Origin of the sequence: Pseudomonas sp. RA_5y_Pfl1_P24, assembly GCF_963970945.1 — a bacterium.
GTDB classification, from domain to species: domain Bacteria; phylum Pseudomonadota; class Gammaproteobacteria; order Pseudomonadales; family Pseudomonadaceae; genus Aquipseudomonas; species Aquipseudomonas tritici.
In genome coordinates, this window is record NZ_CAXAOJ010000024.1 from 1 (window position 1) to 57,671 (window position 57,671).

Annotated in this window: 45 protein-coding genes, 2 rRNA genes and 1 pseudogene (1 of these 48 running past the window's edge); 38 read left to right on the forward strand and 10 right to left on the reverse strand. The window is 59.4% G+C overall.

Features of this window, described 5'->3' with window-relative positions; genetic code table 11:
* From rrf (AACY30_RS27650) to AACY30_RS26615, 3 genes are all read left to right on the forward strand, one after another.
* Positions 1-79: ribosomal RNA gene (rrf, locus tag AACY30_RS27650) — 5S ribosomal RNA — on the forward strand; the annotation flags it as partial.
* Positions 80-188: 109 nt separating this feature from the next.
* A 5S ribosomal RNA gene (gene rrf, locus AACY30_RS26610) occupies positions 189-304 on the forward strand.
* Between the two features lie 394 nt (positions 305-698).
* The gene (locus AACY30_RS26615; RefSeq protein ID WP_339472223.1) at positions 699-2,579 is read left to right on the forward strand and encodes a methyl-accepting chemotaxis protein; all 1,881 of its coding nucleotides are present in this window, start codon (positions 699-701) and stop codon (positions 2,577-2,579) included.
* A gap of 45 nt (positions 2,580-2,624) precedes the next feature.
* Here AACY30_RS26615 and AACY30_RS26620 read toward each other — a convergent pair whose 3' ends face one another.
* The 5 genes from AACY30_RS26620 to AACY30_RS26640 form a co-directional block, all read right to left on the reverse strand.
* A complete protein-coding gene (locus tag AACY30_RS26620; RefSeq protein ID WP_339472224.1) occupies positions 2,625-3,083 on the reverse strand; it encodes an SRPBCC family protein in 459 nt (152 codons plus the stop codon).
* An 18-nt stretch (positions 3,084-3,101) separates the two neighbouring features.
* The gene (locus tag AACY30_RS26625) at positions 3,102-6,479 is read right to left on the reverse strand and encodes an amino acid adenylation domain-containing protein (RefSeq protein ID WP_339472225.1); all 3,378 of its coding nucleotides are present in this window, start codon (positions 6,477-6,479) and stop codon (positions 3,102-3,104) included.
* On the reverse strand, positions 6,476-7,423 hold the full coding sequence (locus AACY30_RS26630; RefSeq protein WP_339472226.1) for a diiron oxygenase: 948 nt from the start codon (positions 7,421-7,423) through the stop codon (positions 6,476-6,478). The genes AACY30_RS26625 and AACY30_RS26630 overlap by 4 nt, the downstream gene beginning before the upstream one ends.
* Positions 7,420-8,178, reverse strand: a complete 759-nt coding sequence (locus tag AACY30_RS26635; protein WP_339472227.1) for a DUF3050 domain-containing protein — start codon at positions 8,176-8,178, stop codon at positions 7,420-7,422. The genes AACY30_RS26630 and AACY30_RS26635 overlap by 4 nt, the downstream gene beginning before the upstream one ends.
* A gap of 336 nt (positions 8,179-8,514) precedes the next feature.
* On the reverse strand, positions 8,515-9,225 hold the full coding sequence (locus tag AACY30_RS26640; protein ID WP_339472228.1) for a GntR family transcriptional regulator: 711 nt from the start codon (positions 9,223-9,225) through the stop codon (positions 8,515-8,517).
* 218 nt (positions 9,226-9,443) lie between these two features.
* Here AACY30_RS26640 and AACY30_RS26645 point away from each other — a divergent pair.
* Together AACY30_RS26645 and AACY30_RS26650 are read left to right on the forward strand one after the other, a co-directional pair.
* Positions 9,444-9,736: pseudogene (locus AACY30_RS26645) on the forward strand (TonB-dependent receptor domain-containing protein); the annotation flags it as partial.
* 98 nt (positions 9,737-9,834) lie between these two features.
* On the forward strand, positions 9,835-10,404 hold the full coding sequence (locus AACY30_RS26650) for a hypothetical protein (protein WP_339531071.1): 570 nt from the start codon (positions 9,835-9,837) through the stop codon (positions 10,402-10,404).
* Positions 10,405-10,415: 11 nt separating this feature from the next.
* On the opposite strand, the gene AACY30_RS26655 is transcribed toward AACY30_RS26650, so the two are convergent.
* A complete protein-coding gene (locus AACY30_RS26655) occupies positions 10,416-11,120 on the reverse strand; it encodes a DUF3142 domain-containing protein (RefSeq protein WP_339541398.1) in 705 nt (234 codons plus the stop codon).
* The gene (locus tag AACY30_RS26660; RefSeq protein WP_339541399.1) at positions 11,117-13,285 is read right to left on the reverse strand and encodes an outer membrane assembly lipoprotein YfiO; all 2,169 of its coding nucleotides are present in this window, start codon (positions 13,283-13,285) and stop codon (positions 11,117-11,119) included. Before AACY30_RS26660 ends, AACY30_RS26655 begins: the two co-directional genes overlap by 4 nt.
* 174 nt (positions 13,286-13,459) lie before the next feature.
* On the opposite strand from AACY30_RS26660, the gene AACY30_RS26665 reads away from it, so the two are divergent.
* The 33 genes from AACY30_RS26665 to AACY30_RS26825 all read left to right on the forward strand — a co-directional run bounded on the left by AACY30_RS26665 (position 13,460) and on the right by AACY30_RS26825 (position 54,661).
* Positions 13,460-15,061, forward strand: a complete 1,602-nt coding sequence (locus AACY30_RS26665; protein ID WP_339541400.1) for a glycosyltransferase family 39 protein — start codon at positions 13,460-13,462, stop codon at positions 15,059-15,061.
* Positions 15,062-15,094: 33 nt separating this feature from the next.
* Entirely contained in the window at positions 15,095-15,349 is a 255-nt protein-coding gene (locus AACY30_RS26670) for a DUF2789 domain-containing protein (RefSeq protein ID WP_339541401.1), read from the forward strand.
* Between the two features lie 88 nt (positions 15,350-15,437).
* Positions 15,438-16,931: a Fic family protein gene (locus tag AACY30_RS26675; RefSeq protein ID WP_339541402.1), complete on the forward strand. Its 1,494-nt coding sequence runs from the start codon at positions 15,438-15,440 to the stop codon at positions 16,929-16,931.
* Between the two features lie 74 nt (positions 16,932-17,005).
* Entirely contained in the window at positions 17,006-17,659 is a 654-nt protein-coding gene (locus tag AACY30_RS26680; protein ID WP_339541403.1) for a hypothetical protein, read from the forward strand.
* Positions 17,656-18,072, forward strand: coding sequence for a hypothetical protein (locus tag AACY30_RS26685; protein WP_339469038.1), 417 nt, complete (start codon positions 17,656-17,658; stop codon positions 18,070-18,072). The genes AACY30_RS26680 and AACY30_RS26685 overlap by 4 nt, the downstream gene beginning before the upstream one ends.
* Positions 18,073-18,398: 326 nt before the next feature.
* A complete protein-coding gene (locus tag AACY30_RS26690; protein ID WP_339541404.1) occupies positions 18,399-18,665 on the forward strand; it encodes a hypothetical protein in 267 nt (88 codons plus the stop codon).
* Positions 18,666-19,124: 459 nt separating this feature from the next.
* Positions 19,125-19,535, forward strand: a complete 411-nt coding sequence (locus tag AACY30_RS26695) for a MarR family winged helix-turn-helix transcriptional regulator (RefSeq protein ID WP_065872815.1) — start codon at positions 19,125-19,127, stop codon at positions 19,533-19,535.
* On the forward strand, positions 19,532-21,610 hold the full coding sequence (locus AACY30_RS26700) for an FUSC family protein (RefSeq protein ID WP_339469041.1): 2,079 nt from the start codon (positions 19,532-19,534) through the stop codon (positions 21,608-21,610). Before AACY30_RS26695 ends, AACY30_RS26700 begins: the two co-directional genes overlap by 4 nt.
* On the forward strand, positions 21,607-21,816 hold the full coding sequence (locus AACY30_RS26705) for a DUF1656 domain-containing protein (RefSeq protein ID WP_339469043.1): 210 nt from the start codon (positions 21,607-21,609) through the stop codon (positions 21,814-21,816). The genes AACY30_RS26700 and AACY30_RS26705 overlap by 4 nt, the downstream gene beginning before the upstream one ends.
* A complete protein-coding gene (locus AACY30_RS26710; protein WP_339469044.1) occupies positions 21,813-22,703 on the forward strand; it encodes an efflux RND transporter periplasmic adaptor subunit in 891 nt (296 codons plus the stop codon). Before AACY30_RS26705 ends, AACY30_RS26710 begins: the two co-directional genes overlap by 4 nt.
* Positions 22,700-24,142, forward strand: a complete 1,443-nt coding sequence (locus AACY30_RS26715) for an efflux transporter outer membrane subunit (RefSeq protein ID WP_339469045.1) — start codon at positions 22,700-22,702, stop codon at positions 24,140-24,142. The genes AACY30_RS26710 and AACY30_RS26715 overlap by 4 nt, the downstream gene beginning before the upstream one ends.
* 81 nt (positions 24,143-24,223) lie before the next feature.
* Positions 24,224-24,856, forward strand: a complete 633-nt coding sequence (locus AACY30_RS26720; protein ID WP_339469047.1) for an NADH:ubiquinone oxidoreductase subunit N — start codon at positions 24,224-24,226, stop codon at positions 24,854-24,856.
* Positions 24,857-25,126: 270 nt separating this feature from the next.
* On the forward strand, positions 25,127-26,623 hold the full coding sequence (locus AACY30_RS26725) for a YdgA family protein (protein WP_339421188.1): 1,497 nt from the start codon (positions 25,127-25,129) through the stop codon (positions 26,621-26,623).
* Between the two features lie 316 nt (positions 26,624-26,939).
* On the forward strand, positions 26,940-29,420 hold the full coding sequence (gene pgaA, locus AACY30_RS26730; protein ID WP_339541405.1) for a poly-beta-1,6 N-acetyl-D-glucosamine export porin PgaA: 2,481 nt from the start codon (positions 26,940-26,942) through the stop codon (positions 29,418-29,420).
* 12 nt (positions 29,421-29,432) lie between these two features.
* Positions 29,433-31,436 carry a poly-beta-1,6-N-acetyl-D-glucosamine N-deacetylase PgaB gene (gene pgaB / locus AACY30_RS26735; protein ID WP_339541406.1) on the forward strand — a complete coding sequence of 668 codons (2,004 nt, stop codon included), beginning with the start codon at positions 29,433-29,435 and terminating at the stop codon, positions 31,434-31,436.
* A gap of 2 nt (positions 31,437-31,438) precedes the next feature.
* Entirely contained in the window at positions 31,439-32,788 is a 1,350-nt protein-coding gene (gene pgaC / locus AACY30_RS26740; protein ID WP_339541407.1) for a poly-beta-1,6-N-acetyl-D-glucosamine synthase, read from the forward strand.
* Entirely contained in the window at positions 32,785-33,267 is a 483-nt protein-coding gene (pgaD, locus tag AACY30_RS26745; RefSeq protein ID WP_339421182.1) for a poly-beta-1,6-N-acetyl-D-glucosamine biosynthesis protein PgaD, read from the forward strand. Before pgaC ends, pgaD begins: the two co-directional genes overlap by 4 nt.
* Positions 33,268-33,634: 367 nt before the next feature.
* Positions 33,635-35,359 carry a ShlB/FhaC/HecB family hemolysin secretion/activation protein gene (locus tag AACY30_RS26750; RefSeq protein ID WP_339469052.1) on the forward strand — a complete coding sequence of 575 codons (1,725 nt, stop codon included), beginning with the start codon at positions 33,635-33,637 and terminating at the stop codon, positions 35,357-35,359.
* A 28-nt stretch (positions 35,360-35,387) separates the two neighbouring features.
* Positions 35,388-44,051, forward strand: coding sequence for a hemagglutinin repeat-containing protein (locus AACY30_RS26755; protein WP_339541408.1), 8,664 nt, complete (start codon positions 35,388-35,390; stop codon positions 44,049-44,051).
* Positions 44,048-44,908 (forward strand): PoNe immunity protein domain-containing protein, encoded by an 861-nt coding sequence (locus tag AACY30_RS26760; RefSeq protein WP_339469055.1) that lies wholly within the window; start codon positions 44,048-44,050, stop codon positions 44,906-44,908. The genes AACY30_RS26755 and AACY30_RS26760 overlap by 4 nt, the downstream gene beginning before the upstream one ends.
* A gap of 294 nt (positions 44,909-45,202) precedes the next feature.
* Positions 45,203-45,886, forward strand: coding sequence for a transposase (locus tag AACY30_RS26765; RefSeq protein ID WP_339541409.1), 684 nt, complete (start codon positions 45,203-45,205; stop codon positions 45,884-45,886).
* The gene (locus AACY30_RS26770) at positions 45,883-46,419 is read left to right on the forward strand and encodes a lytic transglycosylase (protein WP_339541410.1); all 537 of its coding nucleotides are present in this window, start codon (positions 45,883-45,885) and stop codon (positions 46,417-46,419) included. Before AACY30_RS26765 ends, AACY30_RS26770 begins: the two co-directional genes overlap by 4 nt.
* Positions 46,420-46,681: 262 nt before the next feature.
* Entirely contained in the window at positions 46,682-47,470 is a 789-nt protein-coding gene (gene lepB / locus AACY30_RS26775) for a signal peptidase I (RefSeq protein ID WP_339541411.1), read from the forward strand.
* Positions 47,467-47,883 carry a hypothetical protein gene (locus tag AACY30_RS26780; RefSeq protein WP_339541412.1) on the forward strand — a complete coding sequence of 139 codons (417 nt, stop codon included), beginning with the start codon at positions 47,467-47,469 and terminating at the stop codon, positions 47,881-47,883. The genes lepB and AACY30_RS26780 overlap by 4 nt, the downstream gene beginning before the upstream one ends.
* Before the next feature lie 32 nt (positions 47,884-47,915).
* Positions 47,916-48,389, forward strand: coding sequence for an RDD family protein (locus AACY30_RS26785; RefSeq protein WP_339541413.1), 474 nt, complete (start codon positions 47,916-47,918; stop codon positions 48,387-48,389).
* A gap of 7 nt (positions 48,390-48,396) precedes the next feature.
* The gene (locus AACY30_RS26790; protein WP_339438820.1) at positions 48,397-48,831 is read left to right on the forward strand and encodes an RDD family protein; all 435 of its coding nucleotides are present in this window, start codon (positions 48,397-48,399) and stop codon (positions 48,829-48,831) included.
* A 303-nt stretch (positions 48,832-49,134) separates the two neighbouring features.
* On the forward strand, positions 49,135-49,716 hold the full coding sequence (locus tag AACY30_RS26795; RefSeq protein WP_339419838.1) for a hypothetical protein: 582 nt from the start codon (positions 49,135-49,137) through the stop codon (positions 49,714-49,716).
* A gap of 40 nt (positions 49,717-49,756) precedes the next feature.
* Positions 49,757-50,437 (forward strand): CsgG/HfaB family protein, encoded by a 681-nt coding sequence (locus AACY30_RS26800; protein ID WP_339541414.1) that lies wholly within the window; start codon positions 49,757-49,759, stop codon positions 50,435-50,437.
* Between the two features lie 29 nt (positions 50,438-50,466).
* Positions 50,467-50,829 carry a DUF4810 domain-containing protein gene (locus AACY30_RS26805; RefSeq protein WP_339419840.1) on the forward strand — a complete coding sequence of 121 codons (363 nt, stop codon included), beginning with the start codon at positions 50,467-50,469 and terminating at the stop codon, positions 50,827-50,829.
* Positions 50,826-51,476 (forward strand): DUF799 domain-containing protein, encoded by a 651-nt coding sequence (locus AACY30_RS26810; RefSeq protein WP_339419841.1) that lies wholly within the window; start codon positions 50,826-50,828, stop codon positions 51,474-51,476. The genes AACY30_RS26805 and AACY30_RS26810 overlap by 4 nt, the downstream gene beginning before the upstream one ends.
* Positions 51,477-51,725: 249 nt before the next feature.
* Positions 51,726-53,348, forward strand: a complete 1,623-nt coding sequence (locus AACY30_RS26815) for a vWA domain-containing protein (protein ID WP_339541415.1) — start codon at positions 51,726-51,728, stop codon at positions 53,346-53,348.
* Between the two features lie 150 nt (positions 53,349-53,498).
* The gene (locus AACY30_RS26820) at positions 53,499-54,071 is read left to right on the forward strand and encodes an RNA polymerase sigma factor (protein ID WP_339541416.1); all 573 of its coding nucleotides are present in this window, start codon (positions 53,499-53,501) and stop codon (positions 54,069-54,071) included.
* Positions 54,068-54,661 carry a hypothetical protein gene (locus AACY30_RS26825; RefSeq protein ID WP_339541417.1) on the forward strand — a complete coding sequence of 198 codons (594 nt, stop codon included), beginning with the start codon at positions 54,068-54,070 and terminating at the stop codon, positions 54,659-54,661. Before AACY30_RS26820 ends, AACY30_RS26825 begins: the two co-directional genes overlap by 4 nt.
* Before the next feature lie 667 nt (positions 54,662-55,328).
* Here AACY30_RS26825 and AACY30_RS26830 read toward each other — a convergent pair.
* The 3 genes in view from AACY30_RS26830 to AACY30_RS26840 are tightly spaced (at most 11 nt apart) and all read right to left on the reverse strand, a layout consistent with a single transcriptional unit that may run on beyond the window.
* Entirely contained in the window at positions 55,329-56,699 is a 1,371-nt protein-coding gene (locus AACY30_RS26830) for an ATP-binding protein (protein ID WP_339541418.1), read from the reverse strand.
* Positions 56,699-57,358 carry a response regulator gene (locus tag AACY30_RS26835; RefSeq protein WP_339469072.1) on the reverse strand — a complete coding sequence of 220 codons (660 nt, stop codon included), beginning with the start codon at positions 57,356-57,358 and terminating at the stop codon, positions 56,699-56,701. The genes AACY30_RS26830 and AACY30_RS26835 overlap by 1 nt, the downstream gene beginning before the upstream one ends.
* Before the next feature lie 11 nt (positions 57,359-57,369).
* Positions 57,370-57,671: the 3' end of a tetratricopeptide repeat protein gene (locus AACY30_RS26840; RefSeq protein ID WP_339420576.1), read on the reverse strand. The gene runs 343 nt beyond the window's last position; 302 of the gene's 645 nt are visible here — the last part of the coding sequence; the start codon falls outside the window, past its right edge; the stop codon is at positions 57,370-57,372.

Sequence of the window (57,671 nt, forward strand, 5' to 3'; positions counted from 1 at the left end):
TCCCGAACTCAGTAGTGAAACGATGCATCGCCGATGGTAGTGTGGGGTTTCCCCATGTGAGAGTAGGTCATCGTCAAGATTAAATTCCGAAACCCCTGTTTGCTAACGCAAACAGGGGTTTTGTTTTTGTAGAAGTCCATGAATTTCATCGGCACGTTGCGAATGCAGCGAACCGGTACACAGAATTTCTTGACGACCATAGAGCATTGGAACCACCTGATCCCATCCCGAACTCAGCAGTGAAACGATGCATCGCCGATGGTAGTGTGGGGTTTCCCCATGTGAGAGTAGGTCATCGTCAAGATTAAATTCCGAAACCCCTGTCTGCTAACGCAGACAGGGGTTTTGTCGTTTAGATCGGCAATTCTGTATTGCTGTCAGACCTGATTGATCACCCGGGCATCCAGCCCGCAGTTCGCTGCATTATTGGTTGGTTTCATTTTCTATCGCAGGACCTAGACCAAGGTGCCTAAGCGCTCAAAGCGTTCGTTATCCAATCCTCGTACGACAACCATCGGTCGGTTTCCTGCGAAAAATGGCAATCCATCTTACATTTTCCTAAGTTTTGCCTCGGCTTGGCCGAAAGCCTGACAAGCCATGCGTGCACCGAGATAGAGCGGTCCAAGACTCCGCCTATAACGTTACATGGAATGTCCACTCGGCACGCTAACCCCCCTTTGGCAAAAGAAGTCGATGAAATGAATCTCAAGTTCAGTCATAAAATTCTGTTGGCCGCGTCAGGCGTTGTGGTTCTGGCCTTCGCGTTATTTACTCTCTACAACGACTACCTGCAGCGCAGTACCATCAAGCAGAACCTAGAGTCGTCCATCGCGCAGTCCGGTGAACTCACCGCCAGCAGTGTGCAGAACTGGCTTAGTGGGCGAATATTGGTGCTCGAAAGCCTCACGCAAAACGTCGCCCACCAAGGTGGTTCTGCCGACCTCCCTGGTCTGGTCGATCAACCGGCCTTCACCTCAAACTTCCAGTTCACCTATGTTGGCCAAACCAACGGCGTGTTTACGCAACGCCCGGACGCGAAAATGCCCGACGGCTACGACCCCCGTCAGCGCCCTTGGTACAAACAGGCAGTGGCTGCGGACAAGCCCATGCTTACACCACCGTATATGGCCGCAGTGGGTGGGCAGATCGTGACCATCGCGATGCCGGTGAAAAAGGACGGTGAATTGCTCGGCGTAGTCGGCGGTGACCTGAGCCTGCAGACCTTGGAAAAAATCATCAACGCGGTAGACTTCGGTGGCCTCGGCCACGCGTTCCTAGTGAGCGGCGACGGCCAGGTCATCGTCAGTCCTGATCAAGGGCAGGTGATGAAAAACCTCAAGGACATCTACCCCGGCACTCAGTTACGCATCGAGAAGGTCAGTCAGGAGGTCGTTCTCAACGGCCAGGACCGCATCCTGTCATTTACCCCTATCAGCGACTTGCCCGGCGCAGATTGGTATATCGGTCTGTCGATTGATAAAGACAAAGCCTACGCAGCATTGGGCAAGTTCCGTACTTCCGCGCTGATTGCCATGTTGATCGCCGTGGTTGCGATTGCCGTGCTCCTGAGTGTGCTCATCCAAGTACTGCTGCGGCCTCTTACCACCATGGGTGTGGCGATGCAGGACATTGCGCAGGGCGAAGGTGACCTGACCCGTCGCCTTGCTGTCACCAGCAAGGACGAGTTCGGCGAAGTCGGCAGCGCGTTCAATCAATTCGTAGAACGCATCCACGCATCGATTTCGGAAGTGTCTTCAGCAACGCGCCAGGTGCACGACTTGTCCCAGCGTGTGATGGCTTCGTCCAATGCCTCTATCATCGGTTCAGACGAGCAAAGCGCACGCACCAACAGCGTGGCCGCTGCGATCAACGAACTGGGCGCCGCCACTCAGGAAATCGCGCGTAACGCCGCCGATGCCTCGCAGCACGCCAGCGGAGCCAGTGAGCAGGCCGATGATGGGCGCAAAGTGGTGGAGCAAACTATCCTCGCGATGTCGGCTCTGTCGCAGAAGATCAGCCTGTCCTGCACGCAGATCGAAACCCTGAACGCCAGTACTGACAACATTGGTCACATCCTTGACGTGATCAAGGGTATTTCTCAGCAAACCAACCTGCTCGCACTCAACGCCGCCATTGAAGCGGCACGTGCCGGTGAGGCCGGTCGAGGTTTTGCGGTGGTCGCTGACGAGGTGCGCAACCTGGCTCACCGCACCCAGGAGTCGGCCGAAGAGATCCACAAAATGATCACCTCGCTGCAAGTGGGCTCGCGTGAAGCGGTTACCACTATGAATGCCAGCCAGGCCTCCAGTGAAGAAAGCGTCGAGGTCGCCAACCAGGCGGGTGAGCGCCTGGTCAGCGTGACGCAGCAGATCGTCGAGATCGACGGCATGAACCAGTCCGTCGCCGCCGCCACCGAAGAGCAGACAGCCGTGGTGGAAACGCTCAACGTGGACATCAACCAGATCAACCTGCTGAACCAACAGGGCGTGGCCAATCTCAATGAAACCCTGAAGGATTGCGATGCGCTGTCGCAGCAGGCCAATCGATTGAAACAACTGGTCGATAGTTTCAAGATCTGACCCGCTGATTGATCGGGCAGGGGCGAGTGGCCTCGCTCCTGCCGCTCAGCCAAGCAACCGACGGACATTGTCCAGGGCGCTGTTGGCGAAGTCCTGCACAAACTGTTCAAACCCTGCGTTTGCCTCATCCATGGGCTCTGCAATAATCGTCCATGTCACCCGGGAACACTCCGCTCCTAGTGCTTCAACGCGGATCGCCGCCCATAACCTGGCCACGCCCAGGGTGTTATAGATTGTGGTCCAGGTCATATGCATGGCCTGCTCGTCCCGGCTATTGAGCTGCTCCACCACACAGTTACCATCGCGGAAAAATTTTGTACGCAAGGCGCCCACACCTGTGGCTGTCATTTCGATATGCGTCAGGTCAGGAATGAACACATCGAAGCCTGAAAAATTCCCCACCATGTTCCACAGGCGGGAGGCATGGCAGTCGACCACGACCGACGCGACTATTGGCAGGCCGTCCGGGTTGCGAATTAACGTATCGGGTTGCAGTGGTTTCATGAGGTTGTCCTGAGGCGTTCAAAGAAAGCCAATGGCCTTGAGGTAGTTGCAGCCTTTGCTCAACAGCGCCAAATCTTTTTCGGGGTAGTGTGCCCCCATCTGCTGGACGCCCTGCCGCGCATTGTCGTGGCGGATCATTGAGGTGTCTCCGATGTCTTCGTCGAGGCGCTCTAGATAAAAACCAAGCACGCCAAACAGTGCGTTCTCGTGGCTGACCGTTCGTATCTCCTCTTGCCAATGTGCAATGCTCACCCGCCTGAACCGGTGACCCGCTCGGCTGAAAGCATCCAGGTAACGCGCCCAGCTCAAAGGTTGCGGGTTGTGCAGGTTGAACACACTGCGATTGGCTTGAAAGCGGGTGCAGTGGAATGCAATGAAACGAGCCAGGAAATCCACCGGCATCAGGTCGAAGTTCAACGCCAGCCGCGGTACCAGGCCAAGTTGAAGTGAGCCCTTGAGCATCAGCATCAGCCGATTTCTCTGCGGCTGGCAGACCCCCGTGCGGCTATGGAAGCTGATATTGCCGGGGCGATGGATATTCACCCAGGCTCCGTGCTCCACCGCACGTCTCAGTTGCCGCTCGGCGACCCATTTGGACAGGTTGTAGCCATTCTGGATGTACAGCGGCAGCGTGGTCGCGGCGGGTGCCTCGAGGACATAGCCCTGGGTGTCCATGCTGCTTGAGGCTGACAGCGTCGAGATAAAGTTGAAGACCTTCTTGCAGTGCGTCTCACACAGGCGCAGGCATTCGAAGATGGGGTCAACGTTGTCCCTGGCCAGTGATGCGTAGTCCATCACGTGGTTGACCCGTGCCGCGTTGTGCACCAGCACACCGAAGTCCCGGGTGAGCGTGTCGTAGGCGTCGTTGGCCAACCCCAATCGAGGCAGGCTGATATCGGCGGCGAATACCTGCACCCGGCTCAGGTCCAGATGCTCCAGGCGGTACTCGCGCAACGCTTGGGTAAACCGCATCATCGCCGAATGCCCCGGCTCTTCACGCACCAGGCATGCCACCTGGGTTGCATGATCGGCCAGCAACGCCTCGACGATATGGGCACCAACAAAGCTGTTGGCCCCTGTTACGATCACTTTGTGCGGGTCGCCTGCGCGGTCCTCGGACAATATGTCGAGTGACCACTCCTGTTGTGCGTCGTGAACCGCCTGGCTAGAGGGCGCATCGGGTCGTTCCCCGTCCTCCACCCACGTTGCGAGGGTACGAATAGTCGGCGCCTCAATGAAGCGGCTCAACGAGAAGCTGCGGCCGAATTGTTCGCGAAAACGCAGTAAGAGGGTCGACAGCAAAATCGAATGGCCGCCGAGTTCAAAGAAACTCTCATCAATAGACAATTCATCCATGGGCAACGCCAGCAGTTCGATCCATAAGCGGGTCAATCGAATCTGAAGTGGGGTGTGCGCCGCATTGCTGGCAGTCTGAGAAACGGATTGAGCCGGTAATGCGAGCAATGCTGCCCGGTCGACTTTGCCGTTGCTGGAACATGGCATGTGCGGCAACAGGCTCCAGAAACCGGGGTGCATGTAATCCGGCAGCCACTGTCGCGCGTGTTGCTGCAGGGCCGCCACGGTGGCCCCCGGTTCGGGTTGAGCGACAAAGCTACGGATCCTGCGGTCATGGTCAATCACCACTGCGACCTGGCGATACAGCCGGCTGTTACGCAAGCACTGCTCTATCTCTTGGGGCTCGACCCGAAAGCCGCGGATTTTCACCTGATCATCACGGCGCCCCCCCAGCACAATCCCGTCGGCGGTCCACTGTGCCAGATCGCCGCTGCGGTAAGCCCTCAGCGATTGGCCCCCAGGCACCGCCAGCTCCACGAAAGGGCTGGCAAGCTGTTGCCGCGCGTTCACATACCCCAGGCTCACTCCGGGGCCGATGATATACACCTCGCCCATGACCTGTTCATCTACCGGCTGCAGGTTCTCGTCAAGGATCAGCACCTGGCTGTTGGCGATGGGGCTTCCGACGTTGCGGTTGCTATCACCGGGGAGCAGCGTGCGATGGGTGACCAGCACCGTGGCCTCCGTGGGCCCATAGAGGTTGTGAAATTGGCACTGCCCCGCGAGGCATTCGATTACATGGGGCTCGCACACATCGCCGCCGGTGAGCAGGTGCGTCAGGCCCAGCGGTTGATCGAGTGGCAGAATGCTCAGCAGCGCAGGCGGCAGGAAGGCGTGGGTGACGCGCTGCCGGTGGAGCAGATCCAGCAGTTGCTGAGGGTCTTGTCGTTGCTCTGCGCTGGGGACAATCAACTCGGCCCCTGCTATCAAGGTGGGGAAAATATCGATCAGCGAAGCGTCAACGCTCAAAGGCGAAAATGGCAGGACGCGGCTCAGCTCATCCAGGCTCATACAGGACCTGAACCAGGCCGTGAAATGCGCCAGGTTAGTCTGGCTGAGCAGCACACCCTTGGGTTGACCCGTGGTGCCTGATGTAAAGAGCGTCATGCAAGGACCGTCGGCGGGCGGGCGAGTCTGCATCAACGGACGCATGACGTCGGCGCTCCGCGGGTCGACCTTGCTGACATCCAGTGCAGTGAAGCGTCCTCGCAAGGGGTGCTGACCGGCGTCAAGCAATACCCGAGCTTGCGTGCTCTCAAGCATGACCTGATGGCGCTGAACCGGGTGGTCCGGACCCAGCGGTAGATACACGGCTGCGCAGCCCATCACCGCAAGAATGCTGGCGTACAACTCGATGGATTTTTCCAGGCACACGCCGACCACCGTTGGCGCCTGCCCACTCTCCAGCAACGGCTGTAGTTGCTGCTGTATCGCCAAGGCGTGAAGCTGCAATTGACGATAGATCACTGTGTTGCCGGCGATGTTCAGCGCCGGCCGATCGGCGAAGGTGCGAAGGCTGGCCTGCAACTGTTCGATCACGGGTACCTGGGCTTCCCGCATGACAACAGGGTCTTCTGTGCGGTTGAGCCGATGGACAAATGCCAGCGCGTCAAGCGCGTCCAAGCCTTGCTCGGGCCATTCATTGGCGGCCGCGTGCACAGAGAAATATCCAGTGTCCCGCGAGAATCCACTCACGTGCAGCGCGACCCACTCCACCAATGCATGGGTCACCCGCTGGCGCAGTCGTTGGCCGTTGCCACTGGGTTCTTCGGTGATGCCAAGCACAGCCGACAATCGCCGGTTGGGCCCATAGGCGCGCAGTTGCAGCGCGGGTAGCCCGTATTCGGTTACCGGGCCAACACCCAGGCGCAGGCTGAACACTGGGAGTCGATCTGCTGAGGCCCGCAGCGACTGACTGCCGTCATCGATCAACAAGTCGATGCCTTCATCACTCATGGCATGCCCATACTGCTCCAGCGCTTGCCTGAGGGAGGCCAAGACGCTGCTGGTGCCAGCAAACCCGATGGTCAGGCGCCTCATGTCAGCCTCCCGGGCACTGGCAAGTAATTGTCCAGCGCTTGCGCCACACTCGGCGTTTGCAGCAAACCGCTGTGTTGCAGGAAACCCAGAATGTTGTCCATCAGCGGGTGCCGACGGGTGATCGGGAAGGCCAGTGCCGTCACTTCATCGCGCAATGCGCTGCGCAGGCTTTCGCTGGTGTCGACGTGTTCGATCAAGTGCAGGTCGAAGTTTTTTTGCAGGTCGTTCGTCAGGTACTGAGCCAAGAATATCGGCAGCACCTGAGCGATGCTGTCGCGGTCTTCGGCGCTCGCCGTGTGCCAATACAGGCGTACGAGCCGTGTCCAGAATTGCGCGTGGCGGCCCTCATCAAACAGGTGATCGGCCATCAAGCCACGGATCGACGCTTTAACACTGGTGTCCTTGGCGAACGCCGCCACATCGTGGGTCACGGTGTTTTCGGCAATGGCCACGCCAATCAGTGCTATTGCATCGCGCAGGTGGGCTGGCGCCTTGGCCTGGGCCGCAGGCAACGCACGGTTCAATTCAATTTCCTTCGGTGGCTCCAACGGTTGTATGCCGGTCATGGCAACGGTTTGCTGGAGGAAATCCAACGCAACCAGTGCGTGGTAGTCCTCGTCCACGACAACGGTCATCGCATCTACGCGGCAGGCAAGCGGAAAGGGCACCGAGAAGCGATTCTTGGCAATGCTGCGCGCAGTCTTGTCGACGATCTCAGTCTCGAAGATCACCACGTCGTTGATGAATTTGTAGAAGCTTTGCACCAACACGAAATCGCGCCATTGCGGGCAGTGTTCGATAAAGGTTGCACAGAGCACCAAGGGCTGGCGGCACACCGGGTAGATCAGCTTGTCATCGTCTTCCAGCAAACGGCGAGGGCGTGTGCGGATGGTTGCGCGGCGCTCCCAGTCGTCGGCAATGGCGTGGTAGTCGGCTACGCTCATGGGTGCACCTCCCTCAGAGAGGCCTGAACCTCATCCCAGAATGCGATACGGCTTTGCACGGCCGAGAGGGCGGCATTGGTGGCCTGTTGCGGGTACGCCGGGTCTGCACTGACAAGGCGTTGGAGCAACTGCTCTGCTGCTGGGCCATGATGCTGGGCGTCCAATTCGATGTGACGCTTGAGGTAAGCGCACAGTGTCGGCGCGTGGCGACGGATAAGCTCATCAGATTGCAGGATGCGTTCGAATATCATCGGGATGACATGCTCGCGACCGTGCAGGAATGTTGCCGCCACACAATGGGTAGGCGCGTTCAGCGCGAGATGCAATGTGTCACTGACGAAGCGGGCCACGCCGGGAAGAATTTCGACCTCACGCAAGGCGGCAGTCGCTTCCATGTCTTGGCGTTGCAGCGCAACAAAGCGTTTGATCGGCGAGGTGCTGGCGCCCACTTCGGCCATGGCCTCCAGATAGAGTTCGAAGTGGCTGCAATAGCCTTGCTCGGGATGCTCGTCTGACTCCTCACTCAGCACGACCTCATTGATCAGGCGAGCTGCTTGCGGGTCGGCAGGTGGCAGCCAAGGCAGGCGCGTGCAGGTCAGGTCCCGTTGCAGACGTTTGGCGAGGGTCATGAAATCCCAGACCGCAAATATGTGGCTTTCCATAAAAAGTTGTAACTTGCGCAGGGAAGTTATTTCTGAAAATAACGAATGGCTGCATAACTGCAATTTTGCTGTTTCAAGTAACGGTTGATGCATGGTTGGTGCCTATAAGTTGTTGCGTCTGCTGTGAAAAACAGCGATGAGTTCTTGTGGTTGGCAAGAAGTGAAAAGGTATGGACCAGCCTTGCGCGTGCAGGGCGCTTCTGATGAGGCGACTGCAGCGTCGAATGAAATGTCTGGTTTAGTAATAAAGGATGATAAGCGGGTTAAACAATTTGGCGAGCATACAAATGTGTTAGAAGTTTTTCTAAATAATATTGGCTGTAAGTTTGTATCTTTGTTGAAAGTGGGAAGTTTCGTCGGGGCGGGGTACTCATCGTTAGTTAGGGAGCCCCGCAACACTGCAAGATCGAGACAGGAAAGCTGAAAGCCTTATTGCGTGTCTTTTTTGTCGCCGGCATCCAGGCCATTGAGGTATGCCGTGATTACCTCCATGCCTCGCATCAAGTGATTGCGCAGCGTCAGGATGCTTTCTTCGGTTTTTTTCTGTGCCACCAGGCTCAGTAGTTCGCGGTGATCTTCCTGAGACGTCTGCCCCAGCCCCATGGCCTCAAGGTTGTAACGCAGGAAACGTTCCTCCTCGTTCAAACCGTGCTCGACCAACTTGAGCAGCCGCTGGTTCGGGGCCTTGCCATACAGGGCCATGTGAAACAGCCGGTTGAGGCGACCAATCTCGGTGTAGTCTTTTTCCTGCTCCAAAGCGACGATGATGGCGTCCGCCTCGGCGATATCGGTTTCAGTGAGCAAAGGGATGGACGAGCGCAGCGCTTCAGACTCCAGCAACATCCGCAGTTCATAGGTTTCGGCCGAGTTATCCTCGATCAACGGCGCGACGACAGCGCCCTTGTGGGTCACCACATGCAGCAGTGACTGGGCTTCCAGCTGGCGCAAAGCTTCGCGCACCGGCATGCGGCTGACCCCGAACAGGCTGGCCAATTCCTGTTGGCGCATGGCGGTACCGCAGGGCAACCGACCGTCCAAGATGGCATTGCGCAAGGTTTCTTCAATCACGGAGCGAGCGAGATGGGCGGGGATCGTTCCGCTGATCTTGATGCTGTTCAAAGGGGTCGGCTTCTGCGTCACGGTTACGTTATGCTCCTTATTAGAATGGGCATGGCTAATTGGATCCAATGCACACTAGAGCCTGACCATAGGCTTGTCAAACGCGCACAGTTTCGGCTTGTAAGCGCTTCAACATAACGCTCTGAGCACCCACAGCCAGCCTCTATCGGGTCTTACGCACCCAGGTTCAACTCGCCTGCTATCGAGCGGGAAATTGCAGTACAGGCAGCTAAGCGCTGGTCATTCGCGACACCCCGTTGGCCGGTCTCGGCGCAGGCCTGGGCGTACGCTACGCGCGCCAAAGCTGGGCGACTACTACGAAGGCGCCTTCAACGTGCCGTCCTACAGCGTCTACGACGCCAGCCTGAGCTACGACCTGAGCCGTTCGCCGCTTAAACTCAAAGGCGTGAAACTGGCGATGAACGTGCAGAACCTCACTAACAAAACCTACGTATCTAAGTGCACCACTAATCTGAAGTGCTACTACGGGGAAGGGCGCACAGTGGTGTCGAGCCTGACCTACGACTGGTAGGTAATCGGTTGTAGGAGGCCTCCTGATTGAGTGGGGTGTAAACCTTGAACGTCTCGCGAGCGTTAGCTTCGGCTGGCAACCCTCGCGAGATACTGCCCATGCCCATCGCCGAAAATCCCTATGCCGCACCGCGCTCCAGCCTGAGCTGGATGCCGGTTCGTGAACCGATGTTTCTGGTCGTGGCCCCGCGTAAATTCCTCGTCATGATGCTGCTGACGCTGGGCGGCTACTTCGTCTACTGGCTCTACCGACAATGGACGTTTTATCAGCGGGCCACCGGCAAGAGGCTATGGACCTGGGTTCGGGTGCTATTTCCGGCGTGCTATTTCTGTTCGTTGATCCTCAGCGTGATGCGTGAACTGGAGCAGGGCGAATCCGCCTACCACTGGTGGCCACGTTGCCTGGCGGTGACGATTTTTCTGTGCGGGTGTTTGCCCTTCACGGTGTTGTGGCTGCTCTCACCGTTCGCCGCACTCGCTGTAGTTGCCTGCATCGCAATGTTGCAGGTCGCGCTGGCGTTGCAGTTGCAAGATGCGATTAATCATTTGGAGCAGGACCCCGACGGGGCGGGAAATACGCATCTCACGAGCGCCAATTGGATTGGAATAGTGGTTGGGCTGCTGGGAGGGGGGTGGGTTGTGACAGGCGTGGTGTGGGGCGCCGGTTGAGGGGGAGCGTTTCAAGGGTTCTGTAAAAAAACCACATACCCCCGAAACCACTCACTCCCTTGCAAATACCCAGGTTCCTCCCACGTACCGCCTTGAATCAGCCCGATCTTGAACGGCAGTCCCAGTCGATTTATCCGTGGCAGATACGCCGCGTAGTCCGGAATGCTGTGGCGCCCTTGATAGGTCTGCACCACCACTTCATCCACCACGCCTTTGAGTTGCGCGATGGCGGCCGGGTCGGCGTTGCTGCTCCAATCCATCAGGCCAGTGATGCTCAAGCGCAGGTCGGCCGGCAGGCGTTGGCGCAGGTCGCGCAGGAAGTCGGCGTATTCGTGCAGGCATTGGGTGCGGGCGTCGAAGTCGATCTGGATGCCGACGACCGGGTTGCCGGCGTCGCGCCAGCGTTGCACTTGGCCGAGCAGTTGGCGGTAGACCGGTTCGGGCCAATGCAGGGTGTGGGCGCGGTAGACGATCCAGATTTCACCCTGGGTGATGCGCGGCACGCTGATGCCCTGGGCGATCATCTGCACGCCGCGCCCCGGCGTGCGGCGGGTGGAGTTGATCTGGCCCTGAAGGATGTACAGGGTTTCGGCCTGCTTGAGCACCGGTTGAGGGGTGACGCCGCTCCACAGCCAAAAGGCGTCATAGTCGCGGGCGTCGACGGCGCCGAAGGCCGGGCTTGCCAGTAACAGCAAGCCTAGCCACAGGTGTTTCACCAGTAGTACTGCAGCGACTTGCCCCACTGGGTGTCACCGAAGCTGCTTTTGAGCTGGCGGAACCAGGCTTTGCGCACGGCAGGTTCAACGTCGTGCCCGCCGCAATTGTTGTAGCCGGACGGCCCGTAGCAGTTGATGGCGCGAAACAGCGCGTAGGCCCTGTCATTCTTCGGCGCCTTGGCATTGCCGATCACCTGTTTGTAGCCGTCCAGGCGCGAGAAGGTTTCACCCTTGAAGTCCGATGCGGTGCTGCCCAGGCTGCCGGCGGCGCGCGCCTGCTCCAATGGCATACCGTCCAGGCCGTTACGCAGGATGAATTCACCCAGGCAGTTCAGGCCCTGTGGATGCTTCGCGTCGTTTTGCAGGATAGCGGCGGTTTGCGTGATGGTTGGGCAGGCGTAGCCGGATTCGGCTTTATCGCCATTCCACTGGAACAGCTTCAAGGTCTGGCTGGCGCTGTAGACGTAGCCCAAGCTGGTACCCAGCTTATCTTCAGGGGCCGCGACCGGCAGTTGCTTGAGGTCCTCGGCGAATGTCGCGTACTGGCCGCGCAGCAGATCTTTGTAGAGCAGCACGAATTGCGCGGTCTGGCGTTCCAGCGGGTCGCTGGCCTGGGCGATCTGCTGGCGCAACAGCTCAGGGCCTGCAACGTTGCGCAGCAGAATGTAGCGCACCTGCTTGGCGCTGATCGGCGAATCGGCGGCGAACACTTTGGCCAACTGGCCGCTGCGCTCGTAGTTCATCGCCAACGCCAGCTCAAGCTGGTCGCGTTGCAGCGGCATTTTCGCCAGGGGCAGCAGTTGCAACCATAGTGCTTCGGCGCCTTTCCAGTCTTGCTTGGCTTCCAGGGCCAGGGCGCGCAGGGTCTGTTGGCTGAAGGCGAAGTAATTCAGGCTCGACGGCACGCTCTGGGGCAACTGTTTCAAGGCGGCGTCCGGCTGATGCTCGATGTACAACGCACACACGGCCAGCAAGTAGTCGTACAGCTGCGGCGCGCTGGCGAATGCGGCTTTTTGCTTCTCCAAATCGGCGCGGGAAAGGGCGGGCTGGTGGCCGCCGCGCATCACCATCAGGTCGCTGACAAGCTGGATCATCGGCGTGGTGACGGTCTCGCTATTAACCATCAATAGCTTGAGGTCGACCTCCTCCACCAGTTCGTCCACCGACACATTGCGCTGCGTATCAGTCGCCTGAGTCATCGCCCAGGCGTAGGCCTCGGCGAGCTTTGTGTTGTCACCCGCCAGCCAATACACGCGGCGCAACAGGCCACGGGCGGAGGCCACGTAATCGCCCTGTGGATAAGTTTTCAGGTAGGTGAGGAATCCTTCTTCGGCATCGCTCAGGGCGGACTTATCCACAAGCTTAAGACGCGGCATGCCGTATTCGTCGAAGGCTTCAGCCTGGGCCTGGTTCAAAGCAGTGCGGGCGGTCATGTACAGCGCAGTTTCCTGCAGCCAAGGCACATCGCTGCTGCTGGCAGCGGCAAAACCGCGTTCAGCGTCACTGAAACGACCGCTGTAGAAGTCGGCGGCGGCCTGCAGGTAAGTGCGAAACAGTTGGCCGTCGGCGGACTGGATCTGCTGAGCGTCCACCACTTGGCCGTCCCAGGAGCAGGCGGTGAGCACCTGCAAACGCGCCTTCACCAGCACCTCGCGCTCGGCCGCCGGCATGTCAGCCTTGATCACCTGGCTGATAAATGCGGTGGCACTGTCATCGTCGTTGCTGCGACAGCGGCTGCCCTCGCCATTGAGGAACGCTTCACCGGCGTTTTTATACTCGTCGCGCTTGATGCCCAGAGGCTGAAGCAGCGTATCGAGTTCGGCGGTGCGCGAGTCGTCCGGCTTGTTGTCGGGTTCTTCGTTTGTGCTGCGCAAAGGCGCCAGTCGATAGACCGGGAAAGGCACCGGGCCAAAGCCCTGGGCCAGGTCGTCTTCGCTCAAGGCATTGGGCGCCAGCGGCGCAGCCTTTTTGTCCGCCAGCAGCAGGCGCAGGTTGACGCGGCTGTCGTTGCCCGGGTTGAGGAAGGGTTGGTTGCTGCACGCGTCGAGACTGTCACGCGAGACCCGCCAATCGGGATAGCACGAGTCGTCGGAGCTGGCCTGGGCCTGTAGGGTCATACCCGCGAGCAGTGCCAGTGCCAGGGGTGACAGAAAACCGATGCGCATGACGTGTCCTTGATCCTGAGTCCTTGGAGGAGGGCGATAATAGCGTGTTCCTACGGTCGCTTCGGAGAAGCCCTGCACAAATTGCCGATTTGTCGGGTCATAGAAGCGAATCAGGGGCTTTTGTCCTAGAGTGGCGATGTTTGCAGTTAGGCAATCAAGGGCAGGGAAATCTAGGTGCGTCGGTCTGTGGTAGAGCAAAACGAAAAGGTCGGGACGTTACCCGCACTCAACCGCCTCTCTTGGGAAGGTGCCGGTTGGTTCAGCCGACTCTGGTGGGTGCCGATTCTGGCGCTGGCCATGGCCCTGCGTTTTTACAACCTGACGGCGGCGGCGATCTGGGGCGACGAAGGCTCCAGCCTGTTGCTCAGCGAATACGCCGTGGCCGACCTGTGGTTCCACGCGGCGCATGATGTACACCCGCCCCTGTATTTTTTTCTGCTGCGCGGCTGGATTGAGCTGTTCGGCGACAGCATCTGGTCGATTCGCAGCATGAGCGCCGTCCCCGGTGTAGTCGCCGTGGGCCTGGGCGTCTGGCTGACGCAGCAATTGTCCACCCGTCGTGCGGCGGTGCTGGCGGGTATTCTGCTGGCGCTATTACCCACGGCGGTGCGCTACAGCCAGGAAGTACGCATGTATTCGCTACTGGGCGTGTGGTTGCTGGGCGCCACGCTGGCGCTGGTGTATTGGGTGCGTCAACCCGAGCGCACGCGTTATCTGGCGGCCTATGTCGTGTTGATGAGTGCTGGTTTCTACACCCATTACTTCACGGCGCTGTGCGTGCTGGTGCATTGGGCCTATCTGGGTGTGCTTTGGGGTACGGCGCCGCGAGACCAGCGCCTGATCACCCGCCCGGCATGGTGGGTGGCAAACGCCGCGATTGTGCTGTTGTACCTGCCTTGGCTGCCGAACCTGCTGGACCTGGTGCAACACGTCGAACAGCTCAAGGTGGGCGGCGACATAGGCTGGGAAGAACCGGTCAGCCTGTTCTCCCTGCCTTCGATGATCTGGCAATTCGTGCTCCAGGATGAAGGCGTTGGCTTCTGGTCGCCGTTGTTCTGGCTGTTTCCGCTGCTGCTGGTGACTGTTGTGATCACCGCTTGGCAAGATCGCGAACGCTACCGACCGGCCAGCCTGCTGGCGCTGTTTTTCCTGTTGCCACTGCTGCTGGTCTACGGCGTTTCATTTGTATCCCCGGTGTTTATCGAGCGCTACCTGACGGTATACGCCTTGGGCTTGCCGATTCTTGTGGCGATGGCTATCGACCGCCTGCCGTCGCGGTTTTCACTGCTGGGGGTGGCGCTGTTTGTGCTGTTTGTCGGCGTCGAACTGGTGGGGTTGAAGAACAACTTTGCCGTGGATGAGCACGACCAGTTCAACGTGCCGGTGGCATTCGTCAACCGCAACTACCAGCAAGACGACCGCATCGTCCTCAGCGACATGATGTGGTACCTCAGCTACGTGTATTACGACCAGACCGACGCCCAATTGCAGCTCTACACACCGCCCAAACCCGACGGCACGCCCACTCGGCCGAACGCGTATGGCTTCGGTACCTTGGTCGACCAGGACGGCGGGCGCATCTATCTCGACCATCTGTCGGCACTGCCCGCTGACACCCGCCGCGTGTGGCTGATCAGCAGCAACGAAGCACCGGATGATTTCGCCCCGCTGCCAGAGGGCTGGCGCGAACTCAGTCGCCAGGATGGCGGCGGCGCCAGGGCTAGGTTGTTTGTGTTGTGCAACGTACCGTCGGCGCAACCTGAGGGCTGTCGCTAGACTGGGTTAATTCTTTCATCGCAGGAGCCCGTCATGGAATCGCCCGTGCATAGTTTGCCGTCACTGTTCAAACAGCTGGGTCTGGAGAATGACCCGTTGAGTATTGAGAGGTTCGTGGCGGTTCATTCGCCGCTCAAACCGGAGTTGAAATTGGCGGATGCGTTTTTTTGGACCGATAGCCAGAGAGCGTTTTTACGTGAGGAGATTCTAGAGGATGCGGATTGGGCGGTGGTGGTGGATGAGTTGAATCTGATGTTGCGGGGTGGTCGAGAGGTGCAAAAAATTTAGAAAAAACGCTGAAAGTTGAAAAAAACTGATGAGGGTTGAAAAAAACTGGGCTTTAATCGCGTAAGTGAACTTTTTCTGAGGTTGCGCGATGTCTCTGGTTGGCTATGCCCATCTCCATCGATCTCTCGGGTTAAAAGCCATCGCGCCTGCCCGCGCAGCGATGATTAAGCCTGTCACTCGGATTTCGACGATCGGTGATTGCCTGGCGGTACCTCACGCTGTTGCACCGTCGGCTGACTCAGTGCTCGACCATATTCTTTTTGCCCTCAAGCATGAAGGTATCAACCTCGGCATCCTGGCTCAGGCGCTGGAAGCCGTCACTGCCGAGCAACTGCTGCAAGAACTGGGAAAAGCCCCTAACGGCGTGTTCATCCGCAAGGTCTGCTACCTCTGGGAGGGGCTGACCCTTCAACGGCTGGATTACAGCAAACCGATCAACAGCCGTGTGTCTCCACTGTTTGATCCGCAGCGCTACGTGACGGGCCCGTCGACGCGAAATTCCCGTTGGCGCATCGACTTCAATGGTTTGGGCTCTTTGGCTTATTGCGCGACGGTCGAGCGTACGCCAGAAATCGACACTCTGCTGAGCCTCGATATCTTGGGGCGCGCCAAATCCTTCATGACCACCCTACCTCCCGAAATGATGGACCGCGCGATCCAGTGGGCTTACCTGCATGAAACCCGCGACTCGTTCGCCATCGAAAAAGAACAACCCAGCGAGGAAAAGTCCCGGCGCTTCGTCCAGCTGTTACGTCAGGCCCACGAAGGCAGGCTGCTGACCGAGGATTATCTGGTCGAGCTGCAAAACAGCACTGTTTCCAACCCCTTCGACAAAGCCGTCGCGTTTCGCCACGAACAGAACCACCTGCACAATGGCCTGCGCGGCGCGGCGGGTGTCAGCTACGTACCGCCCTCTCCTGAACTGTGCCAGGAGCTGATGGAAGAGCTGATGGCGTTCGCCAATCAACCTGTGCGCGAGGTTGATCCTCTCGTAGCTGCGGCCGTCACCGCGTTTGGCTTCGTATTCCTGCACCCGTTCATGGATGGCAACGGTCGGCTGTCCCGCTTCTTGATCCACCAGACGCTATGCCACTACGGCGCACTGGAACACGGCTTACTGCTGCCGGTCTCCGTCGCGATGAAGCACGAAGAACAAGCCTATCTGGAGGCACTCAAGGCGTTCTCCCTGCCGACGCGAGAATTCTGGAACGTCATCTGGCTGGACGGCGAACAAATGGCCTTCGATTTTATCGGCCACCCGTCGATTTACCGCTATTGGGATGCAACGCGCTGCGTCGAATTCACCCTGCAAATGGCCCGCCGCGCGCTGGAGGTGGAGCTGCGCGAAGAGACAGAATTTCTCGACCGTTATGACCGGGTGATCAAGGCCGTGAATCAGCGCTTCGACGTGCGGGGTAGTGATCTGTCGAAGCTGGTGATGATGTGCCTGGACAACGAGGGCAAGGTTTCCACGCATCGGCGCAAGCAGTTTCAGTACAGCGTGTCGGAGGAGGTCTTTGAGTTTATTGAGGAGGAGGCCCAGCGCGCTATGTACGAAGCTGGGAAATTTCCTACCGACTAAACGGAGGTGGATGATAGTGAGCAGAGTGAGGAGTCCGCTATTAACACGCGCTGATTCCTCCCTCTGGACACAGCATGAAACGCCTGATCCCTCGCGCTGAAATTGAAAGTTATGACCTCACACATATCGAAAGCCCCTATTTTGCAGGAATAAAAGTAAGGGAGTTCTTTCGCGCGCCTTATGCGTTGCAAGGGCTGGGCGAGCTTCTTAGTGAGTGCAATATTTCACCTGTTGTTTGCTCGGGGGGGAAAGATCAACGGCGGGTGTTGGATAAATTGGCAGTCGGTGATTGGTTATTTGTGATGGAGCATCCCTTCCTTCCTTTAAGTAGAGAGAGTCGCGTTACATACGGACATCTGATGGGGCGCCGGCTTTACGTCGGGCCGGGTAAGTGGGAAAAAGTCAGTATCGATTACGACGGCGTTAAAAATACCGCAGTCCTGGCTGCCAATCGGTTGGCTTCCATGGGCGATGAGGGGCGAATGCTTCTGTCGGACGGAAAGGATCTCGCGAACACCACCAGGGTCATGACTCAAAAGTGGGTGCGGCTTGATAGTCGCGATGATCAGCCCACTCACCGATCGGTTGAGCGTCGGTATGGTGAGCTACGGCATATCAAACAACGCTATCTGGAGGGGGATGACAACTGGCAGGTAGGTGGTAAATCCTGGCACTGGCAGCCCGTAACACCGGATATGGCCTACGAATACAAGGATGTTGAAAAATGACGCGCAAACACATTTTTTGGTTTTGGGGATCTATGGATGCCATTTATCTTGCTCGGTACGTCATTACCAGTGTGATGGGTGGCAGAATCCCCTATTTCAGTGATGTTGAGAACGCGGTATGGATTCTGCGCGAACACAGCGTCGCGCAGATTTACATGTTTGTATTCGTTATGCTTTTGCAGGCCTCTATAATCGTGTCTTGTTTGCTTTTTTTTATTCAACAAGAAAGCGTCAAATGGTTAGTTTATCTTCAAGCGCCTTTGCGCCTGGCATTTTTGATTCCATCGGTTTCGGTCTTGCTTATCGGCGCTCGCTTAGTTCCAGACTACAACTTGGTATTAATGGTTGTGTTAGTCGTTGTTTCCGAGATGGTTAAAGTTTGGAGCGTCTGGCGGTGGAGCAAAAAATGCTGACGTTTCCAGCAGGCTCGTCAGGAGACAAAACGGTCATTAAGTCGGTTGCACTGCCTCAACCATCCAACCTATAGTTCGCCCCGTCGCCGCACATCGGCGACCGGATTTGGCGATCCGAGTTTCTGTGACGCGTTTCAGCGTTCATACCCCCGTGCTTTCTCATCTTTGGATGAAGGTGCAGGGTTCTATGGCGGCTGTACGCGGGAGATCTTCGGATCTGCCGGGTTTCACAGATAACCGGTTCGCCAACCTGCGTACAGCTGCCACCTTTTCTTGTTTGGCGACGAGAGCGAGTGGTTCAAACCCTTATCTGTGAGGTTTTATCGATGGACCAATACAAACCGTTTCAAACCAATCTCACCAGCGTTCCTGTCCTGGCCTACAACATCTTCGCCCCCTCGCACCTGCTCCACGAAACGGCGCGCAGTCGCATCCGTATTGGCACAGAGCTGTTGGAAACCCTCACCGCCAAAGCGGACAGCCAGAAGCTGCATCATTTGGTCACGGCCGCACTGGTCTCGCTGCGCGATGGCCTGGACATGATGAGTGAAATCCAGCGCCGACTGGACGGGCAAGCCGAACAGCAAGCCTGAAACCAACGCTGATCTAAATGTGGGAGCTGGCTTGCCTGCGATAGCCATAGGTATCTACACATCTTTAGCCATCCCCCGGCGTAGCAGCTGTCGAGCCCCAGCGAGGCTGCGTCAGCGGTGTGTCAGACAAGCCGCAAACGCAGCCTCGCTGGGGCTCGACAGCTGCTACGCACTATCACAGTGAAAATGTGTAGATACTTATGCTGCGATAGCGGAGTGTCAGTCGACATCTACCTCGACTTGACCACCGCCATCGCAGGCAAGCCAGCTCCCACATGGGTTTGCAGCGATTCAAATGGCTCGTCCGCGCTCAGGCACGCTTTCTCCACCCACACCGCCCACCACCCACCACTAAATTGTTTCAAAACTTGACGCATATGGTCTCATCCGCCATATTGATAGTTAGCAAACTAACTGTATGCGAACTATCCAGTGCCTCAATCCCTCGAACAACTCCAGATGAACCTGAGCAGCAGCATGGTGGTGGGCGCCCGTCACTGGCGCAAAATCTGCCAGACCACGCTGGTGAGCTACGGCATTTCCGAAGCCTGCGCCGTGCCGCTCTTGATGATCGGCCGCTTGGGCGATGGCGTGCACCAGGTCAAAGTGGCCCAGGCCTCGGGCATGGAAAGCCCGTCGCTGGTGCGCCTGCTCGACCGGCTGTGCACCGACGGCTACGTGTGCCGCACAGAAGACGTCCACGACCGTCGCGCCAAGTCCTTGAGCCTCACCGAGCGCGGCCGTGAGCTGGTGCAAGCGGTGGAGGCGCAACTGGTGCGTCTGCGTAAGGACGTACTGGCGGATATCGCCCCCAACGATCTGGAAGCCGCGCTGCGTGTGTTGCGCGCCTTCGAGGCGGCGACGCTTTGAACGGATTTTTTACCGGTTTCCCGCCCGCCCGTGACTGGTTCTATGGGGTACGTACCTTCGCGGCGTCGATGATCGCGTTATATATCGCCATGCTTATGCAGATGCCGCGTCCGTATTGGGCGATGGCCACGGTGTATATCGTCTCAAGCCCGTTTGTCGGCCCTACCAGTTCCAAAGCACTGTACCGCGCCATCGGCACCTTCATGGGCGCAGCGGCGGCGGTGATTTTCGTGCCGATGTTCGTGCAGTCGCCTTACATGCTGGTGGTGGTGATTGCCTTGTGGACGGGCACTTTGCTGTTTCTGTCCATGCACCTGCGCACCGCCAACAACTACGCCTTGATGCTGGCCGGCTACACCTTGCCGCTGATCGCCTTGCCGGTTGTGGATAACCCCCTGGCTGTGTGGGATGTGGCCGAAGCGCGTACCGAAGAAATCTTCCTCGGCATCGTAGTCGCGGCGGTGGTGGGCGCGATGTTCTGGCCGCGCCGTCTCATGCCGGTGTTCGATGGCTCGGTGACCAAGTGGTTTGCCGACGCCCAGGTTTATAGCCAGCGCTTTCTGACCCGCAACGTTGAGCCTGAAGAAATCAGCACGTTGCGCGGCGGTATGGTCGCCACTTTCAACACCCTCGAACTGATGATCGGCCAGTTGCCCCACGAAGGCGCAAGGCCGCAGACGGTGCGTAATACCAAAGAGCTGCGCGGGCGCATGATTCACCTGCTGCCAGTGGTGGATGCACTCGACGATGCGCTGTATGCCATCGAGCATCGCGCGCCGGAGTTCCTGGATAAAATCACGCCGTTGCTGGAAGCGACCCGCCAGTGGCTGGAAAACACCCAGGACAGCGCGCCGATGGACAGCTGGCGCGCCCTGCGTGATCAGGTCGATGCCCTGCAACCCCACGGCAAAGCGCTGGACGATCGCCACACGCTGCTGTTCTCCAATGCGCTGTACCGTTTGGGTGAATGGATCGACCTGTGGCAAGACTGCCGTAGCCTGCAAGCCGCCATCCAATGTGAAAGCCAGGACAGTTGGCGCGCGGTCTACCGCCACTGGCGCCTGGGCCGGCTCACGCCGTTCCTCGACCGTGGCCTGATGTTCTACTCGGCGTTCTCCACCGTCACCGCGATCATCGTTGCTTCGGTGCTGTGGATTTTGCTGGGTTGGACCGACGGCGGCAGCGCAGTGATCCTGGCGGCTGTCGCCTGCAGCTTCTTTGCAACGATGGATGACCCCGCACCGCAGATCTACCGGTTCTTTTTCTGGACCGCCATGTCGGTGTTGTTCGCCAGCCTCTATCTGTTTTTGGTGCTGCCCAACCTGCATGACTTCCCGATGCTGGTGCTGGCGTTTGCCGTGCCGTTTATCTGCATCGGTACGCTCACCGTACAGCCGCGATTTTACCTGGGCATGCTGCTGACGCTGGTGAATACCTCGTCGTTTATCAGCATCCAGGGCGCCTATGACGCGGACTTCCTCAACTTCGCCAACGTCAACCTGGCTGGGCCGGTGGGCTTGCTGTTTGCCTTCGTGTGGACACTGATTGCACGGCCGTTCGGTGCTGAACTGGCGGCCAAGCGCCTGACGCGTTTCAGCTGGCGCGACATCGTCACGCTCACCGAGCCCGCGACCCTGGCCGAGCACCGGCACATGGCTGTGCAAATGCTCGACCGCCTGATGCAACACTTGCCGCGCCTGGCCCTGATTAACCAGGACACCGGCACCGCCTTGCGCGATTTGCGCGTGGCGCTGAACCTGCTCGACCTGCTGGCTTACTCACCGCGCATCCTCGGTGTGCCACGGGTGCTGCTCAATCAAGTGGTGGAAGGTGTGGGCGGTTACTTCAAGGCGTGCCTCAAGGCCGGTGAACGCTTGCCGGCGCCCAGCGGTCTGCTGATGACGCTGGACCGCACGCGTCGCGCCCTCAACGGCCAGGGTTTGCAAGACGAAGATGACACCCGCCTGCACCTGCTGCACGCGCTGGCCGGTTTGCGCCTGGCGCTGTTGCCGGGCGTGGAATTCATTGGCGGCGCCGAGCTGCAAGCGCCGTTGCCTGATGGAGCGCCTTTATGATCGGTGATCTGGATATCAGCGGGGTGTTCCTGCCCACGTTGCTGGTGCTGATGGGCTTTACTTATGTGTTGTTTCTGGTGGTGCACGGGTTGTTGACCCGCATCCACTTCTATCGCCTGGTCTGGCACCGGGCATTGTTCAACGTGGGACTCTACGCGCTGTTGCTGGGCGCGGTGGACTCACTCAGTCGATACCTGATGACATGAAAAAACCTTTTTTGACCATCGGCCGTGTCGTCCTGACGCTGTTGATCGTGACGTTTGCGGTCGTCGTTGTGTGGCGCATGGTCATGTACTACATGTTTGCCCCCTGGACCCGTGACGGCCACATCCGTGCCGACATTGTGCAGATCGCCCCGGACGTGTCCGGGCTGATCCAGCGCGTCGACGTGCGCGACAACCAGTTGGTAACCAAGGGCCAGGTGCTGTTCGCCGTCGATCAGGACCGTTTTAAGCTGGCCCTGCGCCAAGCCCAGGCCGCCGTGGCCGACCGCCAGGAAACCTTGGCCCAGGCCCAGCGCGAGTACAAGCGTAACCGCGGCCTCGGCAACCTGGTGCCCCGCGAGCAACTGGAAGAAAGCCAGTCGCGCGTGGCCCGGGCCCAGTCTGCCCTGGCTGAAGCCCAGGTGACGGTGGACTCTGCCCAGCTCAACCTTGACCGCTCGGTGATCCGCAGCCCCGTGGACGGTTACGTCAACGACCGTGCGCCGCGTACCCAGGAGTTCGTCACCGCCGGGCGCCCGGTACTGTCGGTGGTGGACAGCAATTCCTTCCATATCGATGGCTATTTCGAAGAAACCAAGCTCGACGGCATCCATGTCGGCATGAGCGTGGATATCCGCGTGGTTGGCGACAACGCTCGCCTGCGTGGCCATGTGCAAAGCATCGTCGCCGGTATCGAAGACCGCGACCGCAGCAGCGGCTCCAACCTGTTGCCCAACGTCAACCCGGCGTTCAGCTGGGTGCGCCTGGCCCAGCGGATTCCAGTGCGCATTGCGTTTGACGATGTGCCAGCGGACTTCCGCATGATCGCCGGGCGTACGGCGACTGTCTCGATCATCGGCGATAAGGTTAAAGACGGAGACAAACCATGAAGCAGCTGTTGGCGAGCGCCGCGCTGGGTTTGCTGCTGTCGGCCTGCCAAGTGGTGGGCCCGGATTACGCACTGCCGGATAAAGCCGCCGTCAACCGTGGCGATCTGCAAGGGCAAATCGCTGGGGAGGGCAACAATGTGGTGTCGGCGCCGGTGCCGGCCGACTGGTGGAAACTGTACAAAGACCCACGCCTGGATGAGCTGGTGCGCCAGGCGATGGCGTCGAACACCGACTTGCGCGTGGCGGCTGCGAACTTGCAGCGTGCGCGCTTTCAGACCCAGCAAGCGGAATCCGCAGGCGGCTGGAGCCTCGGCGCGAAGGCTGAAGCCCAGCGTCTGCAAGAGTCTGGCGAAGCGTTTTTGCTGACGGAAAAAGTCCCGGTGGGCAATATTGGCAGCGTTGGTATCACCACGTCCTACCAGTTCGATCTGTTCGGTACGCTGCAACGCGGCATCGAAAGTGCCCAGGCCAGTGCCGATGCGGCCCAGGCGGCTGCTGATATTGCGCGCATCACCCTGGTAGCCGATGTCGTGCGCTCCTATACCCAGGTCTGCGCCGCGAACGAAGAGCTGGCGATTGCCAATGAGTCCCTCGACCTGCAGGCCCAAAGCACTAAGCTCACCCAGCGTCTGCGTGACGCCGGACGTGGCGATGAAACCCAGGTGACGCGCTCGCAAACCCAATACAAATCCTTGCGCGCCGACATGCCGCGCTACCAAGCATTGCGCCAGGCCGGGCTGTTCCGCCTGTCGATGCTGTTGGCCAAGCCGGTGGAGCAACTGCCGGCGGGCACCGGCACTTGCGCCGAGCTGCCGCACATCGCCCAATTGCTGCCGGTTGGCGATGGCGCGGCGTTGCTCAAGCGCCGTCCCGATGTGCGTCAGGCCGAACGTCAACTGGCCGCCGCCACCGCGAGGATCGGCGTGGCGACGGGCGCGCTTTACCCGGATATCAGTATTGGCGCCACGGTGGGGACCGTTGGCCTGCTCGAAAACCTTGGCCAGCCTGCGACCAACCGTTGGGGCTTTGGCCCCATGATCAGTTGGACAGTGCCGACCAACGGCGCCCGCGCGCGCGTTCACGAAGCCGAAGCCGCCACCCAGGGCGCCCTGGCGCACTTTGACGGCGTGGTGCTCAATGCCATCCGCGAAACCCAGACCGGCCTGGCGCAGTACACTGCGCAACTGCAACGCCGCGATGCATTGGCAGAAGCCGGCGAATCGGCCAAGGAAGCAGCAGGGCAGACCCACCGCTTCTTCCAGGCCGGCCGCGCGTCGTTCCTGGCCGACCTGCAAGCCACCCGCACCTACACCGATGTGCGCGCGCAACTGGCGGCGGCCAACACCCAGGTTGCCATGAGCCAGATCGATTTGTTCCTGGCCCTGGGCGGCGGTTGGGAAAGCGGACGAACGCAAGCGTCACAACCCAGCAAACCCTGAGCGAATAGCTATGCTTTGACAGGCGGACCGCCGCGACGATCCGCCTGTCACTGCTCGCGTTTGCTCATGGGGATTCCAATAATGAAAAACCCTTATGCTCCCGCTTTCTGGTGCGTGTGTTTCGCACTGGTGTTGTTATCGGCGACCTATTTCTACGGCGTGATGCTCGCCCATCAGCTCGACAAGGCGATGGTGTTTCTCGACAGTGCCTGCCTGGTGATCGGCACCCTGTCCATTGGCGTAGTGGCGTGGGCCTCTTACCAGAATCAACGGGTGAAGAAAAAACTCCTCGAACAAGGCAAGACCCGCGTGGCGATCTGGGACACCAAGGTCGCCCTGCGCCGGGTCGAGACCGTGTTCGACCGCTATTTCTGGGGCAGCTATTGGCAGCCGGGGCGGACCTTCCAGGAAGTCATGGGTGACCTCACTGGCACGCCTCTGGAGAAAAGCCTCGAAGTCCTGAAAAAACAGTGCGTGGCACTTGATCAGCAGGTCGCTGACGGTAGGCACTGGCTGAACAACGCGCGGGAACTGTCCGACGTTGCCACGCAAATGGCCCGCGAGCGCTATCGGCTGGACTTCTGCGACCCCAAGTCGGACACCCCCGGCAATGCGGTCATACACCGCGAGTTTGAGGTGCTGGTGTACACCTGGACGGCGCGCTTGAAGAGCTTCGACCACCAACTCGATGAAATTGAGCTGGAGTACTCCTGACGTAGCAGTGGTCGAGTAGAACGAGGCCGCGTTCGAGGACGAAGTCCTCGTAAAGCCAGCACTTATGGTTTCTGATAAACCAGGTTGCCCGGTTTTACGACTGCTTCGCAGCCGAACGCGGCCTCGCTGCGCTCGACCGCTGCCTCGCTGCGCTCGACCGCTGCTACGGTGCCTATGCTAATCTTCCCCCGTTTTCGGCGGGCTTGAGCCAACCCCCTCAGGGTTCAAGGAAGACCGCCCACTTCTCACAGGATTTGATCAGGTCACTTCATGAATAAGCCAGCCGTTGTTCTTTTGGGTTTCGTTGTCGCCGTTGGCGTCGTCAGTGCAGGCGGTGCCTGGTACACCGGTAAGCAGCTGGAGCCCGTGCTGCAGACGGCGGTGCAGGACGCCAACAAGGAACTGCAACGTTCCATGGCCGGCGTCGACGGCACTGTTGCCCTGGAGCTGGTGTCCTTGGACCGTGGCCTGTTCAGCAGCACCGCGCACTATCGCCTCAAGGGCCAGGGCTCGTTCTTCGGAGAGCAGAATCCGAACCCCGAGCTGCTGATTGTCGACCATATCGAACACGGCCCGCTGCCGTTCTCGCGCCTGGTATCGCTGAAATGGCTACCGGTCATGGCTACCAGTCACTACGAGCTGGAAAAGAACGCCACCACTGAGAAATGGTTCGCCGCCGCCAAAGACGTGTCACCGCTCAAAGGCGTGGCCAATATCGGCTACAGCCGTTCGGTGAGCGGTAATCTCGAACTGCTGCCGCTGACGTTCAAGGACGAGACGGCTTCGGTGAACTTCTCTGGCCTCAACCTGGATTTCGACAGCACCGCCGAGGGTAAGAAGGTCAAGGTCGACGGCTACATGAACAGCCTCAAACTGGCTGTGGTCGATGCCAATGGCGCACCCTTCGACGCTGAATTCGCCGGCCTGACCGTGGCCAGCAACCTGGAGAAATCCACCTTCGGCTTCTACACCGGGCAGAACACGATAGAGCTGACCGACACCAAGCTCACCTTCGGCCCACAGAAAGCCGTAATGACCCTCAAGGGTTTCGAGCAGAAAGATACCAGCGAAGTCAAAGACAACAACATGGCCGGCCGCGTCGACTACAAGATCGACGAGATCGGCTATCAGGGCAAACCCGTGGGTTCCGCCGCCATGGCCCTGAGCGTGAAAAACATCGATGTGCCCTCTGGCCTGCTGCTGACCAAGCTGTATCAGGACAAGATGCAACCGGTGCAAGCCGCTGCTGCCGCCGGCCAACCGGTGCCGGAGCTGCAACTGACTGAGGCTGAGCAGGCCCTGGCTGAAGCCAACGTCGACCAGTTGCTGGCCGCCAAGCCACACGTGGCGCTGGAAAACCTGTCGCTGAAAACCACCCACGGTGAAAGCAAGTTCAACCTGGTGCTGGACCTGGCCAAGCCGACCTCCATGGAATTGCCGCCGGTTGAGTTGGGCAAGCAAATGGTCGCGCTGCTGGACGCCAACCTGACCCTGTCCAAGCCAATGATCGCCGACGTTGCCGCCCTGCAAGCGCAGCTTGGTGGTGTGACCGATCCTAAAGCCATCGAGCAGCAATCCCAGATGGCCAGCGAAATGGTCAGCGGCATGGCCGTTGGCACACAACTGGCGACCCTGGTGGGCAGCGACGTGGTGTCCAAGCTGCATTACGCCAACAATGAAGTGACCTTCAACGGCCAGAAGATGACCGTCGAGCAGTTCATTGGCTTTGTGATGTCCAAGGTTGGCTCAGTGAGCGGCGCCCGATAAGCCTCGGGGCCGCGCAAAGCGGCCCGATTGAAATGCAATCAAACTGTGGGAGCGGGCTTGCTCGCGAAGGCGGTGTACCAGTCACTCTAGATGTTGACTGACACATCGCCTTCGCGAGCAAGCCCGCTCCCACATTTGGTTTGTGGCACTGGTCAGGCAATTCTGAACAATTGTTCTGAATCTCCCTCCCCCTTTCTCCGCTAAGGGATAGTTCATACAGGAAAGCTAGGTCGGGTCACGAGACGCCGACACCCTGATGCAAATCGCTCAGGACCACCTATCGCTACAGCTTTCCGTGTGTAAGGAAGCTCACGATATGCTGCGAAACCTCCCACTCAGTGCCTCAGGCCGGTTACGGCTGCTCATCGGGGTAACCTTGTGCAGCCAGTTGCTGATGCCCACCTTTGCCATGGCCGACCCGGCCTACGACGCCCTGATCATCCAGGCGCGCAACGGCAACTTCACACCCGCCCTGACTCAACTGCGCCAATTGCCGGCCGAGCGCCAGACGCCAGGCCAGATCAGCGACCACTTGGTGATCGCTGGCTGGGCCGGACAGGGTGCCGAAGTGCTGAAGGTGTACGAGGCACAGGGTCAGCATCGCAACTTGACCGCCCAGGCGCTGGCCACGGTTGCGCGAACCTATCGCAACCAGAAGCAGTGGGCGCAGGCCGAGGCGGTCTATCGCAAAGCGCTGTTGCGTGAACCGAACAATGTCGACCTGCAACTGGGCCTGGCCCTTACCCAGGCCGACGGCGGCAAAGTCAGCGAAGCGGTGCAACGCACACGCGCTCTGGTGGCGGCCAAGCCGGATGATCCCAATCGGCGCATGGCCCTGGGCTACGCACTGACTCGTGCGGGTTCGAACTACGACGCCCTGTTTGAATTCGACCAGGCTTTTATCCGCGCCGGCGACAAGCCCGAAGTCGCCCGCGAATACCTCGTTGCCCTGCAAAAGGCCCGTCTGCCGGAAGCCGCCTTGCGCTTGTCGGCCCAGCGCCCGGGGCTGGTCGACCCTGTGACCCAGCGTCGCCTCGAAGGCGACCTGGCCGCCGAGCGCGTACGCATGGCCGAGTTCGCCACGCGTACCGAGAAAGAACGCTTTGTGATCGCCGACCGCGCGCTCGCGGACTACGACAGACTGCTCGCCCGCTGGGCCCCCGACGCCAGCGCCCAGGGCGACGTGATGATTTGGCGCATCGACCGCCTTGGCGCGCTCAAGGCCCGGGCGCGCACCGCCGAGGTCATTCGCGAGTACGAAGCCCTCAAGGCTGAAGGCGTGCAATTGCCGACCTACGCCTTGCGCTGGGTCGCTGCCGCCTACCTCGACCAGCGCCTGCCGGAAAAGGCCGCCCCGCTGTATCGCCAGGCGGTGACCGCTGCGGATGCCGACCCAGGCGATCATGTCAAAGACAGTTCCGCCCTGTTCTACGCCTTGCTGGAAAACGACCAGGTGGCAGAGGCGCGCGCGGTCGCCGACAACCTGGCGCGCAGCGAGAAACCGCGGCTTGAACTCAAGGGGCTGCCCTTGGGCGACCCTAACGACGAGTGGGCGGACGCGCAACAATTGGCGGCCCAGGCCGGTACCTATGGCGATGACCTGCAGACCAGCGAAGAACGCCTGGACGCCTTGGGCAATAAAGCCCCGGGCAACATCGGCGTGCGTTTGGCGCAGGCCGAGATGTACCGTGCCCGCGAATGGCCAAGACGCGCCGAAGCGTCACTCAAGGAAACCGAAAACCAGAGCCCGCGCGACATCGGCGTGGAAATGTCCCAGGGCTTCACCGCGCTGGACCTGCAGGAGTGGCGCCAGCTCGACCTGCTTGCCGATGACGTGGTCGCCCGCGCCCCGGAAAACCGCCAGGTCCAGCGCCTCGATCGCCTGCGCAAAGTGCACGACATGGCCGAACTCCGCGTCGAGGCCTACACGGGTAAAAGCTACGGTGGTAGCAATAACGCAGACGCCGGCGCGATCAGGGGCAGCCGCGACTGGGGCATTGAGACCGTGATCTACACGCCGCCCATCGACGAAGACTGGCGCCTGTTCACCGGTGCCGGCTACGGCACCGCCGACTTTACCGAAGGCAGCGGCCATCACCGTTGGCAGCGCGTGGGCGTGGAGCGGCGTACCCGTGACATGACCCTCGAAGCCGAAGTCTCCAACCACGCCTACGGCTTTGGCTCCAAGCAAGGCGCGCGCGTAGCGGTTGCCCGCGACATCAATGACCATTGGCAATACGGCGGCAGCCTCGACTACCTCACGGCGACCACGCCGTTGCGGGCGCTCAATACCGATATTACGGCCAATGGCGGCAGCGGTTTCATCCGCTGGCGCGCGAATGAAAGCCGCGAATGGAAACTGACCGTCAGCCCGTCGCATTTCAGCGATGGCAACGATCGCCTCGAAGCCTTGCTCGCCGGCCGCGAAGGCATCTACAGCTCGCCCAAGGTGCAAGTGGAGTTAGGCCTGGAAGTCAGTGCCAGCCGCAACAGCAAGGAAGACACGCTGTACTTCAACCCGAAGTCGGACTTCGGCGTGATGCCCACCGTCAACGTCAACCATGTGCTTTATCACCGTTACGAGACCCAGTGGAGTCAGCAGTTCCAGGTCGGCGCGGGCACTTATCGCCAGCAGGATTACTCCAGCGGCGGTGTCGGCTTGATCGGTTACGGCCAGCGCATTCGCTGGAACGACGTCCTGGAAGCCGGCGCCAACCTGAGCCTGGTCAGCCGAACGTATGACGGTGATCGCGAACGCGATCTGCGCCTGCTCGTCGACCTCACTTACCGTTTTTAAAAGAGCCTGATCATGACCCTCCTCAGCCGTTATCTGCTGGTCCTGGGCGTATTGCTGGCCAGCGCCTGCGCCCAGCAACCCGCGCCATTCACGCCACCCGCCGAGCGCCCGACACAGGCCAACGAAGCGCCGTGGCCGAAAAACCATTTCCTGGGCATTGCCTACCACGACGTCAATGACACCGATCCCGATCAGGCGGTGGTGGCGGTGCGCACCGAGCGTTTGATCGATCAGTTGGCCTGGCTGCGCGAGAACGGCTACCAGGCGGTCAGCGTGGACCAGATCCTCGCCGCTCGCCGGGGTGGGCCGGCCTTGCCGCCCAAGGCCGTCATGCTCAGCTTCGACGACGGTTATTCCAGCTTCTACACCCGCGTGATGCCGATTCTGCGTGCCTATAACTGGCCAGCAGTGCTCGCGCCGGTCGGCTCCTGGATCGATACGCCGCTGAACCAGCCGGTGGACTTCGCCGGTCTGCCACGGCCACGCGGCGAGTTCCTGACCTGGCAGCAGATCCGTGAAGTGTCGCGCTCCGGCCTGGTGGAAATCGCCGCCCACACCGACGCCAATCACAAGGGCATTCTGGCTAACCCCCAGGGCAACCTGGAACCGGCCGCCACCACGCGGCGCTTCGATCCGGCGACCAATCGCTATGAAACCGAGGCACAGTTCCAGGCGCGGATGCGGGCTGACGTGGTCGCGATCTCGAACAAGATTCGCGCCGTTACCGGCAAGGCGCCTCGGGTGTGGGTATGGCCCTATGGCGCCGCCGACGGCACCACGCTCGCGGTTGTGGACGAGCAGGGTTACAAGATGGCGCTCACGCTGGACGACGGCCTCGACGACTCGAACAAATTGATGAGCAGCCCGCGCTTTCTGGTTGCCTCCGATCCGGACGGCGAGCACTTCGCCAGCAGCATCGTTTCGGTGCAGGCCAAGGCGCCGATGCGCGTCGTGCATGTGGACCTGGACCACGTCTACGACCCCGACCCGGCGCAACAGGCGCGTAACCTCGATGTACTGGTACAGCGTGTAGTGGACATGGGCTCGCCGACAGTATTCCTGCAAGCTTACGCCGACCCCACGGGTGACGGCCTGGTGCGTTCGCTGTACTTCCCCAACCGCCATCTGCCGATGCGCGCCGACCTGTTCAACCGGGTCGCCTGGCAGTTGCATACCCGGGCTCGTGCCAGCGTTTTTGCGTGGATGCCGGTACTGAGTTTCGACCTCGATTCCAAGTTGCCTCGCGTGACACGTTGGGACCCGCAAACCGGCAAGGTGGGCACCGATCCGGATGATTACAAGCGCCTGTCGCCGTTCGATCCAAAAGTGCGGCAGATGATCGGCGAGATCTACCAGGACCTGGCGAGCTCCGGTAACAGTGGTATCGACGGCGTGCTGTACCACGACGATGCCAAGCTGAGCGACTTTGAAGACGCCAGCCCCGCAGCACTCAAGGCCTACGCCGCCCAGGGCCTGCCGGACAACATCGCCGCCCTGCGTGCCGACCCTGTCGTGATGCAGCGCTGGACCCGCTTCAAGAGCCGCTACCTGATCGACTTCACCAACGAGTTGACCGCCAAGTTCCGCGCCATCCGTGGCCCGCAGATACTGACGGCGCGCAATATCTTCGCCGAGCCGATGCTCAACCCCGGCAGCGAAGCCTGGTTCGCGCAGAACCTTGACGATTTCCTCCAGACCTACGACTGGACCGCGCCAATGGCCATGCCGCTGATGGAAGGCCAGGCATTGAATAACGCCGACGCCTGGCTGGAAAAACTGGTGGCCACGGTCAAGCGGCGCCCCGGCGCGCTGGAGCGCACCGTGTTCGAGCTGCAAGCCAAAGACTGGCGCACCGAGGCCGCGCCGGATATCAGCGGTGAGCAGCTGGCGCACTGGATGAGCGTGCTCAAGCGCCAGGGTGTCACGAGTTTCGGTTACTACCCGGACAACTTCCTGGAAAACTCCCCGGACCTGAAGACTGTGCGTCCGGCCCTTTCCAACCAATGGAACCCTTGACCATGTTCGACAGAATCCTGGCTTTATTCGTGCTGGCATTGGTATTGGGTGTGCCCCTGGGCTTGATCTTCCTGGTCACCGGGCAGTTCCTGATGGACTTTGTGTTTTTCTACCCGCTGTTCATGTCGGCATTGTGGATTGCAGGCGGTTTGTATTTCTGGCTGCACTGGGAGCGCCACTGGCCCTGGAAAGAGGACACGCCGGCGCCGACACTGGCTGGCAACCCGCTGATCTCGATCATCATCCCTTGCTACAACGAAGGGGAGAACGTCGCCGACACCATGGAGGCCGCGCTGGCCCAGGTGTACCCGAACATTGAAGTGATCGCCGTCAACGACGGTTCCTCGGATAACACCGCAGCCGTACTGGATGCCCTGGCCTTGCATCATCCACGCTTGCGCGTGCTGCACCTGGCGCAGAACCAGGGCAAGGCGGTGGCCTTGCGCATGGGCGCCGTTGCCGCGCGCAGCGAATACCTGGTGTGCATTGACGGCGATGCGCTGTTGGATAAAAACGCGGCTGCCTATTTGGTCGCGCCGATGCTCGACAACCCGCGCCTGGGCGCCGTGACCGGCAACCCACGCATCCGCACACGTTCAACCCTGATCGGCCGGGTGCAGGTCGGCGAGTTCTCTTCGATCATCGGCTTGATCAAGCGCACGCAACGGGTAATCGGTCGAATCTTCACGGTGTCCGGTGTAGTGGTGGCGTTCCGTAAAAAGGCGCTGGACCGCATCGACTACTGGAGCAACGACATGATCACCGAAGACATCGATGTCAGTTGGAAGCTGCAACTCGATCACTGGAGCATCTTCTACGAGCCCCGTGCCCTGTGCTGGATCCTCATGCCCGAAACCGTCGGCGGCCTGTGGAAACAGCGCCTGCGCTGGGCCCAGGGCGGCGCCGAAGTGCTGTTCAAGAACATCCGCGGCATTTGGCAATGGCGTCATCGCTACCTGTGGCCACTGCTGTTCGAATACTGCTTGTCCACCGGCTGGGCCTTCACCTTTTTGCTGTCGGTCATCTTCTGGGGCGTGGGCAAATTCATCCCGCTGCCACAAGCGATTACTGTCGAGTCGTTGATGCCGCCGGCGTTTACCGGGTTGGTGTTGGCGATGGTGTGCCTGTTGCAGTTTGCGGTGAGCATCCTGATTGACCGCCGCTACGAGAAAGACCTGTGGAAAACCCTGTTCTGGACGGTGTGGTACCCGATGGTGTTCTGGCTGGTCAGCCTGTTTACCACCCTGGTCAGTTTTCCAAAAGTGCTGTTCAACCAGCACCAGAAGCGTGCGCGCTGGGTCAGCCCGGACCGTGGTATCAAACCGCTCGAAAATGAGGAGGCGTCATCATGAAACTGGTCAGAACCCGCCAACGTTCCGTGATGTGGGTCATCGATGCGCTGTTGACCCTGATGGCCTGGGCCGGCTTGATCTGGTTGTTGGCACGTGGGATTACCTCGATGCTCGATACCCATGGCGGTCCTCGATTCGAGGCGCCGATATTTGCCGCGCTCAATACCCTGCAAATCTACCTGTGGATCGCCCTGCTCAACGCCGTCATCCTGATCAGTTGGGCGCGCCACCAACAACGCCGAGGTCGCAAGTTTGCCCAGCGCCGGGCCGAGGCCAAGGCGCTTACTGACAAAAACCTGAGCGAGAGCTTCAGTCTCGGCGAAGGTGACCTTGAGCAGCTGCGTCGGCCTGGGGTGTTGGTGATCCATAACGACGAGGAAGGCGGTGTCGCGCAGGTGAAATCCCATGTCTCCCGTGAGGTAGAAAAACCGGGGTTGATCCTGGTGCCAGGCAAGGATCAGAACAAAGGCGCCAGCTAAGAAGAACGCTGGAAAATCGTTCCCATGCAACGTGGGAACGATGTTGGTAAATACCGATAAGTGGGATCCAATTCACAAAACCTCCGAGAACTTTTCTGCCTTTTTCGGTACTAACTTATCTCGGTAAGAACTTGATGGCCAACTAGTGGCAACTATTAAGTTCTCCGACGAAATCGTCATCAATACAGCTGCCGCTTGTCGGAATATAACTTCCAGCAATAAGCCGTATGCCTGTTTGATAATTTTTAATTGTTAATAATCAACAGGTTGCGCGAGCATCTTGCACGCTTATTCAACGTGCTCGGTTCTTTAAGTGAGCGGAAATTCGATGTTAGTTTGCCGCCCTTTGATTTTCGACGGATTGAACATGTCTTTGTTATTACCACGGACTCGGTATCTGCTATGCACTTTCATGCTCGCTTATCTGAGCCTGAACAGCGCCACAGCCGCCCCTACGCCAGGGGATCAGGACCTGATTCGCGACCGCCAGAACCGCCTCTTGGAAGAGCAGCGTCGGCGCCTGGATGAACTCCAGGACTTGCCCGGCAAAGGCGATCAGTCCCAGGCCCCGGCCACACCCGCCGACACCCGTTGCTTCCCGATCAAAGACATCGAACTCAAGGGCGCCGACAGCCTCTCCGTCGGCGACCGCACCCTCCTGCTCAAACCTTATATCGGCCAGTGCCTGGGCGTTCCACAGCTCAATGAGCTGCTCAAGGTCATCACCGACTATTACATCGCCAAAGGCCATGTCACCAGTCGTGCCTATTTGCCGCAGCAGGACCTTTCCAGCGGTCACCTGCAGGTGCTGGTGGTGGAAGGCAAGCTCGAAGGCTTGAAGGGCGCGCAAGGCAGCAACCTGACCGACCGCGAGCTGGCCATGGCGTTTCCCGGCAACATCGGCGGAGCCCTCAACCTGCGGGAAATCGAGCAACTGGTCGACCAGCTCAGCCGTTTGCCCTCCAAGCAGGCGCAAATGGAGCTGACCCCTGGCAGCCAGATCGGCGGCAGTGAAGTACGGGTCAAGAACGTCCCGCAAAAGCCCTGGCGCGCCAGCCTGTCGCGCAACAACGACGGCCAGAAGAGCACCGGCGAACAACAATGGGGCGCCGGCCTGGAATGGGACAGCCCACTGGGCCTGGCCGATCAGCTGATTTTGCGCGGTGGCCACGACGCCATCAGCGACCATCAGAAAACCTCCAACAGCAGCATGTTCTATTACAACGTGCCGTGGGGCTGGTGGAATTTCAGTTACACCTACAGCGAGAGCGAATACCGCACCTTCCTCATGCTGGACGATTTGAAGGTCAAGCAGAACGGCGACAGCCAGAACCATCAACTGCGTGCCGAGCGGGTGATCCATCGTGACGAGGTGAGCAAGACGTCGGTCAACGTCGGCCTGACTCACCTGCGCACCAACAACTACCTGCTCGATTCGCGGCTGGCGACCAGCAGCAACCGCCTCAGCGAATTTCAGGTCGGCATCACCCACGGTCGACGCATCGGCAATGCCTTCGTCAACCTGGACGTGGGCATGCAAAACGGCATTGGCGCCTTTGACGCGCAAAGCGACCAGCAGGGGCGCGATGCCAACGGCAACCTCACGGCGACCCCGCGCTATCGCAAATACACCGCCACGATGAGCTACCTGCAGCCCTTTACTTTGTGGGGCGAGTCGCTGAGTTTTTCCAGCCTCGCCACCGGGCAGCGCAGTGAAGACGTGCTGTACCCGGCGCAACGCATGAGCCTGGGTGGTTCTTACTCGGTGCGCGGCTTCAAGGACCAGCAACTGAACGGCGACAGCGGTGGTTACTGGCGCAACGAAGTGCGCTGGGCGCGCCCGGTCACCCTCGACTGGATGCGCCCGGCCTTCGCCGAATACGGCGCCAGCGTCGGTTATGACCAGGGCGTAATCAGCAACGATCGCTACAACGACGACGAGCATGGTCGCGTCTCGAGTAACTCTTTGGAGTTGTTCGCGCGCGGTAAAAACGTCAGCGCCAGCGTGACCGTTGCCCATTCCCTGGAGCGACCTGGCGTGGTGACCGAGCGCGAAGCGCCGATCTATTTCCGCCTGGATTTCTTCCTGTAATCAACACCGCTGCCTTGAGATTTTGAATATGGATGCTCGCCCTGCTACCGCCCTGAAAAGCCTGACCCAACGCGGCCTGGCACTGATCCTGGCCAACGCGCTGTTCTGGCAGCCGCTGCTGGCCCAGGCCGACGGCATCGCGGTCAGCGGCCCGGGCACTACGCTCGGCCAGGCAGGCAACGGCGTGCCGGTGGTGAACATCGCCACGCCCAATGGCAGCGGCCTGTCCCATAACCAGTTCAAGGACTACAACGTCGGCCCCAATGGCGTGATTCTCAACAACGCCACGGGCGCGGTGCAGAGCACCCAACTGGGCGGGATCATTGTCGGCAACCCGAACCTCAAGGGTGGCGCGGCGAACGTCATCCTCAACGAAGTCAACGGCGGCAGCCCCAGCCAGTTGCGCGGCTACACCGAAGTGGCGGGGCAGTCGGCCAAAGTCATCGTGGCCAACCCTTACGGCATCAGTTGCAACGGCTGTGGGTTCATCAACACGCCCAATGTCACCCTGACCACGGGTAAACCGGTCATCGACAAAGTCGGTCGCCTGGACCATTACCAGGTCGATGGGGGCGCGGTGACCATCGACGGCCAGGGCTTGAATGCCAGCAACGTCGACCGTTTCGAGATCATCACCCGCACCGCCAAGATCAATGCAAAGATCAACGCGCGTCAGCTCACCGTGATTGCCGGGCGCAACGACGTCGATGCCCAAAGCTTGAACACCACCACGCGCGCCGACGACGGCAGCGCCAAGCCGGAACTGGCCATCGACTCCTCGGCCCTGGGCGGCATGTACGCCGGCGCCATCAAGCTGGTGGGCACTGAAGCCGGCGTGGGCGTGAAGCTCGACGGCACCTTGGCCGCCAGTGGCGGCGATATTCAACTCGACGCCAACGGCCACTTGAGCATGGCCCAGGCGGCCGCCAGCGGCGCGATTGATATCAAGGCCGCGAGCCTGGAGACCAAGGGCGCGGTCTACGCCGGCACCCGCCTCAAGGCGCAGACGACCAAGGGCACGCTGAAAAACAGCAAGACCCTCGCCGCGCGCGACAGCATCACCCTGGCCAGCAACGGCCAACTGACCAACACCGGCATCATCGAAGCTGGGGTCAACGCCGACAACACCCGCAACGCCGTTGGCGACGTCACGCTCGACAGCCAGAACATCAGCAACACCGGCACGGTGATCGCCAATCGCACCCTCACCGCCACCGCCACCCACGTGGATAACCAGGGCGGCACACTGAGCGCCAGGCAGGCGCTGAACATCACCGCCGACAGCGTCGATAACCGCAACAAAGGCCAACTGCTCAGCGACGGTGCGCAAACCCTCACTGTCAGCGGCCTGCTGGACAACAGCCAGGGCGGCATCATCGACAGCACCGGCGCGTTTACCCTGCACGGCAACCGCCTCGACAACAGCGCCGGCAGCCTCACCGGTGGCGGCTCGATCACCCTGGACCTGCTCGGCGACCTGATCAACCGCAACGGCAAGCTGGCGAGTGTCGGGCCGCTGCTGGTGCAACGCGCCGCCCACATCGACAACCAGGGCGGCAAGCTCGCCAGCCAGGGCCTGCTGACGCTGTTCGCCAACAGCATCGATAACCAGAACAAAGGCACCCTGGCCGCCAACGGCGGGGTGGCAATCACCACGACAGGCCTGCTGCAGAATGGCGCCGACGGCTTGATCCACAGCGAGCAGGGCGGCCTGAACATCACCGCCGGTACGCTCGATAACAACGGTGGGCGCATCGCCGCCAAAGCCGGTAATGCAGTGGTTGACGCGATCAACTTCAATAACGGCAACGGCACACTGTTCGCCGGCAGCGCTGTGAGTCTTACCGGCTTGAATGTCGACAACGGCGGCGAGATCGCCGGCAACCGCATCGACGTCAACCTGGACGGCGCCCTGACCAACCGTGGCCTGATCGAAAGCGCCACGGCCCTTGATGTCGACACCGTCGGCCTGAACAACAGCGGCCAGATGCGTGCCCTGGGCACCGCAGGCAAAACCCGCTACGCCATCGGTGGCCTGCTGAACAACAGCGGCAGCCTGGAAACCGCCAGCGACCAATTGAGCCTCGCGGCAAACACCTTCCAGAACACCGGCGGCAAGGTGTTGCACGTGGGTACCGGTACGCTCGACCTGAGCGGCATCAGCCTGGATGACGTCGGCGGCAGCCTGGTCACCAACGGCGACCTGACCCTCGACAAAACCGACTGGACCAACAGCACCGCGATCCAGGCCGGGCGCCTGACCGTCAACGTCGACAACCTGAAACAGACCGCCACCGGCCAATTGCTCGGCACGCGTAGCCTGGTCGGCAAAGGCCTGGACTGGAGCGTCGGCGGCGCCGTCGCCAGCCAGGGCAGCGTCGACCTGACCGTGGACAACCTGCTCAATGACCACGGTTTGATCTTCAGCGGCGGCGACATGAATCTGCGCGTGGACCGCCTGAAAAACCTCGGTGCCACGATTTACGCCATGGGCAACCTGCGCGTCGACCGCGATGGGCAGGGCGCGGCCGCCACCAGCATCATCAACAGTTCGGGCACGATCGAAAGCGAGCGCAACCTTATCCTGGCCGCCAGCACGATCGACAACATCCGCACCGTGCTCAACACCCACTCCGGCATCTACACCGCCTCTATTACCCCCACGGCCTGTATCGAGGGCGTGACCGGTGGCGACTGCGACGGCGGCAAACAGAACCGTCCGTTCCAGATCAGCGTGCGTGACCACTTTATTGTCAGCGACGCCACGCCCGCTTCCAGCATCACCTCGAGCGGCGACATGCTGTTGAGCGGCGGCAACCTGCTCAACAGCAGCAGTAGCATTGCCGCCGGCGGCGCCATGACCGTGCGTGTCAACCAACTGAGCAACGTCGGCCTGGTGACCCACGACACCCAGTACGACCGTATCTTTACCTCGGCGCGTGAGCGCAAGCCGGGCGGCTGGTACCGCGAGGCGGCGGCGTTCACCCAGCGCTATGCGGCGGGGCAGAACATGGACGGTGTCGAAGCCGGCCTGGCCTCGTTCATCGGCAAGATGGAAAGCGAAAAGACCGCCCTGCGCAAAACCACCCAATTGATGGTGCCGGACCAAAGCTACGCCGCCGTGATCCAGGCCGGCGGCGCCGTTGACCTGAAGGCCCAGGACGGCATCGATAACAGTGTCGTAAACCGCGGCTACACCTACGTCGGCAGTGGTGCCAACACCACCAAGCCGGGCTTCTCGACCGAGGTGAAACTCAACGCGCAGCTGCCGCCGGACCTCGCCCAGCAACAGGTCAACCCACTGGGCCTGCCGGGCTTCGACCTGCCCACCGGGCCAAACGGCCTGTTCCACCTCAACGACGGCAAAGGTGCGACCGGCCTGCCCACCAGCCAGTTCGCGGCCAGCCCGCACAAATACCTGATCGAAACCAACCCGCTGTTTACCGACATGCGTCAGTTCCTGGGCTCGGACTACATGCTGACCCGGCTCGGCTACGACCCCGAGACGGCACAACGTCGTCTCGGTGATGGCTTCTACGAACAGCGCCTGATCCAGCAAGCCGTCCTCGCACGCACCGGCCAGCGTTTCATCGACGGCCAGACCAGCGACGCCGACCTGTTCAAGCACCTGATGGACAACGCCATCAGCAGCAAAACCGCGCTCAACCTGTCAGTGGGCGTCAGCCTCACCGCCGAACAGGTCGCGGCCCTGACCCACGACATCGTGTGGCTGGAAAACACCACCGTCGCCGGCCAACAAGTGCTGGTGCCGGTGCTGTACCTGGCCCAGGCAAACAACCGCCTGGCGCCCAATGGCGCGCTGATTTCCGGCAGTGACGTGAGCCTGATCACTGGCCGCAACCTCAATAACGCCGGCACCCTGCGCGCCACCGGCAGCCTGCTGGCCAACGTCGGCGGCAACCTCGCCAACAGCGGTTTGATGCAAGCCGGCGGTCGCCTCGACGTGCTGGCCGGCAACACCCTGAGCAACCGTGCGGGCGGTGTGATCAGCGCGGGCAACGTCAACCTCGCGGCGGGCGCCGACCTGCTCAATGAACGCAGCGTCACTACCCACGAAAGCGCCAGCAGCTACCGCACCGAACGCAGCGACTTCGTCGACAGCGCCGCGCGCATCGAATCGGCCAACGATCTGGCGCTGAAAGCCGGGGGCAACATCAACAACATCGGCGGCGTGCTCAAGAGCGGCGCCGACATGGCCGTCCAGGCCAAAGGCGACGTCAACATCACCGCCTCAAAGAGCCTCGACAGCGGCGCCATCGGCACCCGTTCGAACTTCACCACCATCGCCCAGCAAGGCTCAGTGGTGGAAGCCGGCCGCGACCTGCACGTGATCGCCGGGCGCGACATCAGCGCCGTGGCCAGCCAGGTCAATGCCAAACGCGACGTCAACCTGATTGCCACCCGCGACCTCAACGCCATCGCGGCAGCCAACGAACAGCATTCGACCTACAACTCGAAAAAGATCAAAAGCATCGAAGACCACGTGCAGCAAGTGTCCAGCGTGATCAAGGCCGGCGGCGACGCCACCCTGAGCGCCGGGCAGAACCTGCAACTAGTGGCCAGCCAGGTCAACGCCGGCAACGAGGCGTACCTGGTCTCCGGCAAAAACCTCGAGCTCAAAGCCGCTGCAAACCAGGACTACAGCTTCTACAGCAAGACCAAGAAAACCTCGCAGGGTAAGAAATTCCGCCTCGATGAAACCGACGCCGTGAACAACGTCGGCAGCCTCGTCAGCGCGGGCACAAACAGCACCGTCGTGGCCGGTGAAAACCTGTTGCTGGCTGGCAGCTCAGTCACAGCCGAAAAAGGTGCGACGCAATTGGTCGCGGGCCAGGATGTGAGCATTCTCGCCGTCAGCAACTCAGACAGTGCCCGCCACGAACGCAAGGAAAGCAAAAGCAGCTGGGGCGGCCTCAAGTCGAGCAAAGTCCAGGACAAAGTCGACGAAAAACGCACCACCGCCCTGGGCAGCATGGTCTCCGGCGAAACCGTCACCGTCGCCGCCAAGCGTGATGCCACTGTCACCGGTTCCAACCTGGTCAGTACCGGCGACCTCGCCGTACAAGCCGGCCGCGACCTGACCATAGACGCTGCGCAAAACACCTTCGCCCGCACCGACATGCACAAGGAGAAAAACCGCGACCTCACCGGCGTGCTGACCGGCAACAAGCTCGGTCTGGACGACATGACCGGCAACCAGAAGCTCTACATCAACAGCTCCAAGCACAACGGCACCGCCAATGAAATGACCTTGACCGGCAGCACGATTGGCTCGAGTGCGGGCAATGTGTCGTTGACGGCGGGGCGTGAGTTGAAGGTGGTGGCCAGTGATTTGGTGAGCACCAAGAACATGGAGTTGAGCGGGGCGAATGTCACCGTTACTTCGGGGATGGAGACGGCCAGTCAGACCAGTAAGGACAGTTCCAAGAGTTTGGCGGTAGGGCGGGTAATTGCGGGCTCGGTGGTGGACACCGCCACCAGCATGCGCGACGCCGTCAAAGCGGCCCGTAGTGCTGATGACCCACGCCTCAAGGCCGTCAAAATCGCCCAGGCAGCCCTCGCCGCCTACAACCTGAACGGCCAGGCTTCGGACGCCAATGCGCAAAGCTCCGGTTTCAAAAACAAAACCGGCGGCACGCCCGGCAACGGTTCGCTGATCAAAATCGGTACCGAACTGGCCAATAACCGCAGCAAGAACAGCAGCGAATTCAACAGCGCCACCGCCAAGCAGAGCACGCTCAACGCAGGGCAAGATTTGTCGATCGTCGCCACGGGCGCGGCGGCGGGGACTCAGGGTGATATCCAGATCATCGGCAGCCGCTTGAAAGCCGCCAACACCTTGTTGTTAGCCAAAAACGATGTGTTGATGCAAAGCGCACAGAACACCACCGACCGCAAAAACGAAGGATCGAAAACTAAAACCGCCATCGGCGCCAGCTTCAATATTGGCGAGCAAAATGGCTTCACCCTCGACCTCGGTGCGCAGGGTGCCAGGAACAATGGCAACGGTAACTCCGTTACTCAAGTCAACAGCACCCTCGATACCGGCAGCCTGTTGTTGCAAAGCGGTGGCGATACCACCCTCAAAGGTGCCCAGGTTCGCGCGGACAGGATCAAGGCGGATATTGGCGGCAACCTCACTATCATCTCCCTCCAGGACACCGAGTCGTCGCGCAGCAAACAGAACAGCGCAGGCTTTGGCGCGAGCATCTGCGTGCCACCGTTCTGCTACGGCTCCACCGTCGCGGCCTCGGCGAACCTTGCCGCCGCCAAGATGAACAGCGACTACAAGGGCGTGACTGATCAGAGCGGCTTGTATGCGGGCACGGGCGGCTACGACATCAATGTCGGCAAGACCACCACCCTGCAAGGCGCGGTGATTGCCAGCGAAGCCAGCGCTGAAAAGAACCGCCTCAGCACGGATCGGCTGATCGTCAGCGATATCAAGAATGTCAGCGAGATCAAGAGCCAGTCGGCGAGCATCTCGGTCTCCACCAGCAGCGGTGGTGGCACCTCGCCGGGCGGCGCCATCCCGATAGCACTCAAGGATAAAGATCACAGTTACACCCGTAGCGCGGTCAGCGACGGCACGATTGTGGTGCGCAATGCCGAAGGCGCCAATGATCTGGTGGGGCTGAACCGCGACACTGCCAATGCCAATCAGAAGCTCGACCGGCCTGATGAAAAGGCCATGCAGGAACGTATCGACCTGATCCAAAGCTCGGCGCAACTGGCCAGTGGGGTGATCAGTGCGGTAGGGAAGGCGAAGGCGGATGAGGCGAAAGCACTGGCCGATAAAGCCAAAACCCAGACCGAAACCGGTTCGCCGGACGCCGCTGGGACGGTACTCGCAGCGAATGCCGCTTATGCGGAAGCCAAGCGCTGGCAGGTTGGTGGCGACAAGAAGTTAATGGCTGACATTGCTACCGGGTTGATAGCAGCAGGGCTGGGTGGTGCGCCTGTCGGAACGACGGTTGGCATCGTTGCCAACACGGCCTCCAGCGATATCTTCAACAAAATTGGTGATTACGCCCACTCACGTGCGACTGATCCGAAAGCAGATGCGGCCACTCGGGCAGCTTGGGCTGAAGGCGGTGCGGCGCGTGTGATGTTGCATGCGCTGGCGGGCGCGGCTATGGGGTTGTCCAGTGGCAGTGTGCAGAGCAGCGCGTTGGGCGCGGGGGCTTCTGCGGCGCTGATGCCTTCCATTGAGCAAGTCCTCGCCGATGGGAGAATGAACGAAGCTGACCGAAAAAATGTGGTTTCGTTAATTGCAGCGGGGTTGGGTTCTACTCTCGGATCTGGAAGAGGTAGCCAGGGTGCGGTAGTTGCGGCTGGTACCGCGGTCGGCGTAGAAAAGTACAACCGGCAGTTGCACCCGGATGAGATCAAATTTGCGCTTGAGACCGATCGCGTCAAACGCTACGCGAGCGAAAAGGGCATTACGGATGATCAAGCCCGCACTGAACTGCTGCGTACAGCAGCGGCAATGGTCGACCGAGGCTGGAACAATGTCCTGGCCGTCAGCGATGGCAACACGGCAGAGGCAGCTAACTTTCTACGAACAGAGCTTTCCGAGTCGAAAAACACGAATCTGTTTCACGTCACCCTTGCTGATTACAACAATGAGACGCTGGGATTGAAGCGGTTGTTGGGGGACCGTGCTTTAGTCACGTCCGTGGTCGAGCATTTGCAATTGGTCGACCCATACAAGTTCAGGCGTGATCCCAACAATCAGGCTGCGATTCTGAACGCCAAGGGCGAGGGCAGTGCAGAGGGGTTCGTCAGCGCGGTAGAGTTCATCATGAGCCGCACATCGAAGTCTGCCCTGTGGGTCATGGATACGATCAATTGTCCCAGCTGTGGGGGGCGGCAGTTCATTGCAGGGCTCGAGGCTCTTCAGAACGCACCGGAAGCGATCGGGTTAAAAGGCGCGGTCGACACGTTACATATAATGCAAGGTTACGGGCTTGATGTGGTCCGGCAAAATGAGGCGCTCGCCACCTCGGCAGGCGTGGAGCTTGGTCTTGGAGGCGCTGGGCTTGTCGGGGCGGGCAGAGCCACGAACAGGCTGACCGGTGAGCTCGCGGAGGCGGTCGGCAAACGTTTTAACTTAGTCATCAATGAAGCCGCCGAACAGGCATTGATCAAGAGCGGAGGGCTGTTTGGTCGTGATGGCAAGCCTGTCATGGACCTTAGTGTGCTTACCCGGGAGCAAAAAGGCGTCATGGGTGATCTGTTCGGAGGCGATTCAGTTCAGAAAATTGTTCCCGACGGGCAAAAATTGGCGCGCGTCCCGGGTAATGGTGAAACGGGAGTGGACGATCTTTATAAGGTTAATCGTCCAGATGTTGACTTCGTCGTCATTGAGTACAAGTTTGTTGGCGACAACAAGAAGTCGGGGGCCTCGGGGCTAGGCAATACGTTGGATGGCAAGCAAGGTTCTACCGCATGGACTCTGGGTGGCGATCGCCTGGAGCGGGCAGTAGGGCAGGATCAGAGCCTGGATGTACAGGCAGCCGTGCGGATGAACCGCACCGAAACGTGGGTCGTAAGAACCCGGCCTGATGGTTCCACAGAAGTCGAGGTATTGGATGCGCTTGGCAAGGTCAAACCCACTGACACCTCTAAAATATTACCTTCCAAAAACCTGAATGGGGTTCTTCCATGATTCGCGCACCTTTGGGAGATAAACAGTATTGGGACATGCGTCAGGTAAAAGACCTGCAATGGATTGAGACGACCAGCCAAATGCTGGCAGAGCCATCTCCCAATCCCGAGTACGAACCGCAATTTGCATTCGATTTTGCGAAGCATAATTTGCGTGCAGCTATAAGGGTTTACTCAAGTGGCGGCCATGTGGCTGAGATGCAGACCTACTTTCCCCGGCTTTTGGACGCATGGGAACTCTCCAATGCTGCCTCCGACAAGATCTGTGCAGAAAACAATCTGCAGACCTGCCGAGACTGGACCTTTGAATTGGCGGATCTTAACCACTATATCTGGTGTTTCTGGTTAGTGAGCCTGGGGCTGGCGCTTGAGATTCCAGATGACCCGTGGCGCCGATTGGTTATTTTAATCGGCGAGGGTGGGCGGGACGTTCTGCTGGATCGAATCATTGCATCCCGCCAACCGGGGCGCGTGATTGGGGTTCAACTGCTGCATGTCAAACCCTACGCGAGACTGCTCAAGGCTATCGACGCGCCTCAGGCGAAACAAGCAGCGCTGTTGCGGGAGTTTGTAGAGCACTGGTACCTGGAGCTGAACCGGCGCGGTAAACATCAGCCCTGGTGGTACCTCTATGGTGACCCGGTTAAACACCCGCTTGAGATGGGCAGCTACTTCGGGCGTTGGTGCTTTGAGGCTGTTGCGGCGGTCAAAGCGTTCTCAATGGATGACAGAGCTTGTATCGGCCATGAACACTATCCCGGCGAACTGCTTCACCCCAGTGATGCCGTTTTTCCAGAGTTGGCTCAAGCAAAGAAAACGGGATGGCTCACCAAGTTGTTTGGAAGGGCAAATAAGTAGTTCTTGGCCGGCAATGGTAACTACTACGCATTGACCGAGGATAGAGCGAAGCGAATTGTTTCGCCTAATCAGTCCGCCTGAATTGAACGGGAATCGGGGTCAGACCACGTTTTCAGCGAAATCCATACAAGGGTTTAACTTTTTTGTGATGTTTCATTAACGTATATAACGGTTTTCGCTATTTATAACGACTTATGCTATTTAAAAATTTGATTTATTTTTTGAAATAATTATATTTCTTTGCTTTTGTTACGGGCGACTAAGCTGATCTCTTTCAGAAATCAGGGGGTTGTTATGGCTCGTCGTCCTCGGTTGTTGGTACCAGGTCTTCCGCTGCACATTATTCAGCGCGGAAATAATCGTTCGGTTTGTTTCTATTCAGAAGATGATTATATTTTTTATATCCGCCGCTTAACGCTCTTGTCGGAAACGCATGGCTGCAAAATTCACGCGTGGTGTCTCATGACGAATCACGTGCATTTATTACTGACTCCAACTACCCCTCTAAGTGCTTGTTCGTTAATGAAAGAGCTTGGTCAGCGTTATGTTCAAAATATAAATCGTGCTTATCAACGAACAGGAACTCTGTGGGAAGGTCGTTATCGTTCTTGTTTGGTGCAGCACGAAAGCTATTTGATGGCCTGTTATCGCTATATAGAAATGAATCCCGTCAGAGCGGGAATGGTGGATCATCCCGCTGAATATCGTTGGACGAGCTACCGAGCAAATGCACAGCTGGAACCTTCAGCACTTATAACGCCTCATGATTGTTATAAAGAATTGGGTGGTAATGTCGATCAGAGGGCTGAGGCGTATCGTCGTCTTTTCAAGGATGAGCTTGAGCAAGAAGTAATCGACCAATTCAGAGATGCTACAAATGGAAATTACGTATTCGGAACGGGAAGGTTTGCGTCGCAGATAGCACAAGCTTTGGGCAAGCGAACCGTTAGAGGATTCGCTGGCCGCCCAAAGCAATGACTTTCAAACGTCAATGGTTGTCTGACCCCTATTTTCTAGATATACCAAAGGGAATACTTATTAATGGTCATGCAGTCTTTTATAGCAAATCCTGGTTCCGTGCAAAAAAATGCGCGATAGAACCAATGAGTGAGTCCACGGCACGGGCCGAGCATCAGGCAGGTAAGTCATATACCGCTCTAATTGGGTCGGAATCAACGCCTTCTTGTTTTGTTGAAATGTTGATAGATAAGGGTATGGTTGGCGTCGGTTTTCTTGACGATAAAGGCCATGAGTATCTGACCTATCAATTTCACTACTTAGACGAAAGCCAACTTTTTCTCTCGATGGCAACCCACCGTGAATTCGAGGGGGGCAAGGTCGCTTTTGGAACAACTTATATATTTGGACGGCAGGGTGGTCTTGTCGTTATGCGTGAGAGGATGATTCCCTATACGGTTGAAGATGCTCAATCAACCTTTGAACCGGCAGGGAGCTACGAAGTTGCACCGAAATTTGGTGATTATTCAAGTGTAATAAATATTAATCGGTGAGGGGGGTGGTTGATTTAGGAAGTAAACGTGACGGATTTATTTAATGTGGGGGGATCGGGGTCAGGCCACGTTTTTAGCGAAACCCATATAAATTTAACGTTAATGGTGGTCTGACCCCTATTTCCATGCTGGCGAAACGCTGGATAGGCTGCTGGACCGACGCGCTGCCGGATTTGCGGCATTTTCAAGGTGTCTGTTGCGGATGTCAGTGTCGGCGGCTCCTCACCCATAAGCCTTACACCGTTCTTTTCAAGGAAGATTCATGAAACCCGTAAAACTCTCCCTGCAAGCTTTCCTGATGTCCTGCCTGTTGGCCGGTTGGGGGCTTGTCTACGTGGGCCGTATCAAGTGGGCCATTTGGGTTGCCGCGCTGTTGTACGGCGGTGTGGTGCTGCTCGGCGTGTTCGGTCTGAGCGCCTCGCCCATCGGGCTGTACGTGTTGTTCGGCTGGATTATCGCGGTCAAGCTCAGCTCGGCAATCGTATCGGCAGTGTTGGCCCGTCGTTACAAAGGCCCGGCGGGCGTGCCGCGCAAACGGTTCCACGCGCTATACGTCGGCGTGTTGATCGTGATCACGTTTATTCTGTTGGAGGTCCTGCGGGGGCCGCTGATGGGGTTCAAGAACTACTACATTCCGACCGGTTCGATGGCGCCGACGGTGTCCGTGGGCGACTACATTGTGGCCGACCTCAAGGCCGGTGCGCCGAAGGTCGGCGATATCGTGGTGTACCGTTGGAACGGCACTGAGGCGATCAAGCGCGTGGCGGGTGTCGGGGGAGATACGTTGGCCATCGTCAACGGCGAACTGATCCGCAACGGTGAAAACCTCGGCCTGTTTCATGCGCCGGCAGACCGTGTGAATGGGCCGGCGTCGATGGACTTGGCTCCGCTCAAGGTCGAGCCAGGGCACGTCTACCTGCTGGGTGACAACCGCAATAACAGCAATGACAGCCGCTTTATGGGGCAGGTGGCCGTTGAAGAGGTGGTCGGTAAGGTCACCGGCATCTGGTTTTCCAAAGAGCGGGCACGCATCGGTACGACGTTCCCGTGAATGCTCAAATGCGCTCGTCGCGCTTTTTCAGCATCGGGTGTCGGGTTGCCCAGTGGCTGTGCCTGTTGGTGATGTTCGCCAGCGCCACGGTATTCATGCTGGCCTGGGCCTACTTCGATCCTGGTTCGACGCCGTTGGGCGTGGCAGTCGCAGGCTTCGTGTGGTGCGGCATTGGGCTGTTGTTCGCGTTCGTGTTTGAGCGGTCGCGCACAACCGCAGCAACGCTTCGATTCATGCTGACTCGGATGGCTGCGATCCTGGTGCTCGCGGCCACGGCGGCCTACTTGCTCGGTCTGCTATGGGTTGAGCCTGGGCGCGATGCCTTGGACGCTCTGTTGGAAAGGGCGTCCTGTGAAAAGTACGGCGGCACAATTGAAAAAGGCTGGGAGCGCAATTGCCCCCACCCGGAATAGACGCAATCACTTTGAAGTTGGAGTAATCCTGTATGGACGCAAATAGCACCCATAAACGCCCGACAATCCTGGCCAGCATTGGCCGTCGCCTGGCCGCACGCATGATCGACTGCGCCATCGCGGTGCTGATTTTTTTCATCGTCAAATATGTCGCAGAGGCGTTGTTTGCCTATGTCCCTGGGGTGACGCCCAAGGCCGGTTTCCTCTGCGCGTTTTTTGCGGGCTTTGCCTACTTCCTGCTGGCCGATGCACTCCCCAACGGCCAGAGCCTGGGCAAGCGCCTGCTGAGCATTGCCACGGTTGACCGCAAGACCCTCAAGGGTTGCAGCGTTTCCCAGTCGTTCACGCGTAACTCCGGTGCACTGGTGGTCATCGATTGGGTGTGGATACTCATGGAATCGAGGACACGCCTGGGCGACATGTTCGCCAAGACCATCGTGATCCAGACCGGTAACCTGACGAGCGTTCGCAGCCTGGCGGATATTTATGACAAAGGCAGGGGATAAGCACGTTATGAACGATTCAGCATCGGCGGCAGAAACCTGGAACCTCGCCAGCCCGTTCAGGCGGCTGCTCGGCTATGTCGTCGATATGGCCGTGGTGTTTTTCCTGCTGTTTTTGATCCGCAACCTGGACTACGTGTATCTGTCTTTGCACTCAGTGGTGGGCCCGCTGTTTTTTGATGGCATCCGCTATGTGCTGATGTTTTTAGCCTTCGCGTACTTTCTGTTTTGCGATGCCTTGCCCAAAGGCCAGAGCCTGGGTAAGCGGGTGTGCCGCACGGCGGTGGTGGGTTACCCGTATCCAACGAAGTGCACGCTGTTTCAATCGTTTCTGCGTAATGTTCCGAAGCTGCTGTTCAGTATGCTGGACGGTCTTTTTGTGCTGTTCGGGTTGCGCCGTCGATTGGGCGACATGTTGGCCAAGACGATTGTGATCAACACTTGAGCAGAGCGGCCTAACTCCTTGCCGTCCTTGTCCTTGAACACCGTTTCGAGGGTAAAAATGTTCTTCGCAGTGGTAGGGGATGATGCAGAACGTGAATGCATTTTTTATTTGATCGATGCAGGCTAATAGCCATCATTGTTTTTGTTTTGCTGACAACGTCTTAGGACATTTCTCCACGGACTTGGGCGTGAGTGCCAGTAAAACGGCGCAGCGCGGGCGTCAAAACAACTTGAGAACGGCTTTTAACTCCGTAAAATGCCGCGATTGTTTAAAGCACGATACTTTTCAGGGACGAATTCAGACATGCGCCTGTTTGCCGTATTTCTTGCGGCCTGCCTCATGGCGGGCTGTGCTTCCAAGCCGGATTACTACATCTCACCGACGCCGGTTACCATCCCCAAGACTGCAACTTACTGGCTCGACACCTTCGATGTTGAGGTGGTGGGCAAGAACGAACGCTTCCTGTCGGATGACAAAGTGCGCCAGCAACTCGGTGTCGATCTGATCGACCGCCTGCTCAAGGCCAAGCGCTACGCCAGCAGCAAGGACAAGGCCGACTACCTGCTGGATGTGAATGTCATCTATACCCGGCGCATACAAGACACCCAAGGCGGTTTCATGACGGCCATCGTCGATGACAAGACCATCCTCGCCAGTGTCGACTTCAACTACCTCGTCAAGATCAAGAAAGCCGGCGCCGAGGTGCTGCATTTCTCTCAGGCTCGCCAAGGGCTGATGCCAGGCGGGTACAAGGGCGACTGGCAGAACATGAAAACGATGGCCGGGGTGCTGACCAACTCTGGCAACTCCAGCGTCGAGACTTTCTACACCGGATTATTGAGCCGATTCATCGTTGACGACCTGCGCGACATTCCGTCCCGCTAGCGTTAGCCGCCGCACCCGATTTCCCACTTAGGAGCACCCTGTGAACACACTGTCCAAAATCCTGCTGTCCGGCCTCACCGCCGCAGCGCTGCTGACCGTGGCCGGTTGCGCCACCGAGAGCAACCGCGCGCTGCCGGTGGAACAAGTCGCCAGCGCCAACGTTGCCTATTCCGGCGTGCGTGTACCGATTGCCGTGGGCAAGTTCGACAACCGCTCCAGCTACATGCGCGGCATCTTCTCCGACGGCGTCGACCGCCTCGGTGGCCAAGCCAAGACCATCCTGATCACCCACTTGCAGCAGACCAACCGCTTCAGCGTGCTGGACCGCGACAACATGGGCGAAATCTCCCAGGAAGCCGCGATCAAAGGTACCGCGCAGAAGCTCAAGGGCGCTGATTACGTGGTGACCGGCGATGTGACCGAGTTCGGCCGCAAAGAAACCGGCGACCGCCAGCTGTTCGGCATCCTCGGCCGAGGCAAGACCCAGGTGGCCTACGCCAAAGTCGCGCTGAATATCGTCAACATCAGCACCTCCGAAGTGGTGTATTCCACCCAGGGCGCCGGTGAATACGCGCTGTCCAACCGTGAAGTCGTCGGCTTCGGCGGCACCGCCAGCTACGACTCCACCCTCAATGGCAAGGTCCTCGACCTGGCCATGCGCGAAGCGATCAATCGCCTTGTCGACGGCATCAACGCCGGCGCCTGGAACCCACGCAACTGATCAGCAGCACCTCAAGGAGCAGTACACGGATGAGCAAGGCAGTTAAGTTGGCGCTGATGCTGACAGCAGTTGCGGCGGTTGCCGGGTGCCAGACGGCGCCCCAGCCCCTGTATCAATGGGAAAGCTACCAGCCGCAGGTTTACGAGTACTTCAAGGGCGAGCCCAAGGAAGCGCAGGTCGAGGCGTTGGAGCGGGATCTGCAGAAGATCAACGCCAGCGGCCGCAAGGCCCCGCCGGGTTACCATGCCCACTTGGGCATGCTGTACCTGAGCATGGGCAAGGATGACCAGATGGTGCAGGAATTCCGCACCGAGAAGGCGTTGTTCCCTGAGTCCGCCACCTACATGGATTTCCTGCTGAAAAACGCCAAGACCGGAGTCGCCACTAAATGAGCCTGTTAAAACTCACTGGCGCCCTGCTGGCCCTGGCTTTGCTCGGCGGTTGCGCGGCCCCCAAGACGATTGATTACACGGCGTACAAACAGTCGCGACCCAAGTCGATCCTGGTACTGCCGCCGATCAATGAATCGCCGGAAGTGCAGGCGTCCTACAGCCTGGTTTCGCAAGTGACCTACCCGCTGGCCGAAGCCGGTTACTACGTGTTGCCGATCGCCCTGGTGGACGAAACCTTCCGCCAGAACGGCCTGACCACCGCCAACGATATCCAGGGCGTGGCACCGGCCAAGCTGCATGACATCTTTGGTGCGGACGCGGCGCTGTACATCACCGTTACCAATTACGGCACCAAGTACATGCTGATCTCCAGCGACACCTCCGTCACGGCCTCGGCCAAACTGGTCGACCTGCGCACCGGCACCACCCTGTGGACCGGCTCTGCGCATGCTTCCAGCGAGGAAGGCAACAACAACGGCGGCGGCCTGGTCGGCATGCTGATCACCGCGGCGGTCAAACAGGTGATCAACAGCTCCACCGATGCGGCGCACCCGATTGCCGGTATCACCAGTGCGCGGTTGTTGTCGCCAGGGCAGCGCGCGGGGATCCTGTACGGTCCGCGTAACCCCAAGTACGGCACGGACTGATCCCCAGGTTCTGTGCACACCACACATCCACTGTGGGCACCGGCCCATGTGGGAGCTGGCTAGCCTGCGATAGCATCACCTCGGTCTAACTGAAAAACCGAGGCGCCTGCATCGCAGGCAAGCCAGCTCCCACACAAAGCCTGCTCCCACAGTAGATGGGTGGTGTTATTCCGAATCAGGTTTAACCCGAACCCTCCACACCTTGCGTCTGACCTTGTGAACGGATCATTCATTCACGAGGTTCAGCCCATGTCCCGTCCTCTGCTCTTCCTGCGTCCTACTGCCCAGGGCTTCGCCGTTACTCTGCTGGTAACGCTGGCCGGCTGCGGGCTGTCTTCATCCCCTGAACTGGCCAAGCCGGCTGAACCCGTCGCCGAACTGCAACGCGTGCAAGTCCAAGGCGCCGCGGTCAAAAAAATGGCCATGCCTGCGCCCATGCTGATGCGTGAGACGGCCACCCTGGAGTACCGCAGCGAGCCCCGCGAGCAATACGAAAACCTGCCGGACAACCCGGTGCATCGTGTCGCTGAAACACCCGTCTCCACCTTCAGCGCTGACGTCGACACCGGCAGCTACGCCAACGTAAGACGATTCCTTAACCAAGGCAGCTTGCCGCCCGAAGGTGCTGTGCGACTGGAGGAAATGGTCAATTATTTCCCCTACAGTTATGCACTGCCCACCGATGGCTCGCCCTTTGGCGTGACCACCGAAGTGGCCGCCACGCCGTGGAACCCACGTACCCAACTGCTGCGAATCGGCATCAAGGCGTCCGACCGCGCCGTGGCGGACCTGGCGCCAGCCAACCTGGTATTTCTGGTGGATGTGTCCGGCTCCATGGACCGCCGCGAAGGCTTGCCGCTGGTAAAAAGCACCCTGAAATTGCTGGTGGATCAGTTGCGTGAACAGGACCGTGTTTCGCTGGTGGTCTATGCCGGTGAGTCCCGCGTGGTGCTCAAGCCCACCTCCGGTCGCGACAAGGTGAAGATCCGCAATGCGATCGAGCAACTGACTGCGGGTGGCTCCACAGCCGGTGCATCCGGCATCGAATTGGCCTACCAGATGGCCCGCGAAGGCTTTATCGACAAGGGCATCAACCGCATCCTGCTGGCCACCGACGGTGACTTCAACGTGGGCATCAGTGACTTCGACAGTCTCAAGCAGATGGCCGCGTCGCAGCGCAAAAGCGGCGTATCCCTGACCACCCTGGGGTTTGGCGTGGATAACTACAACGAACACCTGATGGAGCAACTGGCCGACGCGGGCGACGGTAACTACGCCTACATCGACAACTTGCGCGAAGCCCGCAAAGTGTTGGTCGACCAACTCAGCTCGACCCTGGCCGTGGTCGCGCGGGATGTGAAATTGCAGGTGGAGTTCAACCCCGCGCGTGTCAGCGAATATCGCCTGCTTGGCTATGAAAACCGCGCCCTGAAGCGTGAGGACTTCAACAACGACAAGGTCGACGCCGGTGAAATCGGTGCAGGGCACACGGTAACTGCGTTGTACGAGATTGTGCCGAAGGGCGAGAAGGGTTGGTTGGAGCCGTTACGCTACGCTGCTGCGCCTGCAGGCGAGGGTAAGTCCGGTGAGCTGGCGATGTTGCGTGTGCGCTACAAGCCCGCTGCGGGCGGTGAAAGCCAGTTGATCGCGCGGCCCATCAGCACCGAATCCACCAAGGCCAGCGACGACCTGCGCTTTGCGGCGGCCGTGGCAGCGTTCGCCCAACAGCTCAAGGGCGATGGCCGCTACACTGGCAGCATGAGCCTGCAAGACACCGCCGCGCTGGCCCGCTCGGCCCGAGGCGATGACCCGTTCGGGTTGCGCAGCGAGTTTGTGCAACTGGTAGAGCTGGCGCAGGGCCTCAAACACTGATCGCGTATGCAGCGACGATCCAATGTGGGAGCTGGCTTGCCTGCGATGCAAGCGACTCGGTCCATCAGAGACACCGAGCTGATGCCATCGCAGGCAAGCCAACTCCCACAGGGGTTCTGTTTTACTGGCTAGAAGGAGTTCGCCACTTAGATGGCCGTACCAGATGCTTCACCCAGCGACGAATCGCTGCTGGCCCGCTACCGAACCGGTGACGCTGCCGCGTTTGAAGCGCTGTATGCGCGGCACCGCCAGGGCCTGTACCGCTTCCTCGTGTCCTTGAGCAACAAGACCGAACTGGCCGAGGAAATCTACCAGGAAACCTGGCTCAGCCTGATCCGCAGCGCCACCCAGCCACAAGGCCGGGCGAGTTTTCGCACATGGCTGTTCCAGATTGCCCGCAACCGCCTGATCGACCATTGGCGCAAGCACGGCATCCACAACCCGCTGCACGACAGCTACGACGAGCAACTGCACGCCCAGGCCGACGACAGCGCCGGCCCCGAACAGCAATTGAGCCTGAGCCGCGACCAGGCGCGCCTCGAGGCCGCGCTGCAAGACCTGCCCGAAGACCAGCGCGAAGTCTTCCTGCTGCGCTTGCATGGCGACCTCGAAGTGCCGCAAATCGCCGCCCTCACTGGCGCCCCGCTGGAAACCGTAAAAAGCCGCCTGCGTTACGCCCAGCAGAAACTGCGCCGCCTGCTGGCCGAGGAGATAACCGCATGACCGACTCCCGACACACCCCGGATCCTGACGACGTACTCATCCAGCACTTTCGTCAACACAGCACCGGCGAGCCGCCCGCGTCCCTCGACGCCTTCATCCTCAACGCCGCCCGCCGCGAAGCCCCGGTGCCGCAGCCGAGCTTATGGCAGCGTTGGGTGCGAGCGTGCCAGCAGCCACGCTGGCAGATGGCGTTTGCCACTGTCGCAGGCTTGGCCCTGATGATCGGTGTGGTAACACGTTCACCCGTGCCGCAACCCGAAATCTCCACCGCGACCTTCTCCGCACTTCATGAGGAAGCTTCGCGCCCGGCCCCGCCAGCAATGTCCGCGCCTGCGCCAGTGGCCCGAATGGCCGTCGCGCCCCAGGCCGAGCATGCGCAAGTCATGGGCTCGATGGCTGATGAGTCGAGCGCCAAGCTCAGCAAGCGCGCGCCGGTGGCGTTGCCTTCGTTGGAGGAGGGGTTGCAGGAGATTGCGAGGCTGCGTGAGGCGGGAGAAAGCAAAGCGGCAGATGAATACCTGCTAGCACTCTACAAGCGTTTCCCCGAAGAAGATTTACCTGCGCGGTTGGAGGCACTGCAAAAGCGCTAAGCGGACGCGCTCGTTTTGAACTCTCCGGAGACTCCGGAGAGTTCAAAAACAAAAAAGCCCCAGGCCTTTTGACCTGGGGCTGTTTCATCATATCTGGTGCCCTGTCGGGATTCGAACCCACGACGCCTGCTTTCAGAGCCCTAAAAGTCGACGTTTAGAATCAATGCGTTAGCGGGGATTAGCTGGGGAATCAATGGGTTGTAGTAGCCAAGCTTAGCTGGTTTTCGCTGTCGTTAGCGGGGCGAGTGTCCCAAGGATCGGCCTGAGTGATGCAACCAATCCAAGCGGCCCACGTAAACGGCCGCAACTGGCCGAGGCTGTGTAAAAACGTTTTCGAGCACGTCAGGTACTCACCACGGGACTGCAAATCGCGCTTCTACGCGAAACCTATATCTGCTGACGTGCCGATACATTTCAGATTTAACGTAGACGCGCACACTTCAATTTTGGCGAAGCGTTTTTACACCCTCTGGGCCAAAAGAAGACGCTGGTGGGAGCCTGCTCTCGAGCTAAAACGGATGCTGTGGACAAACCGCCAAACACCATCACAGCAGTGATTGCGTTTAAAAGTCCCGGATATCTTTCACCAGCCTGAACGTGGGGCCTTGCCATCCCTTACGATGTTTACCGTCTTTACGACACGAAAAAATCATTTGATGCTTTGCGGTTATTCTTTGGCTGGAATTGATAACGTAGCCCTCAAACCTCCCTCGGCCCGGTTTACCAGTGCGATACGCCCGTTCAAGCGCATGGCGATTGTGTTGACGATGGTTAGCCCCAAACCGGCTCCTTGCGCCGTTCCACGGCTATAGAAGCGCTCAAACAATCGCTCTCTACATGACTCATCAATTCCCGGCCCCTGGTCGTCGACGGTCAAATGACAGAAGCCATCAGCCTGGTTCAGTTGCACAGCGATTACCCCGTGTTCGGGAGAGAAATTGGCTGCGTTTGTGATCAGGTTGCCCAGCGCGATGTCGATGGCGGAGGGGTTAGCGAATACATAAAATGGCTGGTCGCTGACATCGAATATCAGTTCAAGGTTTTTGCTCAACAACCACGGTGTCAGTTGCACGAGACTATTACGCACGGTTTCGCTGAGGTCGATGCGCTGTAGCGGTGGCGGATTGGGTTGGGGCTCCAGTCGCGCCATGGTCAGTAACTGGTTGACCAGTCGGCTGGTGCGATCAACGCCTGAGATAAGGAATTCCAGCGATTCTCGACGTTCCTGTTCTGTGCCTGCCTCCAGCAGGTTTTGCGCGTGCACTCGCAGCACGGCGAGTGGCGTACGCATTTCGTGGGCTGCGTCGGCAATGAAGCGTCGTTCACGGCCAAGCACTTCTTGAATCTGCGCGAGCATGCGGTTGAGCGCCGCCTGCATGGGCTCAAGTTCGCTGGGCAACGGTGCCAGTTGCAACGGCTCAAGTGAGCCGCTGTTGCGGGCACGTAGGGTCTCGGCCATGTTTGCCAAAGGCTTCAAGCCCCAGCCTATAGCGAGCCAGACCATCGCCGCGAGCAGTAAACTGCCGACGATGTTCGGCCATAGCGTATGACGCACGATGCGGTCGACCAGATCAGCGCGCACATCATCGAGCTCGCCAACCCAGATGCGCATGCCGTTTTGTGGGTCTTCAAGGAGAAAGGCGCGCCAATGACGATGGTTCACATCCACCACAGCACTGAAACCCGGTTGCGTCGGCGGTGAACTGAAGGACGGCGCGCTGGCGGTGTGCACCAACACCTCCCCGCCAGCGCTCCATACCTGAAAAGCAATTTTCCGTTCGTATGGATGACCATCGCCGCGCGGCAGCGCTTCGCCCAGTGCGCTATTGAAGGCCCGGTACAGTTCGGCGTGTTGCTTGCTCCCCAGCGGCATGCGCATCACGCCTTGCAATAAGCGCGCGTTCTGCGCCAGTTGAGCATCGTAAACCTCGGCGATTTCATGATTACTATCGTGCAGATTGAAGAGGCTGAGCACCGCCAGACCGGCCAGCAGCAGGCCAATGATCAGCGTCAATGTACGGCGACGGATCGAAGTCATCAGCGTTCCTCCACCAGATAGCCCACACCCCGAATGGTACGGATCAGCTCAGTAGAGAACTTTTTGCGCAGGTGATAGATGTGCACTTCCAGAGTGTTACTTTCCGCTTCTTCACTCCAGCCATAGAGCAGTTGAATCAGTTGATCTCGAGTCATCACCCGGCCCGGAGGTGAGAGCAGTTCATGCAGCAACTGATACTCCTTGGGCGTCAGTGCTACGGGATGGCCCTGGTAGCTGACCTGCTGGGTGCCGGGGTTGAGGATGATGCCGGCATGTTCGATCAGCGCTTGCGCGCGTCCGGCACTGCGCCGCAACAGCGCTCGCAATCGCGCCTTGAGTTCGGCCAGGTCGAACGGTTTGATCAGGTAGTCGTCGGCACCGGCATCCAGCCCCGCAATGCGATCTTCGGTTGCATCGCGGGCGGTGAGAATCAACACCGGCAGGTTCGAGCCGCTGTCGCGCAGGCGCCGCAGCACTTCGAGACCGTCCATGCGTGGCAAACCGAGATCCAGCACAGCGACATCGAACGTTTCGCTGAGCAGAGCATGCAGCGCGCTGCTGCCGTCCTTGAGCCAATCGACGGTGTAGCCTTCGCGCCCCAGCGCTTGATGGATGCCTTCACCTAGCGCCACATCATCCTCAATCAGTAATAAACGCACGCGGACTCCTGTCAGTCGAGTTTCTTGTTGACGTCCACCAGCAGAGTGGCGATCTCTTTGCGGCGTCCCGCATCTGCCGTTTCACGGCCGGGACGCGGCGCCGCTTGCAGGGCTTTTTGCAGCGCCGCTTTTGCTTCAGCGTAGTGTTTCTGACGGTAGAGGTGATCGCCCCAGAAGTATAGGCTGTCGATGCCATCGGGGTTGAGTTGCAGCGCCTGCTTGAGCAGCTGTTCAGATTTGTCGCTGTCGCCAAAACCGATAGGCCAGCCGGGCACACGATCATACAGCGCCGCCAGGCTGGTATAGGCCGAGC

Excerpts from the sequence above, each read along its gene's own strand:
- AACY30_RS26695 (WP_065872815.1), top strand. The coding sequence starts at position 19,125 with ATGAACCTGAGCAGCAGCATGGTGGTGGGCGCCCGTCACTGGCGCAAA.
- AACY30_RS26770 (WP_339541410.1), top strand. The coding sequence starts at position 45,883 with ATGACTTTCAAACGTCAATGGTTGTCTGACCCCTATTTTCTAGATATA.
- AACY30_RS26795 (WP_339419838.1), top strand. The coding sequence starts at position 49,135 with ATGCGCCTGTTTGCCGTATTTCTTGCGGCCTGCCTCATGGCGGGCTGT.
- AACY30_RS26675 (WP_339541402.1), top strand. The coding sequence starts at position 15,438 with ATGTCTCTGGTTGGCTATGCCCATCTCCATCGATCTCTCGGGTTAAAA.
- AACY30_RS26825 (WP_339541417.1), top strand. The coding sequence starts at position 54,068 with ATGACCGACTCCCGACACACCCCGGATCCTGACGACGTACTCATCCAG.
- AACY30_RS26630 (WP_339472226.1), bottom strand. The coding sequence starts at position 7,423 with ATGAGCGTAGCCGACTACCACGCCATTGCCGACGACTGGGAGCGCCGC.
- AACY30_RS26685 (WP_339469038.1), top strand. The coding sequence starts at position 17,656 with ATGACGCGCAAACACATTTTTTGGTTTTGGGGATCTATGGATGCCATT.
- lepB (WP_339541411.1), top strand. The coding sequence starts at position 46,682 with ATGAAACCCGTAAAACTCTCCCTGCAAGCTTTCCTGATGTCCTGCCTG.
- AACY30_RS26625 (WP_339472225.1), bottom strand. The coding sequence starts at position 6,479 with ATGAGGCGCCTGACCATCGGGTTTGCTGGCACCAGCAGCGTCTTGGCC.
- AACY30_RS26620 (WP_339472224.1), bottom strand. The coding sequence starts at position 3,083 with ATGAAACCACTGCAACCCGATACGTTAATTCGCAACCCGGACGGCCTG.
- pgaC (WP_339541407.1), top strand. The coding sequence starts at position 31,439 with ATGTTCGACAGAATCCTGGCTTTATTCGTGCTGGCATTGGTATTGGGT.
- AACY30_RS26660 (WP_339541399.1), bottom strand. The coding sequence starts at position 13,285 with ATGCGCATCGGTTTTCTGTCACCCCTGGCACTGGCACTGCTCGCGGGT.
- AACY30_RS26615 (WP_339472223.1), top strand. The coding sequence starts at position 699 with ATGAATCTCAAGTTCAGTCATAAAATTCTGTTGGCCGCGTCAGGCGTT.
- AACY30_RS26750 (WP_339469052.1), top strand. The coding sequence starts at position 33,635 with ATGTCTTTGTTATTACCACGGACTCGGTATCTGCTATGCACTTTCATG.
- pgaA (WP_339541405.1), top strand. The coding sequence starts at position 26,940 with ATGCTGCGAAACCTCCCACTCAGTGCCTCAGGCCGGTTACGGCTGCTC.
- AACY30_RS26715 (WP_339469045.1), top strand. The coding sequence starts at position 22,700 with ATGAAGCAGCTGTTGGCGAGCGCCGCGCTGGGTTTGCTGCTGTCGGCC.
- AACY30_RS26805 (WP_339419840.1), top strand. The coding sequence starts at position 50,467 with ATGAGCAAGGCAGTTAAGTTGGCGCTGATGCTGACAGCAGTTGCGGCG.
- AACY30_RS26705 (WP_339469043.1), top strand. The coding sequence starts at position 21,607 with ATGATCGGTGATCTGGATATCAGCGGGGTGTTCCTGCCCACGTTGCTG.
- AACY30_RS26820 (WP_339541416.1), top strand. The coding sequence starts at position 53,499 with ATGGCCGTACCAGATGCTTCACCCAGCGACGAATCGCTGCTGGCCCGC.
- AACY30_RS26810 (WP_339419841.1), top strand. The coding sequence starts at position 50,826 with ATGAGCCTGTTAAAACTCACTGGCGCCCTGCTGGCCCTGGCTTTGCTC.
- AACY30_RS26635 (WP_339472227.1), bottom strand. The coding sequence starts at position 8,178 with ATGCATCAACCGTTACTTGAAACAGCAAAATTGCAGTTATGCAGCCAT.
- AACY30_RS26760 (WP_339469055.1), top strand. The coding sequence starts at position 44,048 with ATGATTCGCGCACCTTTGGGAGATAAACAGTATTGGGACATGCGTCAG.
- AACY30_RS26670 (WP_339541401.1), top strand. The coding sequence starts at position 15,095 with ATGGAATCGCCCGTGCATAGTTTGCCGTCACTGTTCAAACAGCTGGGT.
- AACY30_RS26755 (WP_339541408.1), top strand. The coding sequence starts at position 35,388 with ATGGATGCTCGCCCTGCTACCGCCCTGAAAAGCCTGACCCAACGCGGC.
- AACY30_RS26650 (WP_339531071.1), top strand. The coding sequence starts at position 9,835 with ATGCCCATCGCCGAAAATCCCTATGCCGCACCGCGCTCCAGCCTGAGC.
- AACY30_RS26785 (WP_339541413.1), top strand. The coding sequence starts at position 47,916 with ATGGACGCAAATAGCACCCATAAACGCCCGACAATCCTGGCCAGCATT.
- AACY30_RS26680 (WP_339541403.1), top strand. The coding sequence starts at position 17,006 with ATGAAACGCCTGATCCCTCGCGCTGAAATTGAAAGTTATGACCTCACA.
- AACY30_RS26710 (WP_339469044.1), top strand. The coding sequence starts at position 21,813 with ATGAAAAAACCTTTTTTGACCATCGGCCGTGTCGTCCTGACGCTGTTG.
- AACY30_RS26725 (WP_339421188.1), top strand. The coding sequence starts at position 25,127 with ATGAATAAGCCAGCCGTTGTTCTTTTGGGTTTCGTTGTCGCCGTTGGC.
- pgaB (WP_339541406.1), top strand. The coding sequence starts at position 29,433 with ATGACCCTCCTCAGCCGTTATCTGCTGGTCCTGGGCGTATTGCTGGCC.
- AACY30_RS26815 (WP_339541415.1), top strand. The coding sequence starts at position 51,726 with ATGTCCCGTCCTCTGCTCTTCCTGCGTCCTACTGCCCAGGGCTTCGCC.
- AACY30_RS26690 (WP_339541404.1), top strand. The coding sequence starts at position 18,399 with ATGGACCAATACAAACCGTTTCAAACCAATCTCACCAGCGTTCCTGTC.
- AACY30_RS26765 (WP_339541409.1), top strand. The coding sequence starts at position 45,203 with ATGGCTCGTCGTCCTCGGTTGTTGGTACCAGGTCTTCCGCTGCACATT.
- pgaD (WP_339421182.1), top strand. The coding sequence starts at position 32,785 with ATGAAACTGGTCAGAACCCGCCAACGTTCCGTGATGTGGGTCATCGAT.
- AACY30_RS26720 (WP_339469047.1), top strand. The coding sequence starts at position 24,224 with ATGAAAAACCCTTATGCTCCCGCTTTCTGGTGCGTGTGTTTCGCACTG.
- AACY30_RS26830 (WP_339541418.1), bottom strand. The coding sequence starts at position 56,699 with ATGACTTCGATCCGTCGCCGTACATTGACGCTGATCATTGGCCTGCTG.
- AACY30_RS26790 (WP_339438820.1), top strand. The coding sequence starts at position 48,397 with ATGAACGATTCAGCATCGGCGGCAGAAACCTGGAACCTCGCCAGCCCG.